The organism is Micromonospora musae (genome assembly GCF_003626545.1).
Classification (GTDB): domain Bacteria; phylum Actinomycetota; class Actinomycetes; order Mycobacteriales; family Micromonosporaceae; genus Micromonospora; species Micromonospora musae.
Window position 1 is genome coordinate 113,942 of record NZ_RAZS01000006.1, and the last position, 57,671, is coordinate 171,612.

Annotated in this window: 49 protein-coding genes (2 of these 49 running past the window's edge); 30 read left to right on the forward strand and 19 right to left on the reverse strand. The window is 73.0% G+C overall.

Going from position 1 to position 57,671, the window contains the following annotated elements; genetic code table 11:
* From D7147_RS18000 to D7147_RS18020, 6 genes are all read right to left on the reverse strand, one after another.
* Positions 1 to 1,677, reverse strand: partial view of a fumarate reductase/succinate dehydrogenase flavoprotein subunit gene (locus tag D7147_RS18000; protein ID WP_120679152.1) — the 5' portion only. It extends 240 nt beyond the left edge of the window; the window shows 1,677 of its 1,917 coding nt (coding positions 1–1,677); it begins with the start codon at positions 1,675 to 1,677; its stop codon lies off the left edge, out of view.
* Positions 1,678 to 1,688: 11 nt separating this feature from the next.
* Positions 1,689 to 2,495 (reverse strand): hypothetical protein, encoded by an 807-nt coding sequence (locus D7147_RS18005; RefSeq protein ID WP_120679154.1) that lies wholly within the window; start codon positions 2,493 to 2,495, stop codon positions 1,689 to 1,691.
* Between the two features lie 314 nt (positions 2,496 to 2,809).
* Positions 2,810 to 4,213, reverse strand: a complete 1,404-nt coding sequence (locus D7147_RS18010) for a TldD/PmbA family protein (RefSeq protein WP_233563200.1) — start codon at positions 4,211 to 4,213, stop codon at positions 2,810 to 2,812.
* The gene (locus tag D7147_RS18015; protein WP_120679158.1) at positions 4,210 to 5,646 is read right to left on the reverse strand and encodes a TldD/PmbA family protein; all 1,437 of its coding nucleotides are present in this window, start codon (positions 5,644 to 5,646) and stop codon (positions 4,210 to 4,212) included. The genes D7147_RS18010 and D7147_RS18015 overlap by 4 nt, the downstream gene beginning before the upstream one ends.
* Positions 5,643 to 5,837 (reverse strand): hypothetical protein, encoded by a 195-nt coding sequence (locus D7147_RS32130; protein ID WP_147437408.1) that lies wholly within the window; start codon positions 5,835 to 5,837, stop codon positions 5,643 to 5,645. The genes D7147_RS18015 and D7147_RS32130 overlap by 4 nt, the downstream gene beginning before the upstream one ends.
* A gap of 33 nt (positions 5,838 to 5,870) precedes the next feature.
* Complete coding sequence (locus tag D7147_RS18020; protein WP_120679832.1) at positions 5,871 to 6,419, reverse strand: Uma2 family endonuclease; 549 nt, start codon at positions 6,417 to 6,419, stop codon at positions 5,871 to 5,873.
* A gap of 289 nt (positions 6,420 to 6,708) precedes the next feature.
* Between D7147_RS18020 and D7147_RS18025 the strand changes: the two genes are divergently transcribed.
* The 5 genes from D7147_RS18025 (at position 6,709) to D7147_RS18045 (ending at position 12,916) form a co-directional block, all read left to right on the forward strand.
* Positions 6,709 to 7,764 (forward strand): ABC transporter ATP-binding protein, encoded by a 1,056-nt coding sequence (locus tag D7147_RS18025; RefSeq protein ID WP_233563233.1) that lies wholly within the window; start codon positions 6,709 to 6,711, stop codon positions 7,762 to 7,764.
* A 114-nt stretch (positions 7,765 to 7,878) separates the two neighbouring features.
* Positions 7,879 to 8,934 (forward strand): ABC transporter ATP-binding protein, encoded by a 1,056-nt coding sequence (locus D7147_RS18030; protein ID WP_120679162.1) that lies wholly within the window; start codon positions 7,879 to 7,881, stop codon positions 8,932 to 8,934.
* Positions 8,931 to 9,938, forward strand: coding sequence for an ABC transporter permease (locus D7147_RS18035; RefSeq protein WP_120679164.1), 1,008 nt, complete (start codon positions 8,931 to 8,933; stop codon positions 9,936 to 9,938). The genes D7147_RS18030 and D7147_RS18035 overlap by 4 nt, the downstream gene beginning before the upstream one ends.
* Before the next feature lie 67 nt (positions 9,939 to 10,005).
* Positions 10,006 to 10,992, forward strand: coding sequence for an ABC transporter permease (locus D7147_RS18040; protein ID WP_120679166.1), 987 nt, complete (start codon positions 10,006 to 10,008; stop codon positions 10,990 to 10,992).
* Between the two features lie 181 nt (positions 10,993 to 11,173).
* On the forward strand, positions 11,174 to 12,916 hold the full coding sequence (locus D7147_RS18045; protein WP_120679168.1) for an ABC transporter substrate-binding protein: 1,743 nt from the start codon (positions 11,174 to 11,176) through the stop codon (positions 12,914 to 12,916).
* 110 nt (positions 12,917 to 13,026) lie between these two features.
* Here D7147_RS18045 and D7147_RS18050 read toward each other — a convergent pair whose 3' ends face one another.
* Positions 13,027 to 15,174: a prolyl oligopeptidase family serine peptidase gene (locus D7147_RS18050; protein WP_120679170.1), complete on the reverse strand. Its 2,148-nt coding sequence runs from the start codon at positions 15,172 to 15,174 to the stop codon at positions 13,027 to 13,029.
* Between the two features lie 85 nt (positions 15,175 to 15,259).
* Here D7147_RS18050 and mshB point away from each other — a divergent pair, with 85 nt between their 5' ends.
* The 3 genes from mshB (at position 15,260) to D7147_RS18065 (ending at position 17,178) form a co-directional block, all read left to right on the forward strand.
* Positions 15,260 to 16,183, forward strand: a complete 924-nt coding sequence (mshB, locus tag D7147_RS18055; RefSeq protein WP_120679172.1) for an N-acetyl-1-D-myo-inositol-2-amino-2-deoxy-alpha-D-glucopyranoside deacetylase — start codon at positions 15,260 to 15,262, stop codon at positions 16,181 to 16,183.
* 11 nt (positions 16,184 to 16,194) lie between these two features.
* Positions 16,195 to 16,635, forward strand: a complete 441-nt coding sequence (locus D7147_RS18060; protein WP_120679834.1) for a hypothetical protein — start codon at positions 16,195 to 16,197, stop codon at positions 16,633 to 16,635.
* A gap of 78 nt (positions 16,636 to 16,713) precedes the next feature.
* Positions 16,714 to 17,178 carry a hypothetical protein gene (locus D7147_RS18065; protein ID WP_120679174.1) on the forward strand — a complete coding sequence of 155 codons (465 nt, stop codon included), beginning with the start codon at positions 16,714 to 16,716 and terminating at the stop codon, positions 17,176 to 17,178.
* Positions 17,179 to 17,206: 28 nt separating this feature from the next.
* On the opposite strand, the gene D7147_RS18070 is transcribed toward D7147_RS18065, so the two are convergent.
* Positions 17,207 to 18,184, reverse strand: coding sequence for a GNAT family N-acetyltransferase (locus D7147_RS18070; protein ID WP_120679176.1), 978 nt, complete (start codon positions 18,182 to 18,184; stop codon positions 17,207 to 17,209).
* Positions 18,185 to 18,262: 78 nt separating this feature from the next.
* On the opposite strand from D7147_RS18070, the gene fdxA reads away from it, so the two are divergent.
* From fdxA to D7147_RS18095, 5 genes are read left to right on the forward strand one after another with little or no spacing between them, the layout of a single operon-like run.
* The gene (gene fdxA, locus D7147_RS18075; RefSeq protein ID WP_076466513.1) at positions 18,263 to 18,589 is read left to right on the forward strand and encodes a ferredoxin; all 327 of its coding nucleotides are present in this window, start codon (positions 18,263 to 18,265) and stop codon (positions 18,587 to 18,589) included.
* Positions 18,586 to 19,695 carry a succinyldiaminopimelate transaminase gene (dapC, locus tag D7147_RS18080; RefSeq protein WP_120679178.1) on the forward strand — a complete coding sequence of 370 codons (1,110 nt, stop codon included), beginning with the start codon at positions 18,586 to 18,588 and terminating at the stop codon, positions 19,693 to 19,695. Before fdxA ends, dapC begins: the two co-directional genes overlap by 4 nt.
* A gap of 49 nt (positions 19,696 to 19,744) precedes the next feature.
* Positions 19,745 to 20,758: a prephenate dehydrogenase gene (locus D7147_RS18085; protein ID WP_120679836.1), complete on the forward strand. Its 1,014-nt coding sequence runs from the start codon at positions 19,745 to 19,747 to the stop codon at positions 20,756 to 20,758.
* Positions 20,759 to 20,813: 55 nt separating this feature from the next.
* On the forward strand, positions 20,814 to 21,455 hold the full coding sequence (locus D7147_RS18090) for an SIMPL domain-containing protein (protein ID WP_120679180.1): 642 nt from the start codon (positions 20,814 to 20,816) through the stop codon (positions 21,453 to 21,455).
* Positions 21,455 to 22,102 carry a nucleoside/nucleotide kinase family protein gene (locus D7147_RS18095; RefSeq protein ID WP_120679182.1) on the forward strand — a complete coding sequence of 216 codons (648 nt, stop codon included), beginning with the start codon at positions 21,455 to 21,457 and terminating at the stop codon, positions 22,100 to 22,102. Before D7147_RS18090 ends, D7147_RS18095 begins: the two co-directional genes overlap by 1 nt.
* Here D7147_RS18095 and D7147_RS18100 read toward each other — a convergent pair.
* Positions 22,079 to 24,697 (reverse strand): hypothetical protein, encoded by a 2,619-nt coding sequence (locus D7147_RS18100; protein WP_233563202.1) that lies wholly within the window; start codon positions 24,695 to 24,697, stop codon positions 22,079 to 22,081. The two genes, D7147_RS18095 and D7147_RS18100, sit on opposite strands and share 24 nt — an antisense overlap.
* 102 nt (positions 24,698 to 24,799) lie before the next feature.
* Positions 24,800 to 25,357, reverse strand: a complete 558-nt coding sequence (locus tag D7147_RS18105) for a sugar O-acetyltransferase (RefSeq protein ID WP_120679184.1) — start codon at positions 25,355 to 25,357, stop codon at positions 24,800 to 24,802.
* Positions 25,358 to 25,494: 137 nt separating this feature from the next.
* On the opposite strand from D7147_RS18105, the gene D7147_RS18110 reads away from it, so the two are divergent.
* Entirely contained in the window at positions 25,495 to 28,830 is a 3,336-nt protein-coding gene (locus tag D7147_RS18110; protein ID WP_120679186.1) for a S8 family serine peptidase, read from the forward strand.
* Positions 28,831 to 28,883: 53 nt separating this feature from the next.
* Here D7147_RS18110 and dapD read toward each other — a convergent pair whose 3' ends face one another.
* Positions 28,884 to 29,843 (reverse strand): 2,3,4,5-tetrahydropyridine-2,6-dicarboxylate N-succinyltransferase, encoded by a 960-nt coding sequence (gene dapD, locus D7147_RS18115; protein WP_120679189.1) that lies wholly within the window; start codon positions 29,841 to 29,843, stop codon positions 28,884 to 28,886.
* 81 nt (positions 29,844 to 29,924) lie between these two features.
* Here dapD and dapE point away from each other — a divergent pair, with 81 nt between their 5' ends.
* Entirely contained in the window at positions 29,925 to 30,998 is a 1,074-nt protein-coding gene (gene dapE, locus D7147_RS18120; RefSeq protein WP_120679191.1) for a succinyl-diaminopimelate desuccinylase, read from the forward strand.
* A gap of 72 nt (positions 30,999 to 31,070) precedes the next feature.
* Here dapE and D7147_RS32450 read toward each other — a convergent pair whose 3' ends face one another.
* Positions 31,071 to 31,238, reverse strand: a complete 168-nt coding sequence (locus D7147_RS32450; protein WP_158609365.1) for a hypothetical protein — start codon at positions 31,236 to 31,238, stop codon at positions 31,071 to 31,073.
* A 155-nt stretch (positions 31,239 to 31,393) separates the two neighbouring features.
* Here D7147_RS32450 and D7147_RS18125 point away from each other — a divergent pair, with 155 nt between their 5' ends.
* The 9 genes from D7147_RS18125 to nudC all read left to right on the forward strand — a co-directional run bounded on the left by D7147_RS18125 (position 31,394) and on the right by nudC (position 45,980).
* Positions 31,394 to 32,278: an LOG family protein gene (locus D7147_RS18125; RefSeq protein ID WP_120679193.1), complete on the forward strand. Its 885-nt coding sequence runs from the start codon at positions 31,394 to 31,396 to the stop codon at positions 32,276 to 32,278.
* A gap of 4 nt (positions 32,279 to 32,282) precedes the next feature.
* Positions 32,283 to 32,828, forward strand: coding sequence for an LOG family protein (locus D7147_RS18130; protein ID WP_120679195.1), 546 nt, complete (start codon positions 32,283 to 32,285; stop codon positions 32,826 to 32,828).
* Between the two features lie 157 nt (positions 32,829 to 32,985).
* The gene (locus D7147_RS18135; RefSeq protein ID WP_120679197.1) at positions 32,986 to 36,648 is read left to right on the forward strand and encodes an ATP-dependent helicase; all 3,663 of its coding nucleotides are present in this window, start codon (positions 32,986 to 32,988) and stop codon (positions 36,646 to 36,648) included.
* 63 nt (positions 36,649 to 36,711) lie between these two features.
* Positions 36,712 to 40,206 (forward strand): ATP-dependent helicase, encoded by a 3,495-nt coding sequence (locus D7147_RS18140; protein ID WP_120679199.1) that lies wholly within the window; start codon positions 36,712 to 36,714, stop codon positions 40,204 to 40,206.
* A gap of 196 nt (positions 40,207 to 40,402) precedes the next feature.
* Entirely contained in the window at positions 40,403 to 40,606 is a 204-nt protein-coding gene (cspE, locus tag D7147_RS18145) for a transcription antiterminator/RNA stability regulator CspE (protein WP_076466503.1), read from the forward strand.
* Positions 40,607 to 40,798: 192 nt separating this feature from the next.
* On the forward strand, positions 40,799 to 42,133 hold the full coding sequence (locus D7147_RS18150) for a DEAD/DEAH box helicase (protein WP_120679201.1): 1,335 nt from the start codon (positions 40,799 to 40,801) through the stop codon (positions 42,131 to 42,133).
* 166 nt (positions 42,134 to 42,299) lie between these two features.
* A complete protein-coding gene (locus D7147_RS18155) occupies positions 42,300 to 43,610 on the forward strand; it encodes a M16 family metallopeptidase (protein WP_120679203.1) in 1,311 nt (436 codons plus the stop codon).
* Positions 43,607 to 44,965 carry a M16 family metallopeptidase gene (locus D7147_RS18160; RefSeq protein ID WP_120679205.1) on the forward strand — a complete coding sequence of 453 codons (1,359 nt, stop codon included), beginning with the start codon at positions 43,607 to 43,609 and terminating at the stop codon, positions 44,963 to 44,965. The genes D7147_RS18155 and D7147_RS18160 overlap by 4 nt, the downstream gene beginning before the upstream one ends.
* A gap of 55 nt (positions 44,966 to 45,020) precedes the next feature.
* On the forward strand, positions 45,021 to 45,980 hold the full coding sequence (nudC, locus tag D7147_RS18165) for an NAD(+) diphosphatase (RefSeq protein WP_233563204.1): 960 nt from the start codon (positions 45,021 to 45,023) through the stop codon (positions 45,978 to 45,980).
* A gap of 147 nt (positions 45,981 to 46,127) precedes the next feature.
* Here nudC and D7147_RS18170 read toward each other — a convergent pair whose 3' ends face one another.
* The 3 genes from D7147_RS18170 to D7147_RS18180 form a co-directional block, all read right to left on the reverse strand.
* A complete protein-coding gene (locus D7147_RS18170; protein ID WP_120679207.1) occupies positions 46,128 to 46,391 on the reverse strand; it encodes a hypothetical protein in 264 nt (87 codons plus the stop codon).
* Between the two features lie 219 nt (positions 46,392 to 46,610).
* Positions 46,611 to 46,847 carry a DUF397 domain-containing protein gene (locus D7147_RS18175; RefSeq protein WP_120679209.1) on the reverse strand — a complete coding sequence of 79 codons (237 nt, stop codon included), beginning with the start codon at positions 46,845 to 46,847 and terminating at the stop codon, positions 46,611 to 46,613.
* Between the two features lie 69 nt (positions 46,848 to 46,916).
* Positions 46,917 to 47,897 (reverse strand): helix-turn-helix domain-containing protein, encoded by a 981-nt coding sequence (locus tag D7147_RS18180; protein ID WP_120679211.1) that lies wholly within the window; start codon positions 47,895 to 47,897, stop codon positions 46,917 to 46,919.
* 141 nt (positions 47,898 to 48,038) lie between these two features.
* Between D7147_RS18180 and D7147_RS18185 the strand changes: the two genes are divergently transcribed.
* Complete coding sequence (locus tag D7147_RS18185; protein WP_120679212.1) at positions 48,039 to 49,442, forward strand: MFS transporter; 1,404 nt, start codon at positions 48,039 to 48,041, stop codon at positions 49,440 to 49,442.
* Positions 49,443 to 49,552: 110 nt separating this feature from the next.
* Here D7147_RS18185 and D7147_RS18190 read toward each other — a convergent pair whose 3' ends face one another.
* A complete protein-coding gene (locus D7147_RS18190; protein WP_120679842.1) occupies positions 49,553 to 49,798 on the reverse strand; it encodes a mycoredoxin in 246 nt (81 codons plus the stop codon).
* Between the two features lie 92 nt (positions 49,799 to 49,890).
* On the opposite strand from D7147_RS18190, the gene D7147_RS18195 reads away from it, so the two are divergent.
* The 3 genes from D7147_RS18195 to D7147_RS18205 all read left to right on the forward strand — a co-directional run bounded on the left by D7147_RS18195 (position 49,891) and on the right by D7147_RS18205 (position 52,932).
* On the forward strand, positions 49,891 to 52,056 hold the full coding sequence (locus D7147_RS18195; protein WP_120679214.1) for an ATP-dependent DNA helicase UvrD2: 2,166 nt from the start codon (positions 49,891 to 49,893) through the stop codon (positions 52,054 to 52,056).
* Positions 52,057 to 52,178: 122 nt separating this feature from the next.
* Complete coding sequence (locus tag D7147_RS18200) at positions 52,179 to 52,433, forward strand: hypothetical protein (RefSeq protein ID WP_120679844.1); 255 nt, start codon at positions 52,179 to 52,181, stop codon at positions 52,431 to 52,433.
* Positions 52,434 to 52,566: 133 nt separating this feature from the next.
* Positions 52,567 to 52,932 (forward strand): WhiB family transcriptional regulator, encoded by a 366-nt coding sequence (locus D7147_RS18205; protein WP_120679216.1) that lies wholly within the window; start codon positions 52,567 to 52,569, stop codon positions 52,930 to 52,932.
* Between the two features lie 410 nt (positions 52,933 to 53,342).
* On the opposite strand, the gene D7147_RS18210 is transcribed toward D7147_RS18205, so the two are convergent.
* The 3 genes from D7147_RS18210 to D7147_RS33110 all read right to left on the reverse strand — a co-directional run bounded on the left by D7147_RS18210 (position 53,343) and on the right by D7147_RS33110 (position 56,238).
* Positions 53,343 to 54,689 (reverse strand): ABC1 kinase family protein, encoded by a 1,347-nt coding sequence (locus tag D7147_RS18210; RefSeq protein ID WP_120679218.1) that lies wholly within the window; start codon positions 54,687 to 54,689, stop codon positions 53,343 to 53,345.
* Between the two features lie 112 nt (positions 54,690 to 54,801).
* Entirely contained in the window at positions 54,802 to 55,854 is a 1,053-nt protein-coding gene (locus D7147_RS18215; protein WP_120679220.1) for a TOMM precursor leader peptide-binding protein, read from the reverse strand.
* A 216-nt stretch (positions 55,855 to 56,070) separates the two neighbouring features.
* On the reverse strand, positions 56,071 to 56,238 hold the full coding sequence (locus D7147_RS33110) for a DUF5679 domain-containing protein (RefSeq protein WP_007072829.1): 168 nt from the start codon (positions 56,236 to 56,238) through the stop codon (positions 56,071 to 56,073).
* Positions 56,239 to 56,765: 527 nt separating this feature from the next.
* On the opposite strand from D7147_RS33110, the gene D7147_RS18220 reads away from it, so the two are divergent.
* The gene (locus tag D7147_RS18220; protein ID WP_120679222.1) at positions 56,766 to 57,299 is read left to right on the forward strand and encodes a M48 metallopeptidase family protein; all 534 of its coding nucleotides are present in this window, start codon (positions 56,766 to 56,768) and stop codon (positions 57,297 to 57,299) included.
* Between the two features lie 44 nt (positions 57,300 to 57,343).
* Positions 57,344 to 57,671 carry the 5' portion of a glycosyltransferase family protein gene (locus D7147_RS18225; RefSeq protein WP_120679223.1) on the forward strand. Its footprint extends 272 nt past the window's final position, so only the first 328 of its 600 coding nucleotides appear in the window; the start codon lies at positions 57,344 to 57,346; the stop codon falls past the right edge of the window.

Sequence of the window (57,671 nt, forward strand, 5' to 3'; positions counted from 1 at the left end):
CAGCGCCGCCTTGGCGGTGCACTCCGAGACCACCAGCATGTTGCGCAGGTCCAGCGCGAGATGCCAGCCCGGGTTGTAGCGCCGCCCACCGGCCGCGCTCACCTTCGCCACCCGCTCCCGCAGCTCGGCGAGGCGGACCAACGCGTCTGCCAGCTCACCCTCGCGCCGGATGATGCCGACCAGATCCCCCATGACCGCCTGGAGATCCTGCTGGAGGGTGTACGGGCTCTCTCCCGTGTCGCGCTGCAACGGCGCCAGCGCCGTCTCCACCGCGGCCTCGACCGCCGGCAGCGCCACCTTCGGCCGCTCGGGCAGGCTGTCCGCGTACGAGGCGGCGTGGCCGCCCGCCCGCTTGCCGAAGACGAGCAGGTCGGAGAGGGAGTTCCCGCCGAGCCGGTTGGAGCCGTGCATGCCGCCGGAGACCTCACCGGCGGCGAAGAGGCCGCGTACGTGGCCCACCGCCGCCCCGCTGTCCGGCTCGACCTCGACGCCGCCCATCACGTAGTGGCAGGTCGGGCCGACCTCCATCGGCTCCTTGGTGATGTCGACGTCGGCCAGCTCCTTGAACTGGTGGTACATCGACGGCAGCCGTCGGCGGATCTCGTCGGCCGACTTGCGGCTGGCGATGTCGAGGTAGACGCCGCCGGCAGGCGTGCCCCGGCCGGCCTTGACCTCGCTGTTGATGGCCCGGGCCACCTCGTCACGCGGGAGCAGCTCCGGCGGGCGCCGGTTGTTGTCCGGGTCGGTGTACCAGCGGTCCGCCTCCTCCTCGGTCTCCGCGTACTGCTTGCGGAAGACGTCGGGCACGTAGTCGAACATGAACCGCTTGCCCTCGGAGTTCCGCAGCACGCCGCCGTCGCCGCGCACCGACTCGGTGACGAGGATGCCCTTCACCGACGGTGGCCAGACCATTCCGGTCGGGTGGAACTGGAGGAACTCCATGTTGATCAGGTTCGCCCCGGCGCGCAGCGCGAGCGCGTGACCGTCCCCGGTGTACTCCCACGAGTTCGAGGTGACCTTGTAGGAGCGGCCGACCCCGCCGGTCGCCAGCACCACGGCGGGCGCCTCGAAGAGGATGAACTCGCCGGACTCCCGGTAGTAGCCGAACGCGCCGGCCACCCGGTCACCGTCGAGCAGCAGCTCGGTGACGGTGGTCTCGGCGAAGACCCGGATCCGGGCGTCGTACGAGCCGAACTCGCGCTTGTCCTCCTGCTGAAGCGAGACGATCTTCTGCTGGAGGGTGCGGATCAGCTCCAGGCCGGTACGGTCGCCGACGTGCGCCAGCCGCGGGTACTCGTGGCCGCCGAAGTTGCGCTGGGAGATCTTGCCGTTCTTGGTGCGGTCGAAGAGCGCGCCGTAGGTCTCCAGCTCCCAGATCCGCTGCGGCGACTCCTTCGCGTGCAGCTCGGCCATCCGGAAGTTGTTCAGGAACTTCCCGCCGCGCATGGTGTCGCGGTAGTGCACCTGCCAGTTGTCGCGCGGGTTCACATTCCCCATCGCGGCCGCGGCGCCGCCCTCGGCCATCACGGTGTGCGCCTTGCCGAAGAGCGACTTCGAGATGATCGCCGTCTTCTTGCCGGCCAGCCGGGCCTCGATCGCCGCGCGCAGGCCGGCGCCGCCGGCACCGATCACGACGACGTCGTAGTGGTGTCGTTCGATGCGAGTGGTAGTCGTCATGTCCAGGCCCTCTAGTTGATGAACCGCAGGTCGGGGAACCACTCGGCCGCGACCGCCATGACGTAGAAGTCGGTCAGCGCCAGGGTGCCGAGCGTGATCCAGGCGAGCTGCATGTGCCGGACGTTGAGCCAGGACACGCCGTTCCAGGCCCGGTAGCGCAGCGGGTGCTTGGAGAAGTGCTTGAGCCGTCCGCCGATGATGTGCCGGCAGGAGTGGCAGGAGATGGTGTACGCCCAGAGCATCACCACGTTGGCGATCAGGATCAGGTTGCCCAGCCCGAACCCGAAGCCCTGCGGCGAGTGGAAGGCGAGGACCGCGTCCCAGCTGTTGATCAGCGAGATGATCACGGCGGCGTAGAAGAAGTAGCGGTGCAGGTTCTGCCCGAGCAGCGGGAAGCGGGTCTCACCGCTGTAGGTCTGGTGCCCGTCCGGTACCGCGCAGGCCGGCGGCGAGAGCCAGAACGACCGGTAGTACGCCTTGCGGTAGTAGTAGCAGGTCAACCGGAACAGCAGCAGGAAGGGCAGGGTGAACGCGGCCTCCGGGATGATCCACCAGTCGGGGAGGATCGTTCCGAAGTGTGCGGACCCCTCTACGCACCGGTCGGTGATGCACGGTGAGTAGAACGGGGTCAGGTAGTGGAACTCCTCGACCCAGTACCACTTGTGCATGTAGACCCGGACCGTCGCGTACGCGACCCAGGCGGTGAGTCCGACGACGGTGATCAGTGGGGCGAACCACCAGCGGTCGGTGCGCAACGTCTTCGCCGCGATGGCGGCGCGCGCCCGCGCTCCCCGCGGCCTCGTTGCCGTTGATGTCATTCGAGTCGTCTCCTCGACGGGCCCGCACCCGCGCGGGCGGAACTTCCTCCGGTCGGCACGCGGACCGGCGAAACCGCACCCGCTTGCCACGTCATGCGCACACCAACGACCACGCCGGCACACCGGCGCAGCTAAGTGACACACGTTACGCCGATCTTCGCTTGCCGTCCGTCCAAGGCGACGTCCCGTGTGTCCGACCGGCTCGAGAGCCCCCGGCACGATGATCGATGTGACGATGTTAAGAAGGTCTCTGTCCCGTCCCGACGCCGGGGTGGCCGAGCAGCGCCGAAGCGCCGACCGGAGGCGTCCGCCGGTCAGCCGGAGGCGCCGCCGGTGAAGTTCCACGCGGCGAGCCGCAGCGGTGGGGCCGTCCACCAGACACCGTCCAGCCGGTCCGGTTGCCGGACCGGCTCGCGGCCGACGCCGAGCACCCGACCGGGCCCCAAAGCCCGCGGGTACGACTCGGTGAACCGGAAGTCGCGTACGGCCGAGGTGACCTGTCCGTCCTCGACCAGCCAGACCCCGTTGCGGGTCAACCCGGTCACCACCAGGCTCTTCGGGTCGAGCACCCGGGTGTACCACAGGTCGCTGACCAGCAACCCCCGCTCGACCTGCGCCACCAGGGCCGCGGTGTCCCGGTCGGCGACCGCGCCGACGGTCGGCAGACCGGCCGCGCCGTCCGCGTCACCGTCCGTCCCGTCGCGCCCGAGCAGCCGCAGGTTACGGGGGATCGGGCCGAAGCTCGCGCCACCGGCGATGCCGTGCCCCGTGGAGTGCGTACCCGCGTCCGCGGCGGTCCGCCGATCGTGTACGACCGCGCGGGTGGTGCCGGCCTCGACGAGCGTCAACCGGCGGCGGGGCGTCCCCTCCACATCGAACGGCAGGTCGACCGCGCTGAGCGGATCGTCGACCACGGTGACGGCCGGATCGAACTGCGCCACGCCCGGTTCGGCGAACGACTGCCGCTCGGCGTGGCGCTTGCCGTTGAAGCCGTACCAGGAGAGGTTCTGGAGCAGGTCCGCCACCGCGGCCGGCTCGAACACCACCTCGTACCGCCCCGGGGTCAGCTCGACCGGGTCCACCGCCGCCCGGGCCTTGGTCGCCGCCCGCGCGCCCAGCACGGCGCCGTCGAGGTCGGCCAGCCGGTCCGCGCAGAGTCGGGCGACCCCGTCCGCGCCGCCGGCCCGGGCGATGCCGTCCATGGCCGCCTCGACGGCGTGCCCGTACGCCGAATGTCCCGCGCTGTTCGCGAACCCCGACGACCGGTGGGTGGTACGGCAGTAGCCGGCCGTCTCCAGTCCACCGGCCGCGTCGACGAAGGCGCGGACCCGCTCGGCCCGCTGGTCCGGGTCGGCGTACGCGGTGGCCTCGTCGGCCGGGCCGGACGACGGCGTCGGCGTGGCCGGGGTGAGCCCCGGCCAGGCCGGATCGGGCGGACCGAGCCGCGCTGCGGCGAGAGTCCGCTCGACCAGCGTACGCAGCCCCTCCGGGCTCACCGAGCTGCCGTTCGCCGCGGCGGTACGCCCGTCGACGTGCACCCGCAGCCGGACGCCCACGCCCGACTCGGCGACGTTCTGGTGGATGAAGGAGTTGGCGAACCGGGTCAACGCCAGATCCGCCCGGGTGACCACCGCCTCGGCCTCCGCGTCCGGGCCGCCGATGCGGCGGACCAGGTCGATCACCTGACCGGCGAGCTCCAACTCACTCCTCGCGCTCACGCGGACACTCCCACGCGGACGTTGCGGAACCGGGCCGGCGCGGCCGGGTGGCCGGTGTGCCCGGTCTGGCCGGGCTGCCCCTTCCCGCAGTTCGGCGTCCCCCAGGCGGTGGTCTCCGAGGAGAGCATGTCCATCGACCGCCAGAAGAGCGGGCCGATGCCGGTGTAGGTCGGGTTGCGCAGCATCCGCCCGCGCCGGCCCCGCTTCACCTCCCAGCCGATCTCGCAGCCGAACTGGAAGTTGAGCCGTTTGTCGTCGATCGACCAGGAGCGGTTCAAATCCATCAGCACCCCGTCGTCGGTCTCCGAGATGATCTCCTCAAGGGTGTGCGGGCCGGGTTCGAGACCCACGTTCGTCATCCGCACCATCGGCAGCCGGGCCCAGCCGTCGGACCGTACGCTCCCGCCGTAGTCCAGGCCCGCGACGGCGGCCGAGTCCCGGCCGGCGAGCACGCCCACCCAGCGGCCCTCGCGGACCGCGTCCCGCTTCACCGCGGGGGAGCCCTCGTCGTCGAAGCCGAAGCTGCCGAGCGCCCCCGGGATGGTCGGGTCGATGGTGATGTTCATCAGCTCGGAGCCGTAGCGCAGCGAGCCGAGCTGAGCCAGGTCCAGCCAGGACGTGCCGGCGAAGGCGGCCTCCCAGCCGAGGATCCGGTCCAGCTCGATGGCGTGCCCCACCGACTCGTGGATCTGCAACGCCAGCTGTTCGCCACCGAGGATCAGGTCGGTCTCGCCGGCCGGGCACGCGGGCGCGGTGAGCAGCGCCCGGGACTCGTCGGCGATCCGGGCGGCGTGCGCGGCCAGGTCCAGCGACTCCACGAGCTCCCAGCCGGTGGTGCCGTACTGGCCCCGGTAGCTGGGGTAGGAGCGGCGCTGCGTCTCGCCGTCGCCGATCGAGGTGGCGGAGATCCCGCCGCCGCACTCGCGGATGCGCTGGTCGATCCGGTGCCCCTCGCTGGAGACGAACCACTTGGCCGTGTCCCAGATCTGGTAGAGGCCCTCGGCCAGGTCGGCGCCGTGCTCCCGCATGGTCGTGGTCGCCCGGACCAGTAGGTCGCCCTTGTTGGAGAGCGGCACGCCGAGCGGGTCGATGCGGCACTCCGAGGCCCAGGTCGCGGTGACCGCCTCGGCGGGCGTCAGGTCGACGGGCGGGCCGGGCACCCGCGCGCTCGCGGCGGCGATCCGCGCGGCGCGCCGACCGGCGTCGCGGGCGGCGGCGTCGGAGAGCTCGGGTACGGCGTAGAAGCCCCAGCTCGACCCGACCAGCGCGCGTACGCCCAGGCCCGTGCTCTCGTGCTGGGTCAGCTCCTCGATCTCGCCGTTGCGCGCCGCCATCGACTCGTAGCTCCGGTGCATCACGCGCGCGTCGGCGTACCGGGCGCCGGCGTCCACAGCGGCCTGTACGGCGGCGGTCGCCGCGTCGAACTCGCTCACGGCCGCGCTTCGATCTGTTGATCGCTCATGCCGGCACTCCGCTGGCGCTGCGTGCCGGCATGAGGCACTTCCGCCCTGTGCTGATGATTCGCTCGCTGGCGCTCGCTCATGCCGGCACTCCGCTGGCGCTGCGTGCCGGCATGAGGCACTTCCGCCCAGTGCTGATGATTCGCTCGCTGGCGCTCGCTCATGCGACCGACCCTAGGCCAGCGGCCCGACCTGCGTCAGGGCAGCAGCTCTTCGGGCCGGATCGTGGCCCGGACCGGCTCGGTCAGCTCCAGACTCTCGCCGGCCTTCGTCACCGCCACTTCCCGATAGTGCCGGCCCTGCCGCCGGTAAAGGTGCAGCGTGCCGTTCTCCTGCTCCACCAGCAGGTACCACTCGATCCCGGCGGCCGCGTAGTAGTGCATCTTGAGCACCTTGTCGGTGGCGGCGTTGCTGGGGGAAATTATCTCGCACACCAGCCGTACCTCGCTGGCTTCGACGTTGACCTCGTCGAAGTTGATGGGGCCCGTAATCACCAGGTCCGGGATCGGGATACGCCCTGGCCTGAGGCGGACGTTGACTCCCTCAAGGACGTGCAACCCCGCCTCGCGGACGGGGCCGCGAAGAGCTGAGCGGAGTTCACCCGAAATGTTCTGGTGTCGTGGGGTTGGTGCTGGGGTCACGTGAAGGCTTCCGTCGAAGAGTTCGACGCGCTGGGACGTCTCGCCGAGGGAGAGGTACTCCTCTTCGGTCCACGGGCCTTCGTGGTCGAACACCGCCACGGTCATGGTCACCTCCACCTCGTGTCGGCGGGAATGCTTGCCTGACTGCCGCTGTCATCGTCGCACCAGAGGTGCGGTGACGTGGCGAAGCCGGCGAGTGGACTTCGTGAATGTGCTGGTGAGGGCTGTTCATGGACGTTGCCGAGTCGTTACGCTGACGGCCGCTGACAGCCCGCGACTTTGTAGCTTATTTTCACCCTCAGGGATTTCCTGTAAGTTCTCTTCGTCACTGGGGGAGGCGGTCGTGGGCAGGTCGGAGTCGGTGCCGTCCGGGCAGACGGGCGATCGTCCCAGCGTGCCGGAGCAGCGCTCCGGCGACGCGCCGTACCTGCGGGTGAACGACCTGCGGGTGCGTTTCGACACCGAGGACGGTGTGGTCCGGGCGGTGGACGGAGTCTCGTTCACGGTGGAGCGTGGCCGCACGCTCGGCATCGTCGGTGAGTCCGGATCGGGCAAGAGCGTCACCTCACTCGCCATCCTCGGCCTGCACAACGCCAAGCGCGCCAGCATCGGCGGCGAGATCTTCGTCGGCGGTCGGCAGTTGGTCGGCCTGCCGGAGGAGGAGGTACGCCGGCTGCGTGGCCGCGACATGGCGATGATCTTCCAGGATCCGCTTTCGGCGCTGCACCCGTACTTCACGGTCGGGCGGCAGATCGCCGAGGCGTACCGGGTGCACCACCCGCGCGCGGGCAAGCGGGAGGCCCGGCAGCGGGCGGTCGACATGCTCGGCCGGGTCGGCATTCCGCAACCGGCGCGCCGCTTCGACCAGTACCCGCACGAGTTCTCCGGCGGCATGCGCCAGCGGGCGATGATCGCGATGGCGCTGGTCAACGACCCGGACCTGCTCATCGCCGACGAGCCGACCACCGCCCTCGACGTCACCGTGCAGGCGCAGATCCTGGACCTGCTCGCCGATCTCCAGGCCGAGTTCCACTCCGCGATCATCCTGATCACGCACGACCTCGGCGTGGTCAGCCAGGTGGCCGACGACGTACTCGTGATGTACGGGGGCCGGGCCGTCGAACGCGGCAGCGTCGAGCAGGTGCTCCGCCGGCCGCAGCACCCGTACACCTGGGGGTTGCTCTCCAGCGTGCCCTCGCTGCACGGCGACGCGGACGCGGACCTGGTGCCGATCCGGGGCAACCCGCCGAGCCTGATCAACCTCCCCTCGGGCTGCTCCTTCCACCCGCGCTGCCGGTACGCCGACCGCAACGGAGACCGGTCCCGCAGCGAGGTGCCCGAGCTGCGCCCGGCCGGGGAGGAGGGCCACCTGGTCTCCTGCCACCTGGCCGCCGAGGAGCGGACGCGGCTCTACCGCGAGGAGATCGCACATGTGGGGGTCGCTCGGTGAGCGCGAGGAACGCAGCGCAGCGGAGTACCGCAGTCGCGAACGAAGGCGGGTGTCGGTGAGCGCGAGGAACGCAGCGCAGCGGAGTACCGCAGTCGCGAACGAAGGCAGGCTCCGATGAGTGAGGTGGGCACCGCGCCGGCGGAGGCCGAGCCGCTGCTGCGGGTACGGGGGCTGGCCAAGCACTTCCCGGTACGCACCGGCCTGCGCAGCCGCGGCGTGGTGCGGGCGGTCGACGGGCTGGACTTCGACGTGCGGCCCGGTGAGACGGTCGGCCTGGTCGGTGAGTCCGGCTGCGGCAAGACCACCACCGGTCGGATGCTGGTGCGACTGCTGGAGCCGAGCGCCGGCACGATCGAGTTCGACGGCCGGGACATCACCCACGCCGGCCGGCGTGAGCTGCGCCCGCTGCGCCAGGACCTGCAGATCATCTTCCAGGACCCGTACGCCTCGCTGAATCCCCGGCACACGGTGGGCCGGATCATCGCCATGCCGTTGCAGGTCAACGGCGTCGAGCCGGCGGGTGGCGTCAAGGCGCGCGTGCAGGAGCTGCTGGAGGTCGTCGGGCTGAACCCGGAGCACTACAACCGGTACCCGCACGAGTTCTCCGGCGGGCAGCGGCAGCGGATCGGCATCGCCCGGGCGTTGGCGCTGCGGCCGAAGCTCATCGTCGCCGACGAGCCGGTCTCCGCCCTGGACGTGTCGATCCAGGCGCAGGTGGTCAACCTGCTTCGCGAGCTGCAGCGGGACCTGGGGTTGGCGTTCGTCTTCATCGCGCACGACCTGGCCGTGGTCCGCCACTTCTGCCAGCGGGTCGCCGTGATGTACCTCGGCAAGATCGTGGAGATCGGCGACCGGACCGACATCTACGAGCGGCCGCAGCATCCGTACACCCGGGCGCTGCTCTCGGCGATCCCGGACGTCACCAAGCTCGGCCCCGCCGGCCGGATCCGGCTCACCGGTGACGTGCCGACCCCGCTCGACCCGCCGTCGGGCTGCCGGTTCCGCACCCGGTGCTGGAAGGCGCGGGAGATCTGCGCGACCGAGGAGCCGGCGCTGGTGTCGCGGGACGGCGGCGGGCAGGCCACCGCCTGCCACTTCCCGGAGTCCGGCCCGGTGGCGGGGGAGAGCGGCGGCACGGCCGGCGCGGCCGTCGAGGAGGTGTCGAAGTGAGCCTGTCCCCGGTGGAGGGTGTGGCGCTCGCCGAGATCGAGTCCGGCGGCGGCGCGGAGACTCCGGAGAGCAGGGACGTCGTCGGCCGCTCACCCGGCCGGCTCGCCTGGATCCGGCTGCGGCGCGATCGTACGGCGATGGTCAGCGGCGCGATGCTCCTCTTCTTCCTGCTGCTGGCGCTCGCCGCGCCGCTCGTCGAGCTGCTCTACGGCATCGGTCCGAAGGAGCAGTTCCAGAGCCTGCTCGACGGCTTCGGCATGCCGCTGGGCTATGCCGGTGGCGTCTCCGGCGAGCACTGGTTCGGCCTGGAGCCGGGGCTGGGCCGGGACATCTTCATCCGGCTGATCTACGGCCTGCGTACCTCGCTCTTCATCGCGTTCGCCGCGGCGGTCATCACCGCGACGATCGGGGTCGTGCTCGGTACGCTCGCCGGCTACCTCGGCGGGTGGCTGGACGCGGTGATCAACTGGATCACCGACCTGACGCTGGCCATGCCGTTCCTGGTCATCGCGCTGGCCCTGACCCCGACGCTGGTGCTGCGCTTCTACGGCGAGCGGGAGGCCGTCTCGCCGGCCTTCGGGGTGGCGGTGCTGATCGGCGTCTTCGCCGTCTTCGGCTGGACGAGCACCGCCCGGCTGGTCCGTGGCCAGGTGATCGCGCTGCGCGAGCGGGAGTTCGTGGAGGCCGCCCGGGCCAGCGGCGCCGGCCTGGGACACATGCTCTTCCGGCAGCTGCTGCCGAACATCTGGGCGCCGATCCTGGTCTCGTTCTCCCTGGCCGTGCCGCAGTTCATCACCAGCGAGGCGGCGCTCTCCTTCATCGGGGTGGGGCTGAGCGACGAGACGCCGAGCTTCGGCCGGATGATCTACCGCAGCCTGGACTACCTGCAGACCGACCCCGCGTACGTCTTCTTCCCGGGCATCGCGATCTTCGCGCTGGTGTTCGCCTTCAACCTCTTCGGGGACGCGCTGCGCGACGCGCTCGACCCGAAGTCGTCCCGGTAGGTGTCGAGATGAGCGTGCGGAGTGCGACGCCACGGAGTCGAGCGGTTGCGAACGAAGGGGTGCTCTGATGACGCGATTCCTGGTCAAGCGGCTCTTCTCCGCCACGCTGACGCTCTTCGCGGTGAGCGTGCTGACCTTCCTGATGTTCTTCGCCCTGCCCCGTGACCCGGTCACCGGCATGTGCCCGAAGAACTGCAACCCGGAGCGGCTGGAGCGGGTCCGGGACGAGTTGGGCCTGAACGACCCGCTGGTCACGCAGTACGCCGGCTACATGAAGGGCATCGTCACCGGTCGGGACCTGGGCAGCGCCCAGGGCGGCCGCTGCGACGCGCCCTGCCTGGGCTGGTCGTACGTCACCAACGAGGCGGTCTCCGACACCATCGCGCGGGTGCTGCCGGTGACGCTCAGCATCGTGATCCCGGCGGCGGTCCTCTGGCTGCTGCTCGGCGTGGGGCTCGGCATGATCTCGGCGCTGCGCCGCGGCACCTGGTTGGACCGGCTCGCCATCGGCTTCTCGCTCACCGGGGCGTCGTTGCAGCTCTACTTCGTCGGTGCGGTGCTGCTGCTGGTCTTCGTCTACAACCTGCGGATCCTGCCGGTGCCCAGCTACACGTCGATCTTCGACAATCCGCTGAAGTGGGCGAGCGGGCTGGTGCTGGCCTGGTTCTCGCTGGCCTTCCTCTTCTCCGCGATCTACGCCCGGCTCTCCCGCGCGCAGATGCTGGAGACGCTCTCGGAGGACTTCGTCCGCACCGCGCGGGCGAAGGGCCTGGCCAAGCCGAAGGTGTACGGGCGGCACGCGCTGCGCGCGGCGATCACACCGGTGGTGACGATCGCCGGGCTGGACGTCGGTGGCGCGCTCGGCGGCACGGTGATCACCGAGACGACCTTCGGCATCCAGGGGTTGGGTCGTACGGCCGTCGACGCGGTACGGGCCGGTGACCTGCCCACGATCATGGCCACCGTGCTGATCGCGGCGGTCTTCGTGGTGCTCGCGAACGTGCTGGTCGACCTCCTGTACGCGGCCATCGACCCCCGGGTACGGCTGCACTGACCCGAGCCCGGGACGCCGGGCGGTGCCGGGGCGGGGCGGACGAGGGTCGAGCCGCCGGCCGATGGTGAAATTTATCGACAACTGTTACACAATCCGTAGGTTTTCTTCTTTACGATCCTCGGGACGTCGGCGGTTCCACCTCCGGCGGACCCGCACGTCAGATGGGTGGAGGAGGTAGGAGATGCGACCACGCGTGGCGGCCGCCGCAGGCGGCGCGATCGCACTGGTTGTGGCGTTGGGTGCCTGCTCGAAGAACACGGGCGAAGGCACCACCGTGGACACCAACCGTACGCAGACCGGGGTGATCGCGACCGACCCGAAGGACTCGCAGGGCCCGGCCGCGGAGGTGGCCGGAGCGAGCAAGGGCGGCACCTTCACCATCATCCGGGAGACGCCCATCTCCCACCTGGACCCGCAGCGGACGTACTCGTTCGCCGGTCTGATGGCGAGCCCGCTCTTCGCCCGTTACCTCACCACCTGGAAGGACGACGGCAAGGGCGGCCTGGTCCTGGTCGGTGACCTCGCCGAGACGCCCGGCAACGACGTCAACAAGGACTGCAAGGTCTGGGAATTCAAGATCAAGGACGGGGTGAAGTTCGAGGACGGCAGCCCGATCACCTCGAAGGAGATCGCCTACGGCATCGCCCGCTCCTTCGACCCGGACCTCACCGGCGGCCCGACCTACATCCAGGAGTGGCTGGCCGACACCCCGCAGTTCGACACCAAGTGGGACTTCAAGAAGAACAAGGGTTCGCTGCCGCCCGGGCTGACCACGCCGGACGACAAGACGCTGCGCTTCGAGTTCACCAAGCCCCGCTGCGACCTGCCGTTCGCCGTCTCGTTGCCGACCACCGCGCCGCTGCCGCCCGCCAAGGACACCGGCGTGAACCTGGACAACAAGCCGTTCTCGTCCGGGCCGTACAAGATCGCTGACAACCAGGTCGGCGTGAAGCTGACCCTGGACCGGAACCCGAACTGGGACGCCAAGACCGACCCGGTCCGGCACCAGTACCCGGACCAGTTCGTCTGGAGCTTCGGCCCGACCCCGGACGCCGCCAGCAACCGGGTGATCGCCGACAACGGCGCCGACCAGAGCGCGCTCGCCTTCAACACCGTGCCGGCCTCACTGGTCGCCAAGGTGGCCGGCGACGCTGCGCTGAAGTCCCGCACCATCCTCTCGCCGACCCCGAGCGCCAACCAGCTGGTCATCAACAACCAGCGGGTCAAGGACCTGAAGATCCGTCAGGCGCTCAACTACGCGATCGACCGGGAGGGTCTGATCAAGGCGATGGGTGGGCCGACCGTCGCCGCGCCGCTCACCACGCTGATGCCGCCGTCGACCATCGGCTTCAAGGCGTACGACGCGTACCCGGCCGGCGCCAACGGGAACGTGGACAAGGCCAAGGAGCTGCTCGCCGGTCAGACCCCGGAGCTGGTCCTCGGCGTCTCCGACGGCGCGACCGAGCAGCTGCAGGGCACCCAGCTCAAGGCCAACCTGGAGCGGGCCGGCTTCAAGATCACGCTGCGGAACATCCCGGACGACGCCAAGCTCGACGAGATCAAGAAGAAGGACAACCCCTGGGACCTGTACATCGGTAACTGGGCGGCCGACTGGCCGAGCGGCGCGTCGATCCTGCCGGTGCTCTACGACGGGCGCACCATCAAGCCCGAGGGCAACAGCAACCAGTCGTACTTCAACGACCCGGCGGTCAACACCGAGATGGACCGGATCCTGGCGCTCTCCCCCGCCGAACAGGGCCCGGAGTGGGCCAAGCTCGACGAGCGGATGATGAAGGAGTACGCGCCGGTCGTGCCGCTCTTCGTCGACGTCGCCTACAACGTGCACGGCTCCAAGGCCGGCGGCGTCTTCATCTCCAGCGTCTTCGGCTACCCCGCCTTCGTGAACGCGTACGTCAAGCAGTAGTCCCGCCGCACGAACGGGCCCCCGGTCGACACCGTCGTCGGCCGGGGGTCGTGCGCACCCGGCGGTCGGGGGATTGTGCGTGCCCTCGGCGCCGGTCGGGGCGGCCCGCGCTATCCCAGGTGCGTGCGGAGGAAGTCCAGCTCCAGCCGGAGCAGGCGCTCGGCGGTGCCGCCGGCCGCCATGTGCGTCGCCCCGGTCAGCGGCAGCACCGAGTGCGGCCGCCCGGAGGAGAGCAGCGCGGCCGAGAGCCGCAGGGTGTGCGCGGCGACCACGTTGTCGTCCACCATGCCGTGCACCAGCAGCAACGGGCGGGCCTCCGCCGGATTTGTCACCGGCTCGGCGGCCAGCTCGACCAGCGAATGGTGCGCGTAGACGTCCGAGCCCTCGTCGGGCATCCCCAGGAAGCGCTCGCTGTAGGCGGTGTCGTAGAGACCCCAGTCGCTGACCGGGGCCCCGGCGATGCCGCAGCGGAACAGCTCCGGGTGCCGCAGCACCGCGAGCCCGGCCAGCCAGCCGCCGAACGACCAACCCCGCACCGCCACCCGGCTCAGGTCGAGATCCGGGTGCTTGTCGGCCAGCGCGGTGAGCGCGTCCACCTGGTCGAGCAGGATCACGTCGGCCAACCGCCGGTGGATCGCCTTCTCGAACGAGGGTGCCACCCCCGGCGTGCCGCGGTTGTCCACGACCACCACCGCGAACCCGGCGTCGGCCCACCACTGCCGCTCCAACCAGGCCGAACGCGCCGCGACCACCTCCTGGTGGCCGGGGCCGCCGTAGATGTCCAGCAGCACCGGCAGCCGGCGACCCGTGACGTAGCTGTTCGGGTAGAGCACCGCGCTCGGCAACCGCCGGTCGGTCACCCGTTCCAGCAGCGGCAGCGGCGAGTAGGGCGAGACGGCGGCGTGCGAGTTCAGCAACGCCACCTCCTCGTCGCCGCGCCGTACCGTCCACCGCGTTCCCGCGTGGTCGAGCGAGGCGCTGCCCACCACGAGCACGTCCCCGCCGACCGCTGCGGTGTGCCATCCCGAGTCGGAGGTCAACCGGCGGGCGTCGACCCCGCCGCCGATGGTCGTGCGTACCCGGAACAGGTGCCGCTCGCTCGGCTCGCCGTCACTCGCCTCGACCAGCAGGTCGGGCGCGCCCGCGCCGGTGCTGGGCAGCCGTCCCACGACGCGCCGGACGTAGAGCGAGGGCGGGGTGAGCAGCGTGCCGTCGGCGAAGAGACACCGCGCGTCGTACCCGTCGTGGGCCAGCTCACCACCGACCAGCACCCGCCCGTCGGGCAGGTGCGCCGGGGTGCCGGCGATCGGCTCGACCCAGCGCGGATCGGCCAGCTCGGCGTGGACCTGCGTCTCACCCGTGCGCGGATCCACCGCGAGCACCAGGCCGTGCTGCTGCGAACGACGCAGCACGGTGATCAGCGGGCCGCCGTCCGCCCAGCTGACCGAGGTCAGGTAGGGGTAGGTCTCCCGGTCCCAGTGCACGTCGACCCACCCGTCGTCCAGGTCGAGCAGGTGCAGGCTGACCTCGGCGTTCGGCCCGCCGGCCCGTGGGTAGGCGACGGTCGTCGGCGGGCTGGCCGGGTCGGCCGGGTCGTGCAGGTGCCACCGGTCCAGCCGGGACTCGTCGACCCGCGCGGCGAGCACCGAGCGGCCGTCCGGCGCCCACCAGTAGCCCCGGAACCGGGCGAACTCCTCGGCGGCGATGTGCTCGGGCAGACCCCAGGTGACGCCGGAGTCCTCCCCGGCGAGCATCGTGTCGGTGCCGTCGGCGTCGACCACGCGCAGCTCGCCCCGGCGGACTCCGTCCGCGGCGTCGGTGACGTAGGCGAGCCGAACGCCGGTCGGGTCCGGCCGGGGGTCGAGGACCGGTCCGACGGTGGTCACCTCCACCACGTCACCGTGCACCAGATCGGCCCGGAAGAGCCGGCCGGCGATCGCGAAGACCGCCACCCGCCCGGCGGCGTCCAGGGCGTACGAGCCGATGCCGTCGGCGCTGAGCCGCAACCGCTCGCGCAGCGCCCGCTCGCCGGGGGAGAGGGTGGCCGGGCCGCTGTCGGTCCCGAGCAGCACCGCCGGGTCGGCGACCAGCCGTTCCTCGCCGGAGGCGACGTCCAGGAGCCAGAGCGCGTCGGCCGGGTCCTCCGGGCCGGCCGAGCGCAGGAAGATCACCAGGGATCCGTCGTCGGCCACGGAGACGGCGCGCGGCGCGCCGTGGCTGAACCGGCGGGTACGGGCGGCCAGCTCCGGATAGTCCACGGCCAGATCGTAAGTCGGCTCCGGAGGTGATGTGGCCGACCTGCACGGACGCGTTGGGGTCGGCCGGACGGAACCGCCGGTTAGAGTGACGGGCGTGACGATGCTGCCCGACCGCCGCCTTCTGCTGGTCCACGCGCACCCGGACGACGAGACCATCGGAACCGGTTCGACGATGGCGCACTACGCCGCCACCGGTGCGCACGTGACGCTGGTGACGTGCACGCTCGGCGAGGAGGGCGAGATCCACGTGCCGGCGCTGGCGCAGCTCGCCGCCGACCAGGCCGACCAGCTCGGCGGCTACCGGATCGCCGAGCTGACCGCGGCCTGCGCGGCGCTGGGCGTCACCGACCACCGCTTCCTCGGCGGCGCGGGCCGCTACCGCGACTCCGGCATGATGGGGCTGGCCACCAACGAGCACCCCCGGGCGTTCTGGCAGGCCGACCTGGACGAGGCCGCCGGTCACCTGGTCGAGGTGATGCGGGAGGTTCGTCCGCAGGTCATGATCACGTACGACGAGAACGGCTTCTACGGGCACCCGGACCACATCCAGGCGCACCGGGTGGCGATGCGCGCGCATCAGCTGGCCGAGGCCGAGGGGATCGCTCCGGAGAAGGTCTACTGGACGGCCATGCCGCTCAGCGTGCTCAAGGCCGGCATGGACCAGTTCGTCGAGTCGTCCGACAACCCGTTCGCCGGGATCGAGGACGTCGCGGAGCTTCCGTTCGGCACCCCCGACGAGCAGATCGCGGCCCGGATCGACGCCACCGAGCAACACGCCGCGAAGCAGGCCGCGCTGCGCGCCCACGCCACCCAGATCCCACCGACCTCGTGGCTCTACACGATCGCCGGCGCCATCGGGGGCGAGTTCATGGGGCTGGAGTACTTCACCCTCGCGAAGGGGGATAAGGGTGCGGGCAGCGGCCCGTACGGCTGGGAGGACGACCTCTTCGCCGGGCTCGCCGACCACGGCCACGACCGGGCCCCGGCAGCGGTGGCCGGTCTGCGGTGACCCTCCCCACCATTCCCATGTCGGTAGCCCCGGACGAGACCAACCCGCCACCGGCGGGCCCGCCGCCGCGCCTGCTCGACCTCGGCCTGCGGGTGGCCGGCGGCCTCGTGGCGGTCGTCGCCGGTGTGGTGACCGGGGTGGTGGAGCTGCTGCTCGCCACGCTCCGGGTGGCCGGCCAGCTCGTCGGGGTGTCGGTGCTGGTGGCGGTCGGCGCGAACATCGCGCTCGGTTGGTTCGCCCACCGGACGGTCGGCCGCCGCTGGTCGGTGGCGCTGCCCGCGGTGCCGTGGTTCGTGCTGATGGCGGTCGCGGCGATCCGGACCGCCGAGGGGGACCTGCTCCTCGCCGGTGACAACTGGGTCGGCCTCGTCATGATCGTGGCCGGCGCGATGACCTTCGCCGTGATGGGTTTCCGGCAGATCCTCGCGCCGCCGTCGCACTCGCCCGGGTGATGACGGCACACAGGTTCGAGTGGTAGATATTCCTGCCAGGAAACCGTCCGAGGGGACGGTTGGGCGGGAGGTCGTGCGATGGCGAGGCGCTGGCGCGACATCGGGGTGCTCGCCGGGCTGCTCTTCGCGGTCAACGTGGTCGCTCGGTTGATCATCCACTTCGGCTTCGACGGCGACGACACCGCCGCCGACCGGGTGTCACTCGGCATGTTCGTGCTGATCGGGGTGATCCTCGCCGTGCTCGCCTTCGTCTGGGGGCGGCGTCGACCGCTGGGCGAATGGTCGGCCGACGTGGCGGGCACGGTGCTGGTCGCGATGCTCCTGACGGTGCTGGTCGGTCCGCTGCTGGTGGGCGACAGTCCGTTCGCCGGTGGCGCGGGCACCTTCTTCGCCCAGATCTGGCTCTACCTCGGCGCCGCCCTGGCGGGGACGCTGGTCGGCTACCTGGTGGCCACCGCGCTCGGCCTCGACCACCGGTCGCAGGGCCTGAAGCGCTACGCCGAGCTGAAGGCCGCCAAGCCCCGCAAGGTCGTCCGTCGCTGACCGGGCCGGATCGTGCCGCCCCGACGGGTCAGTGCGGGGGGACGCGGGTCAGGTACGTGTGGTGGGTGGTGAAGCCGAACCGGCGGTAGAGGGCGACGGCGGCGGTGTTGCGCTGCTCGACCTGGAGGAAGGCGTCAGTGGCGCCGGCCTCCGCGCCCCACTGCCCGAGCGCGCGGACGATCCGGCCGGCCAGCCCCTGACGTCGGGCCGCCGGCAGCACCTCGATGACGGTCAGCCCCAGCCAGCGGCCCTGTCCGGTCACCGTGCCCCGGCCCATCCCGACCAGCTCGCCGTCGGCGTACGCGTGCGCGAAGCGGACCTGCTCCACCGCGGTCAGCACGTGGCGGGCGGCGTCCGGCAGGCCGGCCTTGCGGTCACCCACGACCGCCAGCCACTCCGGTGCGGGGGCGGTCGCCAGCCGTATCGACGCCGACCCGCCCGGGCCCCGGGGCGCCGGTGGGGTCGGCGAGGCGGCGGTCACCAGGGGGAGCGGCGCGGTCTGCACCAGCACCGGCGGTCGGCCGCTCCAGCCCCGGGCGTCCAGCTCGGCGCCGACCGGCGTGGCGAGTGGCAGCGGGGTGTTCACCAGCGGGGTGAGGCCACGCTCGGCGTACCACCGCTCGACCGTGTCCAGGGCCGCCGGCAGCGGCCGGTCCGGGTCGCCGACGGGTAGCGCCGAGTTGGCCCGCCCGGTCCAGCCGTCGGCGGCCCGCAGCAGCCAGCCACCCAGCCGCTCGCGCGTGGGCGCCGACCAGGCCTCGTCGGCGGCGAGCTCCAGCTCGATCACGGCCGCCGCGGTGGGGCGGCGGGCCGGCGGCACCCGCTTGGCCCGGTGCACCTCGTCCCGGGGCACGCGCAGCGGGCCGTGTGCGGTGCTCAACGTGAGATGGGTCTCGTCCAGCTCGACCAACTCGCCGAGGGCGTCGGAGAACAGGGGTCGGCCTTCTCGAATACCGACAATCCGCCGAACCACGATCCGGTGTCCCACATCCTGCTGACCCAGCACGATCGACCCCCTCCCCGGCGAGATACTAGGCTCTTACCGTCGCGGAGATCGCGGCGCGTCTTGCGGAGGAGAAGACCGGTGACCTACATCATCGCCGAGCCGTGCGTGGATGTGCTCGACAAGGCATGCATCGAGGAGTGCCCGGTCGACTGCATTTACGAGGGCAACCGGATGCTCTACATCCACCCCGACGAGTGCGTCGACTGTGGTGCCTGTGAGCCCGTCTGCCCGGTCGAGGCGATCTTCTACGAGGACGACGTGCCGGAGCAGTGGAAGGACTACACGGGCGCCAACTACGAGTTCTTCGAGGACCTCGGCTCGCCCGGCGGCGCCTCGAAGATCGGCAAGGTGGAGAAGGATGCGGCGTTCGTCGCCGCGCAGCCGCCGCGCGGTGAGGGACACTGAGCCGGCCCGCGCCGATCTCGGCGCACCTGCCCGACTTCCCCTGGGACACTCTGGACGCGGCGGCCACCGTCGCCGCCGCGCACCCGGAGGGCCTGATCAACCTCTCCGTCGGCACGCCGGTCGACCCGGTGCCGCAGGTGATCCGGCAGGCGCTGGCTGACGCCTCCGACTCCCCCGGTTACCCGCTGACCGCCGGCACCCCCGCGCTGCGCGCGGCGATCACCGCCTGGGTGGTCCGTGCCTGCGGCGCCGGGGCGAACGGTCTGGGCGTGCTGCCGACCATCGGCTCGAAGGAGCTGGTCGCCTGGCTGCCGACCCTGCTCGGGATCGGGCCGGACGACGTGGTCGTGGTGCCGTCGGTCAGCTACCCGACCTACGAGGTGGGTGCCCGACTCGCCGGTGCCACCGTGGTGCGCAGCGACTCGCTGACGTCGGTCGGTCCGACCTCGCGGGTCCGGCTGGTCTGGGTCAACTCGCCGGGCAACCCGAACGGCAAGGTGCTGCCCGCCGCCCACCTGCGCAAGGTGGTCGACTGGGCGCGCGAGCGGGGCGCGGTGGTCGCCAGTGACGAGTGCTACCTACCCCTGGGCTGGTCGGCCGAGCCGGTCTCGGTGCTCTCGCCCGAGGTCTGTGGCGGCTCGTACGACGGGGTACTGGCGGTGCACTCGCTCTCCAAGCGGTCGAACCTCGCCGGCTACCGAGCCGGTTTCGTCGCCGGTGACGCGGCGCTGGTGGCGGAGCTGCTCGCGGTGCGCAAGCACGCCGGCATGATCGTGCCCGCGCCGGTGCAGGCGGCGATGGTGGCCGCCCTGCAGGACGACGAGCACGCCGTGGAGCAGCGGGAGCGTTACCGGGCCCGACGCGAGGTGCTGCGTCAGGCGTTCGAGGCGGCCGGCTTCACCATCGAGCACTCGGAGGCGGGCCTCTACCTCTGGGCGACCCGCGGCGAGGACTGCTGGAAGACGGTGGACTGGCTGGCCCGGCGGGGCGTCCTCGTCGCCCCCGGCCTCTTCTACGGTCCGACCGGTGGGCAGCACGTCCGGGTCGCGCTCACCGAGTCCGACGAGCGGGTCGCCGCGGTGGCCGGCCGGCTCGCCGACCAGTGACGTCGCGTCGTCGGTCGACGACGGTACGAGCGGGACACCGGGGTACGTGATGGTGCGCAGCGTGGGTCAGCGGCCGAGGGTCGCGGTGGTGGGTACCGGCCTCATCGGCGGGTCCATCCTGCTCCGGCTGCGGGAGGTCTACCCGGACGTCGTCGGCTGGGACCCGGATCCGGCCACCCGCGCCGTCGGCCGTGACCGGGGTGTCCGCTTCCCCGACGCGCTGGCCGACGCGGTCCGGGACCGGGACGTCGTCTTCCTCGCCGGGCCGCTGGCCAGCCTGCCGGAGACCCTGCTCACCGTCGCCCGGCACACCGGTGACGACTGTGTGGTCACCGACGTGGGCAGCACCAAGGACGCGGTGGCCCGCTTCGCGGTCGAGCAGGGCCTGACCGGGCGGTTCGTGCCCGGCCACCCGATGGCGGGCACCGAGCGGTCCGGGCTGACCGCCGCCGTGCCGGAGCTGTTCGACGGGGCGGCCTGGGTGCTCTGCCCGAGGCTCGACGGGATCGGGCCGTTCCGAATGCTCGCCGGCCTCCTCGTGACGGTCTTCTCGGCCCGGGTCGTGCCGATGTCACCGACGGTGCACGACTCGGTGGTCGCCCTCTCCTCCCACGTCCCCCACCTGCTGGCGGGGAGTCTCGCCGGGGCGGCGGCCGACGTGGAGATCCGGGACGCCGTGCTCGGCCTGGCGGCCGGGAGCTTCCGGGACGGCACGCGGGTGGTCGGCACGCCGGTGGAGCGCATCGCGGACATGCTCTTCCAGAACCGGGACGAGGTGCTCGGCCAGCTCGGCCAGGTCCGCGTGGTGCTCGACGCGCTGGTCGACGCGTTGCGCCGGGACGACGCGGACGCGCTGGTCGAGCGCTACCGGCGGGCGCAGGAGCTACGTCACGCGCTCCTCGACCGGGCGCTGGACGAGCAGCGGCGTGAGTTCCCGGTCGACGGGGACCACGCCGACGAGTTGGCGTACCTGCTGGAGCTGGGCTCGGCGGGCGGCCAGCTGACCGGCTGCGCCGCCGATGCGGACGTGGTGACCTACCTGGCGCGTCGCCCGCCGGCGTGAGCGCGAGCTGAGCGCTGCTCCGGCGCTCGGGCGCGGCCACGACTAGGGTGAGGGCATGGTGGACGGGCCGGTGGTGACGGTACGCGGGGAGGCGTACCGGGAGGTGCCCCCGGAGCTGGCCCGGTTCGCGGTCACCGTGACAGCCCGCGACCGGGAGCGGGAGGCCACCCTGACCAGGCTGGCCGAACGGGCCGCCGCCGTCCGCGTGCGGCTCGACGGCGAGGGCGCGGCGATCGACCGGCGGGAGACCGGGGAGCTGCGGGTGCGGCCGGAGACCCGGCGCGGCACCGAGCGGGTGGTCGCCTGGCACGGAAGTGTCACCACCACCGTCACGGTCAGCGACTTCACCGCCCTCGGCGAGCTGATGCTCCGCGTGGCCGAGCTGGACCAGGTCGAGATCGCCGGGCCGTGGTGGTCGCTACGGCCGGACAGCCCGACGTACCGCGAGGTCCGGCACGCCGCGATCGCCGACGCCCTCGCCCGGGGCCGGGAGTACGCCGAGGCGCTCGGTGCCCGTGTCACCGCGCTCGTCGAGCTGGCGGACACCGGTGTCGAGCGGCCGATGATGGCCCGGATGGCGTACGCGGGCGGCCCCGAGGGGGGCGGGGGGCCGGAGCTCGACCTCGATCCGCAGCCGCAGTCGGTGCAGGCCGCCGTGCAGGCGCGGTTCGCGATCTCCGAGCCGGTTCTGGGCTGATGGCGCCGGCACAGGTGCTCCCGGTCGAGGAGCTGATCGAGCGGGCGCGCTCCCTCGCCGAGGCCGGCCCCCGCCAGCTGCTCGGCATCGCGGGCGCGCCGGGCGCGGGCAAGTCCACCCTCGCCGAGCGGATCGTCGCCGGGGTCGGGTCGGCCGCCCGGTTGGTGCCGATGGACGGTTTCCATCTCGCCCAGGTGCAGCTGGAGCGGCTCGCCCGCGCCGACCGTAAGGGCGCTGCCGACACCTTCGACGCCAACGGCTACGTCTCGCTGCTGCGCCGGCTGCACCGGCTGGAGCCGACCTCCGTCTACGCGCCCGCGTTCCGCCGTGACCTGGAGGAGCCGATCGCCGGCTCGATCGAGGTGCCGCCGGAGGTGCGCCTCGTGGTGACCGAGGGCAACTACCTGCTGCTGCCGTTGACGCCGTGGGACGAGGTGCGGTCCCTGCTGCACGAGGCGTGGTTCCTCGACCTCGACGCCGAGCTGCGGCTGCGTCGGCTCACCGCCCGGCACGTCGCGTACGGGCGGTCCGAGGCGGCGGCGCGGGCGTGGGCGATGGGCAGCGACGAGGAGAACGCGACGCTTGTCGCCGGCACCGCCGGCCGGGCGGACATGGTGGTGCGGCTAGCCGAGGCCCCGCCGGGGTAGCGGGACCTCGCGCAGCAGCAGCCGCGTGACCCGGGCCCGCTCCTGCTGGAACTCCGGCGCCTGCGGGTAGCCGCTGTGGTTCCGGATGGGTGGGTCGGCCACCTCACCGTCGCTGGGGTGCAGCGCCTCCGGGTCGCGCACGGCCGTGTTCCGCTCGCCCGCGTCGACCGGCCAGCCGAGCGGGTCGGTGCTCCGCCAGAAGTTCGTCCAGCCCGACCGGCCGGCGGAGGTGGTCAACGCCCCGGTCAACGTGGGTAGCCGGTCCGGCCCGAAGTAGGCCGGGAAGACCCGCCCGTAGAGCCGGGTCAGCTGGCAGCCGTACGAGAAGAACCAGATCCGGCGCCGCCACCGGTCGGGCAGTTGCAGGATGACGGCCGCGCAGATCACCGTGCCCTGGCTGTGGCCGGAGACGATGATGCCCGCCATCCGGCGCGGGTCGTCGTCGCGGAGGGCGAGCAGCCCCGCGATCCTGGTCTGCAGCTCGGGCACGGCGCGCTCGGCGTAGCTCGGCGGGGCGAGCGGGTGGGCGGAGCGCGGCCAGAACGTGCCCACGTCCCAGATCACTCCGACGGTGCGCCGCACGGTGTCGTTACGGTAGACCAGCGCGCCGATCGCGGCGACCAGCACGGGCAGCCAACCGAGCATCGAGCCGCCGACGTCGGCGACGAACTTCACCACGGCCGCGCCCTCGGTGGCCCGCATCGGATGCGGTCGGGCGTGGGACAGCACGGCCGCGCAGCCGACGGTGGCCAGCCCGGCGGCGACCACGGCGTAGCGCCCGACGAGCCGGATCGCGTGCTCGCCGACCAGCCGGTGCAGGGCGTGGAAGAGGCTGACGTCGCGGCACCGGCGCAGCTCGTGCGGGGAGAGCGCGTGCCCGGCGGGCGTCAGCTCGGCGTACGCCTGGCGGCGCAGCCGGTTCAGCAGCAGGCCGGCGCGGGCGACGGTGACCGCGAGCGCGACGATCGCGACGGCGAAGGCGAGCCCGCTCCACAGCACCGGGACCGGTGGGGTGATCGTGCTCCGGCCGCTCGGGGTGGCCCCGTTGTTGAGCCGGTCGGCGACCCAGTAGAGCAGCCCCGCGCAGTTGGCGACGCAGAGCAGCCAACCGGCGCCCGCGATGACGGCCGGCCCCCGGCCACCCCACGCGACCGCGCTGTGTGGCGCGGCGGCCCGCTCGTCGACCGCGTGGGTGGGGGGCAGCGCCAGTCCGACGGCGGCGAGCGCGACGGCCGGCACGACGAGCATCCACACCTTCAGGGGCGCCGGCGCCTCCGGCACCAGGGGCAACCGGCCGTCGACCCAGGACACGCCGAGCACGAGCAGGCCTGCGGCGGTCATCGGTGGCGCCAACGCGCGGCGGCCGGCGCGGGCGACCGCGCCGATCGCGATCAGTAGCAGCAGCTGGCCCAGGCTCAGCCAGGAGACGATCCAGTCGTATCCGGGCAGCGACCTGTCGACGAGGCAGCCCGGCGTGCCGGGATCGCGGGCGCAGCCGGTCGGTGGGCGCAGCCCGGCGAGGGGGGTACCGGCCGGCCCGTCGGGCAGCAGCAGGATTGCCACGGTGCCGGTCACGGTGAGCGCGGTGAGCCCGGCGACCCCGACGGTCCACCGGCCGATCCGGGTGGCGCCGCTCCGCCGGGTGAGGCTGGGCCGGCCGAGCGCCACCACCACGATCAGCAGGGCCGCGCCGCCGGCCGCGGCGGTGGGCCAGGCGACCAGCGCGCGGATTCCCCGGGGCGGGTCCATGGCCAGCACCGTGCCGAGCGGCACCGAGGCGGCGACGATCGCGCCGGTGCAGAGGTGCAGCATGGCCGAGCGGCGTAGCTGCCCCTCCCCGTGCCAGAAGGTGCGGTCCTGCAACGGGTTCGTCGGCTCGGTAGGTGGCCGGTCGGGGCGGGGCTCCGGGTCGTCGGCCGGCGCGTCGGCGTGGATCGGCCGCGGCTGGCGGGGGAGGCTGCCGGTGCCGGGGCCGGCGGGCATCTGGGCTTCGTACTGGTACGTCCGCCAGGCGAGCAGCCCCAGCAGCGCGAGCAGCCCGATCGGGGCGACGAGCCCGACGGCGAGCGCGCGGGCACCCTCGCTCCACCACCCCTCGCCGAGGAACTCCCACGGTCCCGGGACCCGGCGCAGGCACTCCTCGTCGACGCACTGCCACCCGATCAGGTCGACGCCGATCCCGGTCACCGCGACGACCACCGTGCAGGTCAGGCTGAGGCAGAAGAGGCGGATCAGCCAGGCGGTCAGGCCGGGGCCGCTGGACCAGCGTTCCCGGTCCGACTCCGGGGGTATCGCGGGCCGGGCGTGCAGCGCGACGTTGGCGAGGGTGAAGGGCAGCAGCAGCGTCCAGAGGGCGCGCTCGACGTCGCGCGCGGTCCGTGCGCCGGAGGTCAACTGCCCCCAGCTGTACGCCTCGACGACGAGCGGGTCGTCCGTTCCGGTGCCGGGGGCGCGGTAGAAGCCGGTCGCCGCGCCGCCGGCGACCAGGCGCGGCTGGGGCGACCCGCCGGTCGGATCGGGGCGCAGGCCGAGGATCTGCGCCGGGGGCGTGTTGGACACCCCGTGCACCCGTAGCTCGAGAACCCGACCGATCATGCCGCCTCCCGATGAAGACGTCATTACCCACAGTGCCGGTCGTAGGGGGTGGCTGGCAAGCCGTGGAACGGTCGTTCGTGCAGGTGGAAGCCTTGATAACGACTATTCGACGGACCGTACGGCGCGGGCGGGGTTGCCGAGCGCGACGACGTTCGGTGGTAGGTCGCGGGTAACCACGGCCCCCGCGCCGACGACGGTGTTCGCCCCGACGTCGATTCCGGCGAGCACGATGACGCCGCCGCCGAGCCAGACGTTGTCGCCGATGGTGATCGGCCTGGCCGACTCCCACTTCGCCCGGCGCGGCTCGGGCTCCACGGGATGCGTCGGGGTGAGCAGTTGGACGTTCGGGCCGATCTGGACGTCCGCGCCGATGGTGATCGGTGCGACGTCGAGGAAGACGGCGTTGAAGTTGACGAAGCAGCGCGGCCCGATCCGAGTCCGTGAGCCGTAGTCGCAGTAGAAGGGTGGCCGGATCTCGGTCTCCGCACCCACCTCGCCGAGCAGGTCTCGCAGCGCCGCGAGCCGGGCGGCGGGATCGTCGGCGGGGCTGGTGTTGAAGCGCTCCATCAGGCGTACGGCGCGGGCCAGCTCGGCGACGATCTCCGGGTCGTCGGCCTGGTACAGGTCGCCCGCGAGCAGGCGCTCCTTCATGGACGTCACCGGTAGATCATCCCGGCCTTTTCGCCCTACTGCCGGAAAGTCAGTCAATTTTCTGACTCTTCACCGCATACCGCGTATGCAATGCTGACCGGCGTCGATGCCCTCATCGGTTACCACGCCCCATCAGGGAGGATCCGTTGCACCGAACACGGAAGTTGACCGGAACAGGCCTCGCGATCGCCCTCGTGCTCGCCGCGCCGGCGGTCGCCGTGGCCGCCCCACCGGGCGCCCCGGTGACGCCGGCGGCCGCCGGGCCGGCCTCGTCGAGGACCGCCGACCAGCCCGCCACGGTCACCCTGCTCACCGGGGACCGGGTGACCGTCAGCGCGTCCGGCGCAGCCAGCGTGCGGCCCGGTCCGGGGCGCGAACACGTACGCTTCCTGACCGGCCGGGACCACGGGCGGCTCTCGGTCGTGCCGCAGGACGCGCTGCCGCTGATCGGCGCCGGCCGCGTCGACCGGCGGCTCTTCGACATCACCGAGCTGATCGCGGCCGGCTACGACGACGCGCGCAACGACGACCTCCCGGTGCTGCTGCGCCGGGCCGCCGGGGCCGAGCGGCGCGCCGACACCCCGCCGGGCTTCACCGTCACCCGCGATCTGCCCGCCATCGACGGGGTGGCCGGCACGGTGCGCAAGGACCGGGCGGAGCAGCTCTGGAGGGTCCTCGCCGACCGAGCCGGGGCCCGGTCCGGTGCCGCCGCCGTCGACCGGATCTGGCTCGACGGCCGGCGGCGGATCACGCTGGAACACAGCGTCCCGCAGATCGGTGCGCCCGCCGCGTACGCGGCCGGATACACCGGCGCGGGCGTCCGCGTCGCGGTGCTCGACACCGGGGTGGACACCGATCACCCGGACCTGGCCGGCCGGGTGGCCGAGGCCCGCAACTTCACCGAGGACCCGGCCCCGGGTGACCTGGTGGGGCACGGCACCCATGTGGCCTCGATCATCGCGGGCAGCGGCGCCGCCTCCGGAGGCCGGTACCGCGGCGTGGCGCCGGACGCCACCCTGCTCTCCGGCAAGGTCTGCGAGACCGACTTCTGCACCGACTCCGCCATCCTCGCAGGCATGCACTGGGCCGCCGTCGAGCAGCGGGCGGACGTGGTGAACATGAGCCTCACCGGCATGGACACGCCGGAGACCGACCCGCTCGAGGAGGCGGTGACCCAGCTGACCGAGGAGACCGGCACGCTCTTCGTGGTCTCCGCCGGCAACGACGGGGGGTACGCCCCGGTCGGGTCGCCCGGCACCGCCGACGCGGCGCTCGCCGTCGGCGCGGTGAACCGCGAGGATGAACTCGCCGACTTCTCCAGCCGCGGCCCGCGGGTCGGCGACGAGGCGATCAAGCCGGACCTCACCGCACCGGGCGTGGAGATCGTGGCCGCCCGGGCCGCCGACGGCCAGATCGGCGACCCGGTGGGCGAGTCGTACGTCTCCATCTCCGGCACCTCGATGGCCGCGCCGCACGTCGCGGGCGCGGTGGCGCTCCTCGCCGACCAGCACGGCGACTGGACGGCCGGGCAGCTGAAGGCGACGCTGATGGCCTCGGCGAAGCCGCACCCGCAGCGGTCCGCCTACGAGCAGGGCGCCGGGCGGGTCGACGTGGCCCGGGCGATCGGTCAGACCGTCACCAGTGACCCGGTGAGCGTCTCGTTCGGGCGGGCACTCTGGCCGCACGGCGACGACACCCCGATCACCCGCCAGCTGACCTGGCGCAACGACGGCTCGACGGCGCTCACCCTGGACCTCACGCTCGACGTCACCGGCCCCGGCGGAGCGCCCGCGCCGAGCGGGATGTTCAGCCTGAGCACCGGCCGGGTGACCGTGCCGGCCGGCGGTACGGCGACCGCCACGGTCACCGCCGACACCCGGGTCGGCGACACCGACGGGTACTACACCGGGCGGGTCGTCGCCCGATCCGGTGACGCGGTCGCGGTCACCCCGGTCGCCGTGCACCGGGAGGTGGAGAGCTACCAGCTGACCGTCCGGCACCTCGACGACACGGGTGCGGCGACGGGCCAGCACGGCACCACGCTCGTCGACCTGGCCGACGTCACCAGTCACGACCTGTACGACCCGGACGGCACCGTGCAGGTCCGGCTGCCCAAGGGGCGGTACGCGCTGGTCAGCTACGTGTTCAGCGGTGACGAGCAGAACTCCCGGGCCGCCATGATCGCCCGGCCCGAGCTGATGCTCGACCGGGACACGGAGCTCACCGTCGACGCCCGACGGGCGAAGCCGGTACGCAGCACGGTGCCGGACCCGACGGCCACGCCACAGCTCGTCGACATCGGGGCGAACGTCTTCGTCGCCGACGTCGGCTCGTACAGCTTCAGCCTGCTCGGGTTCGACTTCACCGGCCTGTCCAGCGGCCAGCTCGGCCCGAACGGCTCGGCGGCGCGTTTCGTCGGCACGGTGAGCAGCCAGTGGGCCGACCGGGAGGCGGCCAGCAGCCCGTACCTCTACGCGCTCAGCGAGGGCTTCCCCGGCCGGCTGCCGACCGGCTTCGACCGGGACTACCGCGCCCGTGACCTGGCCACCGTCACCCACACGTTCCGCGGCGGGTACCCCGGCCTGGAGACCGAGCGGTTGGTCTTCCCGCAGCTGGAACCGGCCGTCGGCGGCTGGGCCGTCGGGCTGCCGACGGCGGTGCCGGGGCAGCGGGTCGAGCACTACAACACCCGGGGCGTGCGCTGGACCTCGGAGTTGACCTTCGGCGTGCGTACCGGAGACGGGTGGCTCGAACCCCGGGCCATGCTGGCCGGCGACGCTCGGGCCTACCGGGCCGGCAAGCACCTCCGGGAGGTCTGGAACGGCGCGCCGTACGGGCCGTCCTTCCCGGCGCCGCGCTGGCCCGGGCAGGGCCTCACCCGGCAGGGCGACGTGATCGTGCTGGACGTGCCGCTGCACAGCGACGTGTCCGGTCACGCCGGCGGTTCGCTTCCGGACAGCGCCCGGACGGCGCTCTACCGGAACGGGAAGCTGGTGGGGGAGAGCGCCGACCCGGGCTTCGGCCAGTTCGAGGTGCCGCCGGGGGGCGCCGGCTACCGGCTGGAGACGGCGACGAAGCGGAGCTTCACCGACCTGAGCACCGAGGTCGGCGCGGCCTGGACGTTCCGCTCCCGGCACGTCCCCGGCGAGGACTTCGCCGCGTTGCCCGCGATGGCCGTCCGCTTCGCGCCACCGCTGGACGCCGCGAACAACGCGCCCGCCGGCCGGAGCTTCGTCGTCCCGGTCCAGGTGCAGCGGCAGCCGGGCGCTCCCTCGGCGCGCGTCGCCGCGCTCATGGTGGAGGTCTCCTACGACGGCGGGTCGACCTGGCAGCGGGCGAAGGTCCGGAAGTCCGGCGACGGCTGGAAGGCCGCCGTCCGGCACCCGGCCGGGCCCGGGTACGCCTCGCTGCGGGCCACCGCGCGCGACAGCGCCGGCAACACGGTGACCCAGCACGTCATCCAGGCGTACCGGCTGAGGTGACGCCGGGCTCCTCCGGGTCGGTGGGTGACCGCCGGCCCGGAGGGCTCACCGGGTCAGTCGTTGGCGTGCAGTGCCGCGTTCAGCTCGATGCCCCGGCCGGTGCGCGGCCTCGCCTCCAGCGCCCCGTTGACCGAGTTGCGCCAGAAGAGCAGGCCGTCCACGCCGGAGAGCTCCCGTGCCTTGACCACCCGACCGTCCGGCAGAGTGATCTTCGACGCGGCGGTGATGTAGCAGCCGGCCTCGACCACGCAGTCGTCGCCGAGGGAGATGCCGACCCCGGCGTTCGCGCCGATCAGGCTCCGCTCACCGATGCGGACCTTGTCGGTGCCGCCACCGGAGAGGGTGCCCATGATCGAGGCCCCGCCGCCGACGTCGGAGCCGTCGCCGACCACCACGCCCTGCACGATGCGCCCCTCGACCATCGAGGTGCCGAGCGTGCCGGCGTTGAAGTTCACGAAGCCCTCGTGCATCACGGTGGTGCCGGAGGCCAGGTACGCGCCGAGGCGGACCCGGTCGGCGTCGGCGATCCGCACGCCGGAGGGCACCACGTAGTCGGTCATCCGGGGGAACTTGTCCACCCCGTACACGGCCAGGTGGCGACCGGCGGCCCGCTCGATGACCCGCAGCTCGTCGACCCGCTCCGGCGGGCACGGCCCGGCCGAGGTCCAGGCCACGTTCGCCAGCTTGCCGAAGATGCCGTCCAGGTTGAGCTCGTTGGGTCGCACCAGGCGGTGGGAGAGCAGGTGCAGCCGGAGGTACGCGTCGGCGGCGTCCTTGATCGGATCGTCCAGCGAGCCGATCTGGGTGACGACCTGGACGGCCCGCAGGCCGGGCAGGGTCCGCTCGCCGACCGCCGACGGCGGCAGGTCGAGCACGTCCGCCTTCTCCTCGCCGGCCACCAGCGGGAGCTCGCCGAGCCCCAGCTTGCCGGTCGGGTACCAGGTGTCGAGCACCTGATCGTCGGCGGCGACCGTGGCCAGGCCGATGCCCCAGGCGGATTGCGCGGACGTCACAGATTCACCCTTCGTTCGCGGGGTCGTGCGGGTGCAAGCTCACTCGGCACCCCCACCGGCTCTGACGGTACCGTGCGAAACATGGAGAACCCGCTGACCCCCGAGGTCCTCGCCGATCCGGTGGCGTTGACCCGCGCCCTCGTCGACATCGAGTCCGTCTCCCTCAACGAGAAGGCGATCGCCGACTGCGTCGAGGAGGTGCTCCGGGGTGTGCCGCACCTCACCACGTACCGGCACGGCAACACGGTGATGGCGCGAACCGAGCTGGGCCGGTCGCAGCGGGTGGTGTTGGCCGGGCATCTGGACACGGTGCCGCTGAACAACAACTTCCCGTCCACCATGCGCGGCGACCTGATGTACGGCTGCGGCACGTCGGACATGAAGTCGGGGGTGGCGTACGCCCTGCACCTGGCGGTGACGCTGCCGGACCCTCGGTACGACGTGACGTACTTCTTCTACGAGGCCGAGGAGATCGAGTCGAGGTACAACGGGCTGCTCCTGGTCGGCGAGGCGCACCCGGAGTGGCTGCAGGCGGACTTCGCGGTGCTGCTGGAGCCCACGTACGGCATCGTCGAGGCCGGTTGCCAGGGGACCATGCGGGCGAACGTCACCACGTACGGCGAGCGGGCCCACGCGGCGCGGTCCTGGCACGGGGTGAACGCCATCCACGGCGCCGTCGAGGTGTTGCGCCGTCTGACGGCGTACGAGGCACGCCGGGTCACCATCGACGGCTGCGACTACCGCGAGGGCCTCAACGCGGTGCGGATCGAGGGCGGGGTGGCCGGCAACGTCATCCCCGACCGCTGTGAGATCGAGATCAACTACCGGTACGCCCCGGACCGCGACCCGGCGGCCGCGGAGGCGCACCTGCGGGAGGTCTTCGCCGGCTTCGACCTGGTGGTGACCGACGCGGCGGCCGGCGCCCTGCCGGGGCTGGAGGCGCCGCCGGCACGGGAGTTCCTCGAAGCGGTGGGTGCCGCGCCGATCGGCAAGCTGGGCTGGACGGACGTGGCCCGCTTCGCGGCGCTGGGCATTCCGGCGTTGAACTTCGGCCCCGGTGATCCGAACCTGGCCCACCACAAGGACGAGCACGTCGAGATCGGCAAGATCCGTGACGGCGCGGCCACCCTGCACCGGTGGCTGGCCTCCTCCTGACCCCGTACATGGATCAGGAGGCTCGCGCCGGGTGGCGCGAGCCTCCTGATCGTTCCCGGCCTGGCCGGTTGGTCAGAGTGGGGCGGTGAGGGACGGGTCGGTGCTCTGGCGGGTGTCGGCGTCACCGGTCGGCTCGCCGGCCGGCTCCATCTGCCGTGCGCGGCGACGCTCGGCGACCACGTCGCGGATCCGTCGCTGCATCTGACGACGGATCCGGATCATCTCGCTGTTGCTGATCACGCTGGCTCCTCCCCCGAAGGCGCGCGCCGGGGCATACCCGGTATGTGAATAGTAAGACGTACGGGCGACGGTTTTGGTTGCCCAAGATCGCGAACTATTTCGACGCGTTCTCGGCCCGTGCACCCGGCGGGGGTCGCTCCACTACGGTTGCTTGCATGAGTCAGAGCAACGGGCGGGAGCCGGGCCGCAGAGCGGGGCGGGAGCGGCACCGGGGGGCTGTCACCCTGCGCCGGCAGGCCATCCCGGACAGCACCGCCGATCAGCGTCTGCTCGATTCCCGAGGGCGCGGCGACTGGAAGACCAGGGACGCCTGGCGGGCGCTGCGCATCCTCTCGGAGTTCGTGGAGGGCTTCGACACCCTCGCCGACCTCCCGCCGGCGGTCAGCGTCTTCGGCTCCGCGCGCAGCGGCCCGGACAGCCCCGAGTGCCGGCTGGCCGAGGAGCTGGGAGCCGCGCTGGCCCGGGCCGGCTACGCGGTGATCACGGGCGGCGGCCCGGGTGTGATGGAGGCCGCCAACCGGGGCGCCAGCGGGGCCGGTGGCCTCTCCGTCGGGCTCGGCATCGAGCTCCCCTTCGAGCAGGGCATCAACGACTGGGTCGACCTCGCCATCGACTTCCGCTACTTCTTCGCCCGCAAGACCATGTTCGTCAAGTACGCCCACGGGTTCGTGGTGCTCCCCGGCGGGTTCGGCACCATGGACGAGCTCTTCGAGGCGCTCACCCTGGTGCAGACCGGCAAGGTCACGCGGTTCCCGGTGGTGCTGATGGGCACGGCGTACTGGCAGGGGCTGATCGACTGGCTCCGCGACACGATGGCCGCCGACGGCAAGATCGGGCCGGTCGACCTGGAGTTGATCTGCCTCACCGACTCCGTCGAGGCGGCGGTCCGGCACATCGTGGAGGCCGAGGCGGCGCTCTCCGCCGAGCAGGAGGCGGTCCGGGAGGAGGCGGTGGCCCGCGTCGCCGCCGACCAGCGGGACGCGGCGGAGGCCGCGGACGAGCGTGACGCCGCCGATTCCGGTGGAGCGAGGGAGAGCTGAGCGAGTGGCTGCCATCTGTGTCTTCTGCGCCTCCTCCCGGACGATCGAGCAGCGCTGGCTCGACCTGGCGACCGAGACCGGCGCGGAGATCGCCCGGCGCGGGCACACCCTGGTCAGTGGCGGTGGCTGCGTCGGGATGATGGGCGCGATCGCCGACGGGGCGCGGGCGGCCGGCGGCCCGACCGTCGGGGTGATACCGCAGGCGCTGGTCGACCTGGAGGTCGCCGACCTGCGCTCGGACGAGCTGTTGATCACCGACTCGATGGCGAGCCGCAAGACCCTGATGATCGACAAGTCGGACGCGTTCCTCACGCTGCCGGGCGGGCTCGGCACCTTGGACGAGCTCTTCGAGGTCTGGACGACCGCCACGCTCACCCTGCACGCCAAGCCGATGGTGCTGGTGGACACCGACGGGTTCTACCGGCCGCTGCTGAACTGGCTCGCCGACCTCACCGACCAGCACTTCCTCAAGCCGGCCGGCCTCGACCTGCTGACGGTCGTCGACTCCGTCCCCGCCGCCCTGGACGCCCTCGAATCCCACCTGGCCTGACCGTCCCCGACCCTGCCCGGCACTTTCCCTGAAAGTGTTGCCTCGCCGGCCCGGAAGCCGACACTTTCGGGGAAAGTGCTCTCAGCCCCCTCCCGGCGGCGTCGGGCGGGCGGGGTGGCGTGCGGGGGGTGTCGTAGGGGCGTGGTGGGATGAGCTGATGCAGGCGTACCGGTTGGTGCGTCGGCCCACTGGGCCGACCGACGGGCTCAGCCGGCCCGGAGGGTCGGCCGCCGGGAACGGCACGTCGGCGCGGCCGGCGGGCGGCCCGTGGCGTCCGGGTGACGGGTCGACCTGGCGGGCCGACCCGGTGCAGGCGGAGGTGATCGGGCACACCGACGGGCCGATGCTCGTCACGGGCGGGCCGGGCACCGGCAAGACCAGCACGCTCGTCGAAGCGGTCGCCGCACGGGTGACCGAGGGGGTCGACCCCGAGCGGATCCTCGTGCTCACCTTCAGCCGCCGGGGCGCCACCGCGCTGCGCCACCGGATCGAGGCCCGGGTGGCCCGCGAGGGTCACCGGGTGCTGCGCGAGCCGTTGGTACGCACCTTCCCGGCGTACGCCTTCGGGCTGCTCCGGCGCGCCGCCGCCGAGCGGGGCGAGCCGTCACCCCGGCTGCTCACCGGTCCCGAGCAGGATCTGATCATCCGCGAGCTGCTGGACGTGGTCGGCGAGGAGCCGGAGGACGACCCGGTCGGCTGGCCGGAGGACATGCGCCCCGCCCTACGCACCCGGGCCTTCGCCGCCCAGCTGCGGGACCTGCTGATGCGCGCCGCCGAACGCGGGGTGGGCCCGGTGGAGCTGGCCCGCCTCGGCGAGCGGCTCGGCCGGGCCGACTGGCCGGCGGCCGCGCGGTTCCTCCGGGAGTACGTCGCCGTGCTGGCGCTGCGCGACGTGAGCAACCGCGGCTCGATCGCGTACGACCCGGCCGAGCTGGTCCGGGCCGCCACCGGGCTGCTGCGCGACGACGAGGAGCTGCTCGCGGCCGAGCGGCGCCGGCTGGCGTACGTCTACGTCGACGAGCTGGCCGACACCGACCCGGCCCAGCTGGAGCTGCTCGCCGTGGTGGCCGGGGGCGGGAAGCCGCTGGTCGCCTTCGCCGATCCGGATTCGTCCACGTACGCCTTCCGGGGTGCCGACCCGGCCGGGGTGACCATGTTCCCGCACCGGTTCCGGACGGTCTCCGGCGCGCCGGCGGCGCAGGTGCTGCTCGCCACCTCCTACCGGGCCGGCGCCCGACTGCTGACCGCGGCCGGCCGGATCTCCCGTCGGCTGCGTGGCCCGGCGGCGCACCGCCGGCTGCGACCGTTGCCCGACGCGCCGCCCGGCGCCGTGGAGGTGCACACCTTCCGCTCGGCGACCAGCGAGGCGGCCTGGCTGGCCCACACGCTGCGCACGGCGCACCTGCTCGACGGGGTTCCCTGGTCGGCGATGGCGGTGCTGCTCCGCTCCACCGCGCTCGCGCTGCCCACGCTGCAACGGGCGCTGCACGCCGCCGGGGTGCCCACCGTCGTGCACGGCGAGGACCTGCCGCTGCACCTGCAACCGGCGGTCGCGCCGCTGCTCCTGCTGCTGCGCTGCGCGCTCGAACCGGAGCGGCTCGACGAGGAGGCGGCCGTCGCGCTGCTGCACTCGCCGCTCGGCGGAGCCGACCCGCTGGCCGAGCGGCGGCTACGGCAGGGCCTGCGCGCCCTGGCTCTGGCGGCCGGTGAACGGCGTCCCTCCGGCGAGCTGCTCGTCGCCGCGCTGCGGGATCCGGCGGAGCTGGCCGGCATCGACCGGCGATGGGCCGAGCCGGCGCAGACCGTGGCGGCGCTGCTGGCGCGCGCCCGAGAGGCGGCCGAGCGTCCCGGCGCCACGGCCGAGGACGTGCTCTGGGCGGTGTGGCAGGCCAGCGGCCTGGCCGAGCGGTGGGCCGGCGCGATCAGCCGGGGCCGGCCGGTGCCCGGCGAGGGGGACGTCGCGCGGCGGCGTCGGGCCGAGGCCGCCGACCGGGACCTCGACGCGGTGATGGTGCTCTTCGACGCGGCGGCCCGGTTCACCGACCGGCTGCCAGGCGCGCGTACGGAGGTGTTCCTCGACCACGTTCTCGGCCAGGAGTTGCCGGCCGACACCCTCGCCCCGACCGCCGACCGGGGCGATGCCGTCCGGCTGCTCACCACGCACGCGGCGAAGGGGCTGGAGTGGGATGTGGTCGCGGTCGCCGGCGTCCAGGAGGGGGTCTGGCCCGATCTGCGGCTGCGGGGCAGTCTGCTCGGCTCCGAGCGGCTGGTCGACGTGCTCGCCGGCCGCGCCGTCGACGGCGGCAGGGTGGCCACGGTGGTCGGGCAGACCTCGGCCCTGCTCGACGAGGAGCGGCGGCTGTTCCACGTCGCGGTGACCCGGGCCCGGCGTCGGCTGCTGGTCAGCGCGGTCGCCTCGGCGGCGGTGGGCGGGGACGACCACGAGGAGCAGCCGAGCCGCTTCCTGCACGAGCTGGGGCCCGTCGACCCGCCCGGCGACGGCCCCACCCCACCCGCCCCGCGACCCACGCCCGACGGTGACCCGGAGGATCGCGACCCCGACGACCGACCGGGCGACCGGTCCGGCTCGGACCACACGACCGCCGGCCGGCCGGGCTCGCGCGACGCGGTCGCTGGCGGGCCCGACTCACGCGACGCGGTCGGCGGCGGGCCGGGCTCACGCGACGCGATCGCCGACGGGCCGCCGGAGCAACCCGCGTCACGCGGCTCGGACGACAGCGGCAGCGACCAGGAGGAACGTGCCGGCGCGGCGACCGGGTGGCCCGCAGCGCTGCCCGTCACCCGGCCTCCCCGGGCGCTCACGTTGCCCGCCGTCGTCGCCGAGCTGCGCACCGTGGTGGTCGACCCGGCGGTCCCGTACGCCCGGCGGCGCGCCGCGGCGGCCGAGCTGGCCCGGCTCGCGGCGGCCGGCGTGCCCGGCGCGCATCCGGACGACTGGTGGGGGCTGCGCGGGCTCTCCGACGACCGGCCGCTGGTGGACGAGGGGGATCCGGTCCGGGTGACTCCCTCGGCGATGGAGAGCGCGCTGCGGTGCAGCCTGCGCTGGTTGCTGGAGCGGCACGGCGGCAGCGCGCCGGCCAGCACCGCGCAGGGGGTGGGGAATCTGGTGCACGCCGCCGCGATGCTCGCCGAGGACGCCAGCGCCGACCGGGGCGCGCTGCTCGACTACGTGGCCGCCCGGTTCGACGCGATCGAACTGGCGGCCCGCTGGATGGCCGGGCCGGAGCGGTCCCGCGCCGAGGCGATGGTCGACAAGCTGCTCCGCTGGCTGGCCGGTAACCCCCGCCGGCTGCTCGCCATCGAGCACGAGTTCGCCGTACGTCTGGACGACCCGCACCACCCCGTCGAGCTGGTCGGCCGGGTCGACCGGCTGGAGGTCGACGCCGAGGGGCGGCTCGTGGTGGTCGACCTGAAGACCGGCAAGTCCACCGCGGTGACCGGGAGCGACCTGGCCGAGCATCCGCAGTTGGGCGCCTATCAGGCGGCCGTCGAGGCCGGGGCGTTCGCCGACTTCGGAGACGAGTCCGGTGGCGCCGCCCTGGTGCAGCTCGGCACCACGGCCAAGGACGCGAAGGAGCAGAGCCAGCCGCCGGCCGCGCAGGGGCCGGAGGCCGGCTGGGCGACCGCCCTGGTGCGCCGCACCGCCGATACGATGGCGGCCGCCACCTTCGCCGCCGTCGCGAACTCGAAGTGCCGGGTCTGCCCGGTGCGGACCAGCTGCCCGGTCTCCGGGCAGGGGCGTCAGGTCGTCGAACCGCCGGCCGTCCGCCGCCCGGGGCAGCCGGAACGCGGGGAGTGAGCTGACGAGCGTGAGCGCGAGGAGTGGCCCGACTGGCCCCGAGCCGCGAACCGAGGTGTCGCCGTGACCCAACCCGCCCTCTTCGGCGCCGCGACCCCGGCGCCCCGGGTGGCCGACGCCGGACCCCGCTACACCCCGGTCGAGCTGGCCCGCCTGCTGCGGCTGCCGGCACCCACCCGGGAGCAGGCGGCGATCATCGCCGCGCCGGTGGAGCCGCTGCTGGTGGTCGCGGGAGCCGGCTCCGGCAAGACGGAGACGATGGCCGCCCGGGTGGTCTGGCTGGTGGCCAACTCGTACGTCCGTCCCGAGCAGGTGCTCGGGCTGACCTTCACCCGCAAGGCCGCCGGGGAGCTGGCGCACCGCGTCCGTACCCGACTCGACCAGCTGATCCGGCGGCTCGGCCGGCGGCAGCGGGACTCGCTGGACGATCCGCTCGCCGGCGAGCCGACCATCGCCACCTACCACTCGTACGCCGGGCGGATCGTCACGGAGCACGGCCTGCGCGCCGGCTACGAGCCGTCCACCCGGCTGCTCACCGAGGCGTCCCGCTGGCAGCTGGTGGACCTGCTGGTACGCAACTTCGACGGCGACATGTCCGAGGTGGACCGGATGCCGAGCACCATCACCGACGCGGTGCTGGCGCTCGCCGGTGAGCTGGACGAGCACCTGGTGGGCCCGGACGAGCTGGCCGCCTGGACGGGCCGGTTCTTCGCGGAGGTGCAGGCCAGCTCCGGCCGGGTCTACGCCGACGTGCGCAAGGCGCTCCAGCTCCAGCAGACCCGCCTGAAGTTGCTTCCGCTGGTGCGGGCGTACGCCCGGCGCAAGGAGGACTTCGAGGCGATGGACTTCGCCGACCAGCTGGCCCGGGCGGCCCGGGTGGCCCGGGACCACCCGGGGGTCGGCGCGATCGAGCGGGACCGCTACCGGGTGGTGCTGCTCGACGAGTACCAGGACACCAGCCACGCCCAGGTGGTGCTCCTCGGCGCCCTCTTCGGCGGCGGGCACCCGGTGACCGCTGTCGGTGACCCGTGTCAGTCGATCTACGGCTGGCGGGGGGCGTCGGCGGGCACCCTGGACCGGTTCCCCGCCGAGTTCGCCCGCCGCGACGGCACGCCCGCCCCCGCGCTCGGCCTGACCACCAGTTGGCGTAACCGACCGGAGATCCTCGGGGTGGCGAACGCGCTGGCCACGCCGTTGCGGGCGGCGGGCGCGCGGGTGCCGGAGCTGCACGCCGCGCAGACCGTTCGCGATCCGATTCCGCATCGCAGCCCCCGCGGCGCGGCCGGCGGCACCGTGCACTGCGCGCTGCTCGAGACGTACGCCGACGAGGCGGCGTGGATCGCCGACAGTGTGCTGGCCGCCTGGCGGGGCGCGGCCCGGATGCCCGACGCGCTGCCCGAGCACATTCCGGTGCCGCTGCGGCCGACGACCGCCGTGCTGGTCCGGGTACGCAGCCAGATCCCGGCGATCGAGTCGGCGCTGCGGGAGCGGGGGCTGCCGGTCGAGGTGGTGGGCCTGGGCGGTCTGCTGGACACCCCGGAGGTGCGGGACGTGGTCTGCGCGCTGCGGGTGCTGGCCGACCCGACCGACGGCGCGGCGCTGCTGCGCCTGCTCACCGGCGCGCGCTGGCGGATCGGGCCGCGTGACCTGGTGGCCCTGCACCGCCGGGCCCGCGCCATCGCCGTGGCTCGGCGTCAGCTCGCCACCGACGATCTGCCCGAGATCACTCCGGATCAGCTGGACGAGGCGACGCTCGTCGAGGCGCTGGCCGACCTCGGCCCGGCGCAGGCGTACTCGGCGGAGGGCTTCGCGCGGCTGCGCGCGTACGGCCGGGAGTTGGCGTTGCTCCGCTACCGGCTGGACCAGTCGCTGCCCGATCTGATCGCGGACATCGAGCGGACCGTCGGCCTGGACGTGGAGGTGGCGGTCCGGGCCGGCCGGGACGGCACGGGCGACGCCGGCCTGGCCCGCGGTCACCTGGACGCGCTCGGTGACGTGGCGGCGAGGTTCAGCGGCGAGACACCGGGCGCGACGCTCTCGGCGTTCCTCGCCTACCTGGCCGCCGCGGAGGACGAGGAGCGGGGCCTCACCCCGGGCGAGGTGGAGGTCGTCGAGGGCGCGGTGCAGGTGCTCACCGCGCACTCGGCGAAGGGCCTGGAGTGGGACGTGGTGGCGGTCGCCGGCCTGACCCGCGGCGTCTGGCCGGGGCTGGTCCGCAACTCCGACCACTGGCTCGGCGGGCTGGGCGTGCTGCCGTTCCCGCTGCGCGGCGACGCCGACGGCCTGCCCCGGTTGGACCTCGGCGAGGTGACCGACCAGCGCGGGGTGGCCCGGGCGTTGACCGACTTCACCGACGACTGGCGGGCGCACGACGAGCGGGAGGAGCGGCGGCTGGCGTACGTCGCCGTGACCCGTCCCCGCCGGCTGCTGCTCTGCTCCGGCTACTGGTGGGGGGAGGGGACCAAGCGGGCCCGTGGCCCGTCGGTGTTCCTGCAGGAGGTGCAGGACGCCTGCGCGGAGGGCGGGTCCGGGCACCTGGTCGACGTCTGGGTCTCCGAGCCGGCGCCGGACGCGGGAAATCCGACCACCGAGGTGGTGCTCCGGGCGGAGTGGCCGGCCGATCCGTTGGGCGCGCGCCGCCCGGCGCTGACCGAGGCCGCGGCGATGGTCCGGCGGTTCCTGACCGGGGGACCGGAGGTCGACGCGGCGGCGGGCGATCCGCACGAGTCGCCGGACGACGAACCGGCCCCCGTCCGGGAGGCGCTCGACGGCGCGCCGGCCGAGGTGCGGCAGGGCGCGCGGGCCGGGGGCGACGCCGGGCCGGATCCGGTGGCGGACGACCCGGAGGTGGCGCGCTGGCGGCAGGAGGTCGATCTGCTGCTGACCGAGCGGGCCGAGCTGACCCGGGCCACGGGCGCGGTCGAGGTGGCGTTGCCCGGTCAGCTGAGCGTCACCCAGTTGGTGGCGCTGCGTCGCGACCCGCACGGGCTGGCCCGTACGCTGCGCCGTCCGGTGCCCTCCGAACCCAACCCGTACGCCCGGCGGGGCACCGCCTTCCACACCTGGCTGGAGCAGCGGTTCGGTGCGGACCGGCTGCTCGACCTGGACGAGTTGCCGGGTGCGGCCGACGCGGACGCCGCGCCGGACGAGGCGCTCGCCGAGTTGCAGGAGCGCTTCCTGGCGAGCGAGTGGGCCGAACGGGTGCCGGTCGAGGTGGAGGTGCCGTTCGCCACGGTGATCGCCGGGGTGGTGGTCCGGGGGCGGATGGACGCGGTCTTCGGCCGTCCCGGCGGCCGGTACGACGTGGTGGACTGGAAGACCGGCGCGCAGCCGACCGGCGCGGCGGCGGAGGCTGCCGCCGTGCAGTTGGCCGTCTACCGGCTGGCCTGGGCGGAGCTGGCCGGGGTTCCGGTCGACCGGGTTGGCGCGGCGTTCCACTACGTACGGGACGGGGTGACCGTCCGTCCGGCGGACCTGCTCGACGTGGCCGGGTTGACCGACCTGATCGCCGCCGTGCCCGACTCGGCAGAAGCCGACACATCGCGCGTCCATCCGTGATAGGTTGGAGCTGTTGCAGTTTTGGTTACCAGAGACTCTGTGTGCGCCTGGTGGATCGTGACCCCAGGCGCACTTTGTTGTGTCCGGAGTTCTCCGGGCGGGGCGACCAGCAGCGACAGGTGCTCGACGTGATTCACGCGAGTGCTCCCGGGCCCGCAGCAGGTGCGGGTTCGACGTTCCGTCAAGGAGACGAAACATGGCAATTGGCACGGTCAAGTGGTTCAACGCTGACAAGGGCTTCGGGTTCATCACCCCGGACGACGGCGGCGCCGACGTCTTCGCGCACTTCTCGGCGATCCAGTCCTCCGGCTACCGGAGCCTGGACGAGAACCAGCGGGTCGAGTTCGAGGTGACGCAGGGCCAGAAGGGCCCGCAGGCGGCCAACATCCGCCCGCTCTGATCGTCGGGTAACTCCGTACCACCCACCGCGCTCTTCGGGGCGCAGTGACGAGTCGGCCCGCCGCCGCACGGCGGCGGGCCGACCTGTACCCCACTCGGTTCGTGCTTGCGACCGCCGGCGGCTCCGCCGCACCGGCGACAGCGCCACCCCGGCGCCTTCCTCGACACGTGCCGCCTCGAGGAAGGCTTTCTCATGACTGACGTCATTCCGTCGTTCGCCGGTACCGGCCTGGCTCCGGCCCTGCTCGCCGCGTTGTCGGCACAGGGCATCGCCGAGCCGTTCCCCATCCAGTCCGCCACCCTGCCCGACTCGCTCGCCGGCCGGGACGTGCTCGGCCGGGGTCGTACCGGCTCCGGCAAGACCCTCGCCTTCGGGCTCGCGCTGCTGCACCGGACCGCCGGCCGGCGGGCCCGTCCGGGCCGTCCGCTGGCGCTGGTGCTGGTGCCGACCCGCGAACTGGCCCAGCAGGTGACCACGGCGCTCTCCCCGTACGCCCGTGCGGTCGGGCTGCGCTGCGCGACGGTGGTCGGCGGACTGTCGCTGCAGCGGCAGGCGGACGCGCTGCGCGCCGGGGTGGAGGTGCTGGTGGCCACCCCCGGCCGGCTGCACGACCTGATCAACCGCGGCGACGCCCGCCTCGACCAGGTCCAGGTCACGGTGCTCGACGAGGCCGACCAGATGGCCGACATGGGCTTCCTGCCGCAGGTCACGAAGCTGCTGGAGCAGGTCGCTCCGGACGGGCAGCGGATGCTCTTCTCCGCCACGCTCGACGGCGGCGTGGACCGACTGGTCCGCCGTTTCCTGAGCGACCCGGTGTCGCACTCGGTCGACCCGGGGACCGCCACGGTCACCGCGATGAGCCACCACGTGCTGCACGTCGACCCGATGGAGAAGACGGCCGCGGTCACCCGGATCGCCGCCCGCGAGGGGCGCACCATCCTCTTCCTCGGCACCAAGCACCGGGCCGACCGGCTCGCCCGCCAGCTGCTGGCCAGGGGCGTACGCGCCGCGGCCCTGCACGGCGGCAAGTCGCAGCCGCAACGGACCCGCATCCTGGAGCAGTTCCGCACCGGGCTGGTGACCACCCTGGTCGCCACCGACGTGGCGGCCCGGGGCATCCACGTCGACGGGCTGGATCTGGTGGTCAACGTGGATCCGCCCACCGAGGCCAAGGACTACCTGCACCGGGGCGGCCGTACGGCTCGCGCCGGGCAGCCCGGCCGGGTGGTGACCCTGGTCGTGCCGGAGCAGCGGCGGGACGTCTCCCGTCTCATGGCGACGGCCGGCATCCGCCCCGAGTCCGTCCAGGTGCGCTCCGGTGACGACGCGCTGGCCCGGCTGACCGGGGCGCGGGAGCCCTCCGGTGTGCCGGTGACGATCGCGCCGCCGGCACCCGTGCGGGCGGCCCGTCCCGCGTCGGTACGGGCGACGGACGGGGCGACCGACGAGGGCGGATCACAGGTGGGCCGGCCCACGCACCGTGCGTCGGGGCGGTCACGTCGCCCCCGCCGTCCCCGCCGGGCCTGACACCTGCCGATCCACCGCCCGACGGTCGAATCGCGGCCGTCCGGTGGCAGCTCGGCGAACCGGCGTCGCGGCCGCGGCCCACCCGTCGAGATGGTGGGATACCCCGGTCGCGGCGGCTGTCGAAGGTCACAGGTGGCGGAGGTGCCGACGCGCTAGGGTCGGTCACGTGGCGGCGCGGAGATCGAGAATTCCAGCGACCAAATATCCAGTCGAGCGGTTCAAGCTCGACAACGGCCTGCGGGTGGTCCTCACCCCGGATCGGAGCGCCCCGGTCATCGGGGTCGCCGTCGTCTACGACGTCGGCATCCGCTCCGAACCGGAGGGACGCACCGGCTTCGCCCACCTCTTCGAGCACCTCATGTTCCAGGGCTCGGAGAACCTGGAGAAGCTGGCCCACTTCCGGCACGTGCAGGGCGCCGGCGGCACCTTCAACGGCTCCACCCACCTCGACTACACCGACTACTTCGAGACCCTCCCCAGCAATGCGCTCGAGCGCGCGCTCTTCCTCGAGGCCGACCGGATGCGTGGTCCCCGGTTGACCGAGGAGAACCTGCGCAACCAGGTGGACGTGGTCAAGGAGGAGATCCGGGTCAACGTGCTGAACCGGCCGTACGGCGGGTTCCCCTGGCTGACCCTGCCACCGGTCATGTTCGACACCTTCCCCAACGCGCATGACGGCTACGGCTCCTTCGACGATCTGGAGTCGGCCACCGTCGCCGACGCGGCGGACTTCTTCCGGCGCTACTACGCCAGCGGCAACGCGGTACTTGCGGTCAGCGGCGACCTCGACGTGGCCGAGGCGACCACGCTCATCGAGCGGCACTTCGGCGACGTGCCGGCCCGCCCCGCCCCGCAGCGTCCCGACTTCACCGAGCCCGACCTGACCGCCGAGCGGCGCACCTCCTACACCGACAAGCTCGCCCCGCTGCCGGCGGTCGCCAGCGCCTGGCGGGTACCCGACCCGCACAGCGACTTCCTCGGCTACCTGCCGTACGTGGTGCTGGCCGAGGTGCTCACCGACGGCGACGCCTCCCGGCTGGTCGAGCGGCTGGTGCAGCGGGACCGGACGGTCACCAGCGTCGGTGGCTACCTCGGCTTCATGGGCGACCCGTTCGACGTACGCGACCCGACGGCGCTGCTGCTCCAGGCTCACCTGCCGCCGGGCGGGGACGTGGAGAAGGTGCTGCGCACCGTCGACGAGGAGCTGGACCGGCTCGCCACCGACGGGCTGTCCGAGGGGGAGTTGGCCCGTACCCAGGCCCGGATGGCCACCCACCTGCTGCGCGACACCGACGCGGTGCTCGGCCGGGCGCTGCGGATGGCGGTGCTTGAGCAGCAGCGTGCCGAGCCGGGCCTGCTCAACGACCTGCCCCGGCTCGTCGGTGAGGTCACCGACGAGCAGGTGCGCTCCGCCGCGGCCACCCTGCGGCCGGAGCGTCGGGCCACCATCGAGGTCGTCGCCGGCGGTGCCCGATGAACGCGCGAACGAAGAAGGAGAACGTGACGGCGACCGTCGAGCCCGCGCCGCGGACCCTGCCGCCGCTCGGCCCCAACCGCAAGCTCAAACTGCCGAAGCAGGCGGAGCGCACGCTGGCCAACGGCCTCACCGTGATCGCGGTGCGCCGGCCGGCGGTGCCCCTCGTGGAGCTGCGGCTCTGGGTGCCCTTCGGGCGTACACACCTGGCCCGCGGGGCGATGCTCGCGCAGACCATCCTCTCCGGCACGGAGACCCACACCGCGACGCAGATCGCCGCCGAGCTGCAGAAGGTCGGCGGTGGTCTCGCCGCCGGGGTCGATCCGGACCGGCTCATGCTCTCCGGGGCGAGCCTCGTCACCGGCCTGGGCCGGATGCTGGAGCTGCTCGCCGACGTCCTTACCGGGGCCACCTATCCGGGTGACTGGGTGGAGATCGAGCGGGACCGGCTGGTCGACCGGATCCAGGTCGCCCAGAGCCAGCCCGCCCACCTGGCCCGGACGGCGCTGCTCAAGCGGATCTACGGCCGGCACCCGTACGCGGTGCAGACCCCGGAGCCCGATCAGGTCCGCGCGGTCCGGCCGCCCGTCCTGCGCCGCCTGCACGGCGAGCGGGTACACCCGGCCGGTGCGGTGCTGGTGCTCGTCGGCGACGTGCAACCCGACCGCGCGCTGGAGGCCGCCGAGGAGGCGCTCTCCGGTTGGAAGGGCGACGGGCAGCCGGCCGAGCTGCCGCCCGCCCCGCCGTTGGAGCCGGGCCCGCTGCTGCTGGTCGACCGGCCGGGGTCGGTGCAGTCGTCGCTGCGGGTCGCGCTGCCGGCGGTGCCCCGCACCCACCCGGACCACGCGGCGCTGCAACTGGCCAACCTGATCTTCGGCGGCTACTTCTCCTCCCGGTGGGTCGAGAACATCCGCGAGGACAAGGGCTACACGTACGGCCCGCACTCGGTGGTCGAGCACTCGGTGGCCGGTTCGGTGCTGGTCGCCGGCGCCGAGGTGGCCACCGAGGTGACCGCTCCGGCACTGCTGGAGACGGTGTACGAGCTGGGTCGGCTCGCCTCGCTGCCGGTCAAGGAGGAGGAGCTGGAGCAGGCCCGCCAGTACGCGCTCGGCACCCTTCAGCTCGGCATGTCCACCCAGGCCGGCCTGGCCGCCCTCGTCAGCGCGTACGCGGGCAACGACCTGCGGCTCGATTTCCTGGCCGAGCACGCCGCACGCCTGGCCAAGGCGACGGTGGCGGATGTCGCGGAGGCCGCGGCCCGCTACCTCGCCCCGGCGAACGCGGTCACCATGGTGCTCGGTGACGCCGAACGGATCGCCCCGTCGCTGGCCGCGCTCACTCCGATCGAGACGGCATGAGCGAGCGCAGCGCGGCAGAACCGCACGCCGTCGCCGGTCGAGGGGAGGCGGCGGCGTGAGCGGGGAGGCGGCTCCACCGCTGGCCCGCGCCACGCTGGACCGGGCCGCGCACCACCGTACGGATCGGGCCTGGCTGGCCGAGGCGTGGCTGCGGGGCCGGGTGCTGGCGTTGGACTCCACGGCGGAGGGTCGGACGCTGGTGCGTACGGACGCGAACCCGCCGGCGCTGGTGCTCTTCCGCGCCGACGAGCTGCCGGCGGGGAGCGAGGCGGCCGCGATGTTCCTCGGGGTCGAGCAGGACGGGCTGCCCGTCTTCGCGGTGGACATTCCGCTGCCGGAGGTGGTCGGCACCCGGACCGTCGGCCTGCGCGACGTCGGGCATCTGCTCACCGACCGGGACGCCGGCCTCTTCACCACGGCGTTGGCGCTGCTCAACTGGCACATCCGACACGGCTACTCGTCGGCCAGCGGCTCGCCGACCGAGATGGACGAGGCGGGTTGGTCCCGCATCGACCGCGACGGCGATCGGGTCTGGCCGCGCACCGACCCGGCCATGATCGTGCTGGTGCACGACGGGGAGCCGGGCCTCGCGGGGCGGTGCCTGTTGGGCAACAACGCCGCCTGGCCGAGCAGCCCCGGGCAGCGGCGCTTCTCCTGCCTCGCCGGCTACATCGAGCCGGGGGAGTCGGCGGAGGCCGCCGTGCTGCGCGAGGTCCGCGAGGAGGTCGGCGTCGAGGTCGGGAACATCGTGTACGTCGGTAGCCAGGCCTGGCCGTTCCCCGGTTCGCTGATGCTGGGCTTCCTGGCCACCGCCGACCCGGAGGATCCGGTGCGGATCGACCCCACCGAGATCGCGTACGCCCGCTGGTTCACCCGGGCGGAGATCGGCGCGGCGCTGGCCGGCCGGACGGTGGACGTGGGCGGGGGCGCGCAACTGGTGCTGCCGCCGCCCGCGTCGATCGCGTTGTTCCTGATCCACCGCTGGCTGGACGGCTGGGTGGACGAGGCGCGCTGAACGCGGAAGCCGTCGGCGCGGCGATGCCGGATGCGGTCCCGGCCCGTGACCGTCGTTGCCGCGGCGGTCACGGGCCGGGAACACGGACCGTCGTGGTCGGTGGGCGAGGAACGCGGCGGGGGAGCCGGTCCGGCCACGACGGACGCCTCATGTCTGTCGGCTGCGGTAGGCGGGTAGGGGTTCACCGAGCGGCAGGACCTTGATCCGTTGCCGGCCGGCGCGGACCGCGCCCACCGAGGCCAGGGCGCGGGCCAGGTGCATTGCGGCCTCTCGGTCTTCGGCGTGGACGACCTGCCGGCGTGGCTCGGGCGCGGTCGTCTCGTCCCGCAACCGGTGGCCGCCGGCCCAGGCGGCCGCGATCTCCCCGTCGGCGACGGTGCGGATGTCGGTGCGAACGATCAGGAACCGCATGGGGGTCTCCGATGAACCGCGACTGGTGAGCCGGTGTGGAAGTTCCACGTCACTCACTCGTCATGTTACGCGCCGTGTTCGTCCCAGCAAGTGAAACTCGACGATTGATTCGGCGCGTCGTCCGATCAGGGGATGCCTGGTCAGCGGTGGATCGGGTCGGGTCGGGAATGCGACAGGGCCGCCGGCATCCGTGCCGGCGGCCCTGTCCCGTCAACCAGCTCAGTTCAGATCGAACTGGCCTTCTTTCGCTCCCGCGATGAAGCCGAGCCAACCGGCGCGGTTGAACAACAGCACGGGGCCCTGCGGATCCTTGCTGTCCCGCAGCGCGATGGCGGCGGGACCGCCGACCGGGGCGACTTCCACGCAGTTGGAGGTCTGGCTGCGGGTGCTCTTGCGCCACGGGGCGTCCGCCAGCAGTCGGGCGGGGACGGACGGGTTGTTGCGGATCTCGTTCATGGTTCTGCTCCATTCGAACCGCTCCGATGGGACGAGTGGCGCACGCGCCGACGGGCGGTCCCCCGTGGATCACCGGTCCGTCAGTCGCCCCGGCTGCCGGCGGCGTTGGACCGGCGCCGTTGCCGGCCCGTACGCCACTGTGGACGGGGAGTCTGCCCCGGTCAGCCGTCCCGTCGCCTCGATCAGCCAAGCGAGGGTGTCCGAGGCGGGAAGTGCCGCCGTGCATAGCCACTCGAACACCACTTTATAGCGATTCAGTGTTTTTGCGTCGGTCGACATGACGTCGGTGAAGCCACCTTCGATGGCGACCGTCTCCGGATCGAGCGGATCGGCGAACCGATAGAGGGAGAACGCGGTCGGCGGGAGGTACCAGTCGCCGACCCGGGTCTCGCGGAGCAGCACGTGCAGGGTCACGTTCGGCAGCAGCGCCAGCTCGCACAGCTGGACCAGCTGCTCGTACAGCACCTCCGGCGGGCCGGCCCGGTGGCCGAGCGCCGCCTCCTCGATGACCGCCGTGTAGCGGGGTGGGTCGTACTCCCGGGTGAGCAGTGACTGCCGGGCGAGGCGGGCCTGCACCTCGGTCTCGGTCTCCTCCGTCGGCTCCGGATCGCCGGCCTGGTCGGCGACCTGCTGGGCCGAGACGATCCGCACACCCGCGTAGCCGGCGGTCTGCAACAGGCCGGGGACGAGCACCGGGTTGTACTCGGAGATGCCGACGCAGCCCGCCTCCAGCTCGGCGAAGCTCCGCTGCTGCTGGGTCATGACCGGGAAGTTCTTCAACCAGCCGCGCATGTCGCCGGCCTCAAGCGTGATGCCGAGCAGCTCGGCACGGAGCGACTCGTCGGCGCGGTAGAGGTCGAGCAGGGTCCGGACGTCCTCCGGGTCCGGCCGGCTGCGTCCGTTCTCCAGGCGGGACAGTTTGGACGCTGATGCCCAACCGATCCGCTCGATGACCTGGTCTCCGGTGAGACCCGCCGTCTCGCGCAGTCGGCGCAGCTCTGTGCCGAGCCTGCGGCGGCGCAGGATCGGGCTGGGTGAGGCAGGAGGCAAGAGTGTCCTCTTTCCCATCGACCGCCGCAGACGCGACGGTAACTGTATGAAGTTCGCCCCCCACGGTCAGTATGGACGGCGCGGCCGGTGTCGGACGTACCGGCGAGGGCGTGTCTTGCAGAAAAGAGGACCGTGGAACGTGTGGCCGCCCCACCACGGCGTCCGGACCGCCCACGCCGCCCCGAGAGCGCGCCCAGTGCGGCGCGCCACCGTCGCCCCGGAGGAACAATGCGCCACGTCCTGCGCCGACCCGAGTTCCGCCTGCTCTTCTGCGGGCTGCTGGCGAGCATGAGCGCGGAGTCCATCCTGCTGCTCGCGCTCGCCATCTGGGTCAAGGACCTCACCGGCTCGGACGGCATGGCCGGTGCCACGATCTTCGCGGTCATCGCGCCGATGACGTTGGCGCCACTGGTCGGGTGGTTCGTCGACCGGTACCCGCGACGACAGTTCTTCGTGGTGGCGAACCTGGTGACCGCGGTGCTGCTGACCCCACTCTTCTGCGTACGGGAGCGCGACGACGTGTGGATCGTGTACGCGGTGGCCGCCCTGTACGGACTCTCGTACCTCGCGCTCAGCGCCGCGCTCAGCGGGCTGATCCGGCAACTGGTCCCGATCGAGCTGCTGGCCGAGGCGAACGGCGTGCTGCAGACCGTACGACAGGGGTTGCGACTGATCGGACCGCTCGCCGGCGCCGGCCTCTACGCCGCGATCGGCGGCCCGGCGCTGGCCGGAGTCGGCGTTCTCGGGTTCGTGACGGCAGCCGCCGTGGTGGGCATGCTGCGGACCCGGGAGGAGCCGCCCGCGCGACCGGGACCGCGCTGGCCGGCCGAGGTGAGTGCCGGCCTGCGGCACCTGGCCGGCGAACCCGCGTTGCGTCGGGCGCTCTTCGGCTACGCGCTCGGCTCGCTCGTGATGGGCTTCACCGAGTCGCTGATCTTCGCGTACGTCGACCAGGGGCTCCGCCGGGACGCCGCGTTCGTCGGGGTGCTGGTCACCGTGCAGGGCGTCGGCGGGCTGGTCGGTGGGCTCTGCTCACCCGGCGCGGTACGCCGGCTCGGCGAGGTGGGCACCCTCGCGACCGGGGTGGCCTTCTTCGGGCCGGCCGCGCTGGCGCTGGCCTACCCCGATCTCCGGCTCGGGGTGGCGGCGGTGCTGCTGGCCGGGGTCTCGATCCCGCTGACCATGGTGGGGCTGAACACGCTCATCCAACGCCGTACCCCACCGCCGCTGCTCGGCCGGGTCACGGCCGCCTCCGAGGCGGTGGTCAGCGGGCCGCAGGCTCTCTCGATCGGCGTCGGCGCGCTGCTCGTCGGCGCCGTCGACTACCGGCTGCTCTTCCTGCTGACCGGTCTGGTCACCCTGCTGGCCGGCGGCTACCTCTGGCGCTCCCGGCACCTCACCCCGCCGACCGAGCCTCCCCACCGAACAGCGCGGATCCCGTCCCCGCGCCGCCCGTCCGCCCCCGGCTCCTCCCCGACCGCCCCCGGCTCCCCGAACGGTGATCATGAAGTTATCGGCGCGACACGCCGACGCCGTGGCCGATAACTCCATGATCACCGGGCCGAGCCGGGGCCGGGGTGGGTTGGGGTTGGGGTGGGGACGGGGAGAGGCGGCCGCCCGTCCGGGCGGCCGCCTCTCGGGGGACTACTGGATGATCAGGCGGTCACGATGGTCGCGAGGTGCTGCTTGACCTGGTTGATCGACGGGTTGGTGAGCGCGCTGCCGTCGGCGAAGCGAAGCGTCGGAACGGTCTGGTTGCCGCCGTTGACGCTCATCACGAACTCCGCGGCCTGGGGGTCCCGCTCGATGTCGACCACCTCGTACCCGATGCCCTCCCGGTCCAGCTGGGACTTCAGTCGGTGGCAGTAACCGCACCACGAGGTGGAGTACATCGTCAGCATGGTCAATTCCTCCCGCTGCTCCGCCGTCGGCTTGCCGATCAAGCCGAGGCTATCCACTGCAACATCCGGGGTTGCTGCGAGAATTCCTTGCTGTGGCGGTTCACTCTGACGCGGAACGGGTGCTCGCCGGGCTGGATCCCGAGCAGCGCGGCGCGGTGACCGCGCCGGCCGGGCCGGTCTGCATCCTGGCCGGCGCGGGCACCGGAAAGACCCGGGCGGTCACCTCGCGGATCGCCCACCGGGCACTCACCGGTGAGATCTCCGGCCGGCACGTGCTCGCCGTCACCTTCACCGCCCGCGCCGCCGCCGAGATGCGGAGCCGGCTCACCCAGCTCGGGGTGAGCGGTGTCCAGGCGCGCACCTTCCATGCGGCCGCGTTGCGCCAGGTGCGCTACTTCGCGCCCCGGCTGCTCGACGGGCGGGCCATGCCGGAGCTGCTGGACAGCAAGGTCCGGCTCGTCACGCTCGCTGCGGCCCGGGTGGGTCTGCGTACCGACCGGGCCGCCGCCCGGGACCTGGCCGGCGAGATCGAGTGGGCCAAGTCGTCACTCGTCGAGCCCGGCGAGTACATGGTGGCGGCGGCGAAGGCGCTGCGGGACACCCCGCACGAGCCGGCGAAGGTCGCCGAGGTGTTCGCCGCCTACGAGAAGATCAAGCGTGGCAACGGCGTGATCGACTTCGAGGACATGCTGCGCGCGGCGGTCTGGGGGATCGAGGAGCACGCCGACGTCGCCGAGCAGGTGCGCGCGCAGTACCGGCACTTCGTGGTCGACGAGTACCAGGACGTCAACCCGCTCCAGCAGCGGCTGCTGGAGGCCTGGCTCGGCGGGCGCAACGACCTGACCGTGGTGGGGGACGCGAGCCAGACCATCTACTCCTTCACCGGGGCCACCTCGTCGTACCTGGTCGACTTCCCGCGCCGCCACCGGGACGCGGTGGTCGTCCGGCTGGTCCGGGACTACCGGTCCACGCCGCAGGTCGTCGGGCTGGCCAACGCCGTGATCTCCCAGGCCCGGGGGGCCGAGGCCCGGCTCCGGCTGGAGCTGAGCGGGCAGCGTCCGCCCGGCCCCGAACCGGAGCTGCGGATCTTCACCGACGAGCCGGCCGAGGCGAACGCGGTGGCGGCGCGGGCCCGGGCGCTCATCGACGCCGGCACCCCCGCCCGGGAGATCGCCGTGCTGTTCCGCACCAACGCGCAGTCCGAGGCGTACGAGAAGGCGCTCACCGAGGCCGAGGTGCCGTACGTGGTGCAGGGGGCGGAGCGGTTCTTCGAGCGGGCCGAGGTGCGGCAGGCGATGGTCGCCCTGCGCGCCGCCACCCGCTCCATCCCGGGGGAGACCCCGCTCCCGGCGGCCGTGGTCGAGGCGCTCGCGGCCGTGGGCTGGTCGCCGGAGACGCCGCCGGCCGGTGGCGCCGCCCGGGAACGCTGGGAGGCGCTCGCCGCGCTGGTCCAGCTCGCCGAGGAGTACGCGGCGACCCCCACCGTCCTGCCGATCGGCGAGGCGGCGACCGTCGAGCGGGCGGTGACGCTGGCCGAGTTCACCGACGAGCTGCACCGCCGGGCGAGCCAGCAGCACGTGCCCACCCTCGACGGGGTGACCCTGGCCTCGCTGCACTCGGCGAAGGGGTTGGAGTGGGACGCGGTCTTCCTCGTCGGGCTCTCCGAGGGCACCCTGCCCACCACGTACGCGAAGACGGCCGAGCAGGTCGAGGAGGAGCGCCGGCTGCTCTACGTGGGGGTCACCCGCGCGCGGGAGTGGCTCTGGCTGTCGTACGCGGTGGCCCGCTCGCCGGGTGGGCGGGCCCGGCGGCCGTCGCGTTTCCTGCCCCAGCTCGACCGCTCCGGCGGCGGTGGCGAGCGGGCCCGCGGCACGAGCACGACGCCCCGGCCGGAGCGGCGGCGGACGCAGATCGTCTCCTGCCGGATCTGTGGCGCGACGCTGCTCGCCGGTCCGGAGCGGAAGCTGGGACGGTGCGCGACCTGCCCGTCCGACATCGACGAGGAGCTGCACGAGCGGCTGTGCGAGTGGCGGCGGCGGGTCGCCGGTGACCAGCGGGTCCCGGCCTACGTGGTCTTCACCGACGCCACCCTGACGGCGCTGGCCGAGCGGCGGCCGGGTCGCCCCGAGGATCTGATCGCCATCGCCGGCATCGGCCCACGCAAACTGGGCCTCTACGGCGAATCGGTACTGGCGCTGGTGGGCGGCGCGGCGGTCGACGACGTCTGCCCCGAGAAAACTTTCGAAATCGAGCCGTAAATTCGTTTGCCCTCCCCCTCGGGCGAGGAATAGCCTCAGTGCACACCTCGCGAGCGGCGCAGTTCGGGCTGCTCACGGGGGTTGTCCCAGTCGATTCGAGGAACGTGAGGGAGGTGGCACCCGTGAAGATCTTCACCTATGAGCGTCTGGCGGCGATGCCGGCTGCCTGCGCTCCGCTGTCGGCTGTCCGGGTGGCTTCCGTGGTCAAGCGACCGTCGGTCCCACAGGTGCACCAGGTCGAGGCTCAGGCCGAGCTGATCCTCGCCGCTGCGCCGAACGGACTCCGGGGGACCAGTGGCTTCACGGGCATGGGCATCGATGGTGTCGCGAAGCGCACCGATGTCCGCGGCGTTCCACCTCGAGGTAGACCGGTCTGATCAACAGACCGACCGGCTCACCTCGAGGCCGCGGAACCCGTAAACCGGGATCCGCGGCCTCAGTTTTTTGCTCCGCCCACGTAGTCGGAAGTAGCGATCCACGAGATCGAAATGAGAGAGAGGTGACCGGGCGATGAGTCTGGCACTGGCTCCGCTCGACCTGGACGTCGAGTTGGAGGCGAACCTGCCCTGCCGGAAGTTCGACCCCGACCTGTGGTTCTCCGACGCGCCCGCCGAGCTCGAGCTTGCCAAGTCGCTCTGCGGGGACTGCCCGCTGCGCGTCGAGTGCCTCGCCGGCGCGGTCGAGCGTGCCGAGCCCTGGGGCGTCTGGGGTGGCGAGATCTTCGAGCGTGGCGCGGTCGTCCCGCGCAAGCGGCCCCGTGGCCGTCCGCGCAAGGAGGACGTCGCCCGTGACGCCGCGCTCCGGGTCGAGGCCGAGGCGCGCCTGGCGGCCAGTGGGCTGTCCCAGGGGCGTAACGCGGTCCGGCTGGCGGCCTGACATGAACCCGATCCGAACCAACCACGCCGGTACAGCTCCGGCGACGACTGGAAACGACATGCTGCACGTACCCAACGGAGTTGAGATGCAACTACTTCACGAAGCGTTGTCCAGGGCCCGAATGCGCCGGCCTCAGGCCGGCAACACCACGAGCACTGAGGCAACCCGTTCCGCCCTCACCGTCGCCATGAACAGCCGCCGACAGTCGGCACGCGACCTGGGCATTCGCTGACACCACCGATCCGCGGGGGCGGGCGGCCGGAACTCCGGCCGCCCGCCCCCGCGGCGTAGCCGGGCGAGGTGGCGCTGAGCCCCCGAACGACGCGGGGCCGTCCTGCTCGACGGGGCGGGCCCGCGCTTCCCGGGGAGCGGCGGCTCGTGTCCCGGCGGTCGCGGCGAGGAGCGGCGGCTCAGCCGACCGGCGCGAAGCCGGGCAGCCAGCGTTCGAGGATGCGCCGGTACGGCGCCTTGGCCTCCAACTGGCAGAGCACCCCGATCGAGCCGAGGGTCACCCGGTGGATGAGCAGGTACGACGGGGGCAGGTTGAGCTGACGCCCCAGCTGGTAGGCGGGGGAGCGTGGGCTGGCCAACCGGGCGGCCTCGCCCCGCAGCCAGGCCCGGCTGAACCGGAACTCGTCGGCGGCCACCGGCTCCAGCATGGGCCGCAGATATTCCAGCACCGCCTGCGCGTCGATCTCCTCGGCCTCGCTGACGAAGCCCTCCGCCCGCAGCCCCGCCACGACGGCGTCCGCCTCGCCCCGCAGCGCCAGGCCGGCGAGACGGCCGATCGGCTCCGGGGTGCCGTCCGGCATCCGGGCCACCGCGCCGAAGTCGATCACGCCGAGGCGGCCGTCGGGCAGGAGCCGGAAGTTACCCGGGTGCGGGTCGGCGTGCAGCAGCCCGGCCCGCATCGGCGCGGAGAGGTGCAGCTCGGCCATCAGCCGGCCCGCCTCGTCCCGCTGCTCCTCGGTGCCCTCCCGAATGATCACGGAGAGCGGCGTGCCCTCGACCCACTCGGTGATGAGCACCCGCGGCGCGGCCGAGACCACGGCGGGGATGTAGATGTCCGGATCGTCGGCGTACGCGGCCGCGAAGGCGCGCTGCGACTCGGCCTCGAGCTCGTAGTCGAGCTCCTCGGTGATCCGCTCCCGCAGCTCCACCAGGAGCGGCTTGACGTCGAGGCCGGGCTGGATCGCCCGGAACATCCCGCCGAGTCGGGAGAGCTGCTTGAGGTCCGCGAGCAGTGCGTCCCCGGCGCCCGGATACTGGATCTTGACGGCCACGTCACGCTGCTTCGGCTCGCCCGACGGGCCGTACCCCGGATCCCGCCAGATCGCGCGGTGCACCTGCCCGATGCTGGCCGCCGCGGCCGGGGTGTCGTTGAACTCGACGAAGCGGTCCCGCCAGTCCGGGCCGAGCTGCTCGGTCAGCACCTTGTGCACGCTGGCGACGGGGAGCGGCGGCGCCGCCTCCTGGAGCTTGGTCAGCGCCTGCCGGTAGGGGGCGGCGATCTCCTCCGGCAGTGCCGCCTCGAAGACGGAGAGCGCCTGCCCGAACTTCATCGCCCCGCCCTTGAGCTGGCCCAGGACGCTGAAGAGCTGCTCGGCGGTGCGCTGCTGGATCTCCGCGGAGATCACATCGGAGGCGAGACCGGTGACGCGCTTTCCCATGCCGAGGACGGTCCGGCCGGCGAAGCCGAGCGGCAGTGCGGCGAGCTTGGCGGTCCGGGACACAGCCCGGCGTGGGATGTCGGTCACCCGGTCATTGTTACCGACTCGACGGGCGCGCGGCTGCTGAGCGCCCTGTCACCCGTCGTTCGTTCCGGACGACAGGTCGAAGACGGGTCGTCGGGGGCAGGCGGCGGGGTGGTCAACGGCCTCTTCGCGAGCACCGGCAGGAGGGGTGGGGCGGCCAGTCGCGGCGCCGGAGCCTGCCCGGACCGGCGACCTCGACCGCGCCACCCAGCGTCTCGGGCGTACCGCCGTCGAGCTGGGCCAGCGCCTCCGCGGTGGCGAACCCGGCCGCGGCGAGCAGGGTCGCGGTCGCGCCCGCGGGAAGGGGCTCCTCGCCGGCGAGTTGGGCGGCGAGCCGGGGCCAGTCCGGATCCCGGTCGGTGCGGTGCAGGTCGACGCAGTTCAGGCAGGGTCCGACCGGGGGCCGCACCAGCGGCCCGATCACCGGCACCCCCTCCCGGAGCGTGACGAGCAGGTGCGGCTGGCGGCGCTGGGCGTACCCGGCCGCGATGAGAGCGGCCGGACGGTCCGTGCCGAGCTGCACCACCAGGTCGACCGGGCCGCGTCGACCCGTCGGGCCGGCGGCGCCGGGGGCGGTGCGGGCGATCGCCTCCCGCACGGCGGCGGCGAGCGGACGTCCGAGCTCCGCCGCGGGGATGCCGGTGCCCGCCAGGTCGGCCGGGCGCACCGGACCCGCGAGTTCCGCGCTGACCTGCCCGACGCCGGCCTGGGCGAGCGCCACGGCCACCGCGGCACCGAGTCGACCGGCACCGGTCACCAGCACCCGGGCGCTCAGCCGGCGCCGGAGCAGCTGGGCGGGCGTGGCCGGCAGCCGGGCGGCGGCGAGAGCGAGCGCGCCGGCCTCCGCGCCGAGCCGGGCCCGCGTCGGTCCGGCCAGGTCACGCGGCAGCAGGGTGTGTCCCGGTACGAGCAGACCGGCGGCGCGCAGGGTGTCGAGGAGCGTACGCGCCGGCTCGGCGCCGAGCTCGGTGGCGAGCGGGTGCGTCAGCACGCCACGTTCGCTGCGGGTGCCGTCGAGCAGATCCAGCAGGCGGGCGGCGCGCGGGTCGGCGATCTCGAGCAGGACGGCGTGCTCCGGCCCGACGCCGAGCTGAAGCGTGTGCCGGTCACGCCAGAGCCGGGTGAGGCCGGGAAGCAGCGTGGGGCGGGGGAGTACGGCACGGGTCATGGCAACGAATCGTCACCGCGTCCGTGCGTTACGTCGATCGTTGTCCACAGGTGTGGGGTGCCCTGTCCAGGGCTGTCCACAGGACTTCCGGAGTTATCCACAGGCCTCCGGGTGCGGTGTCGGCCACCCGACACGCTGCCGGCGGGTCAGCCCGGCCGGCAAGCGCGGGCGGGGGTGACCCGTTGGAGAGCCACCCCTCGCCCGTCGCTGATCGGGTCAGACCTTCGCCTTGCCCAGGATGCGGTTCACTGTTGTGCCGCACACCGGACACTTGCCCTTGGCCATGTTCATCCCGGTCTTCGAGACCTCGATGTGTCCCTCGAAGTCCCGCTTCTCCTTGCACTTGACGCAGTAACCGTTGTAGGTCTGGGCCTGGTCGGCCACGGTGCCCTCCTCGTCTCGTCCGCCGGCCGGTACCGGTTCCGGCGGGTTTCCCGGCGGCGGGCCGTGAGCGGCGCCGGCGCTGGGTCTAACTCCCACGGCCACCCGCGTGGCCGCTGGTCCGCGGACCCTACCCAGGTCTGGGCGGTTCCATGTCAGCTGCGCGTCGACACTGTGAGGAAGCCGACCACGAGAGTGTGCACGGCGAATTAGGTCGGATAAGTCAGTTTGGCGGGGACACGCCGACCGAACCCGCACAGACAGCCCTTCGAAGCGCCCCCGCGCGCCGGGTGCACCGGTTGATCACTTACCGTGGGCAGGGGCGCGCCCCTACCCAGCTGGTGGGTATCTCGGGCCGCCACGGTGGGTGACCGGGTGTCCTTCGACACCCCGGCAAGAAATTTTTCAGGACTCCTGGCGACCAATCACCATCTTCCGGGCGCGTGTCGGAGGGTTGACCCTTGCGTACCCCTGGTCACTAGGCAGTAGCTTTCCCTCGTGGCAGCAAATCGAGGCTGCGCGGGTCTCTGATGGCAGGGGCGCGCAAGCCGGTCGTCGAGGTACGGCGCAGCCAGCGCCGACGACGTACGGTGTCCGCCTACCGCGACGGTGAGCGGGTCGTCGTGCTGATTCCCGACCAGTTCTCCCGGGCCGAGGAGAGCGAATGGGTCGACCGCATGCTCGCCCGGCTCGCCGCCCGCGAGGGGCGACTGGCCCGCTCCGACGCCGAGCTGGCTGCCCGGGCCACCCGGCTGCTCGACGCCTACCTCTCCGACCACGGTGCGCAGGCCGTCCCGGCCAGCGTTCGGTGGGTCACCAACCAGAACGGCCGCTGGGGCTCCTGCACCCCCGCCGACCGGACGATCCGCATCTCGCACCGGGTGCAGGAGATGCCGGACTGGGTGATCGACTATGTGCTGCTGCACGAACTGGCGCACCTGATCGTGCCGAGCCACAACGCCGCCTTCTGGGCCCTGGTCGCCCGCTACCCCAAGTCGGAGCGGGCCCGGGGCTACCTGGAGGGCATCGCCGCGGCCGTCGCCGTCCCCGCCCTGACCGAGTGACCCCGGGCCGCCCGCACCGGCGGGAGCGGGTCTAGGGTCGGGGGATGGTTCGGGTCGTCGTCGCATTGCTCGGGCCGGTGCCCTGGACGCCCCCGGGGGTCGATCCGGCCCGCTGGCGTACCGCCCTCGCCGAGGACACCGTCGACCTGCTCGCCACGTTGACCGAGGTCGACACCGCGGTGGCGGTCACCCCCGACGACCGGTGGCTCGCCGACGCGGTCACCTGGCCGGACATGGCCGTCCACGAGGTGCCCGAGCCGACGCCGAACGCCGTGTTCAAGGCGCTCTCCGGGTACGACCAGGCCGCCGTGCTCGTGGCCGACGCCCCGGACCTGCCCGCGCTCACCATCGGCAAGCTGCTCCGCCCACTGA

Bases quoted from the DNA above. Each gene is read 5' to 3' on its own strand.
- D7147_RS18005 (WP_120679154.1), bottom strand. From the start codon at position 2,495: ATGACATCAACGGCAACGAGGCCGCGGGGAGCGCGGGCGCGCGCCGCC.
- D7147_RS32130 (WP_147437408.1), bottom strand. From the start codon at position 5,837: ATGAGCGAGCGCCAGCGAGCGAATCATCAGCACTGGGCGGAAGTGCCT.
- D7147_RS18020 (WP_120679832.1), bottom strand. From the start codon at position 6,419: ATGACCGTGGCGGTGTTCGACCACGAAGGCCCGTGGACCGAAGAGGAG.
- D7147_RS18030 (WP_120679162.1), top strand. From the start codon at position 7,879: ATGAGTGAGGTGGGCACCGCGCCGGCGGAGGCCGAGCCGCTGCTGCGG.
- D7147_RS18040 (WP_120679166.1), top strand. From the start codon at position 10,006: ATGACGCGATTCCTGGTCAAGCGGCTCTTCTCCGCCACGCTGACGCTC.
- D7147_RS18045 (WP_120679168.1), top strand. From the start codon at position 11,174: ATGCGACCACGCGTGGCGGCCGCCGCAGGCGGCGCGATCGCACTGGTT.
- D7147_RS18065 (WP_120679174.1), top strand. From the start codon at position 16,714: ATGGCGAGGCGCTGGCGCGACATCGGGGTGCTCGCCGGGCTGCTCTTC.
- D7147_RS18085 (WP_120679836.1), top strand. From the start codon at position 19,745: ATGGTGCGCAGCGTGGGTCAGCGGCCGAGGGTCGCGGTGGTGGGTACC.
- D7147_RS18090 (WP_120679180.1), top strand. From the start codon at position 20,814: ATGGTGGACGGGCCGGTGGTGACGGTACGCGGGGAGGCGTACCGGGAG.
- D7147_RS18095 (WP_120679182.1), top strand. From the start codon at position 21,455: ATGGCGCCGGCACAGGTGCTCCCGGTCGAGGAGCTGATCGAGCGGGCG.
- D7147_RS18100 (WP_233563202.1), bottom strand. From the start codon at position 24,697: ATGATCGGTCGGGTTCTCGAGCTACGGGTGCACGGGGTGTCCAACACG.
- dapE (WP_120679191.1), top strand. From the start codon at position 29,925: ATGGAGAACCCGCTGACCCCCGAGGTCCTCGCCGATCCGGTGGCGTTG.
- D7147_RS18125 (WP_120679193.1), top strand. From the start codon at position 31,394: ATGAGTCAGAGCAACGGGCGGGAGCCGGGCCGCAGAGCGGGGCGGGAG.
- D7147_RS18135 (WP_120679197.1), top strand. From the start codon at position 32,986: ATGCAGGCGTACCGGTTGGTGCGTCGGCCCACTGGGCCGACCGACGGG.
- cspE (WP_076466503.1), top strand. From the start codon at position 40,403: ATGGCAATTGGCACGGTCAAGTGGTTCAACGCTGACAAGGGCTTCGGG.
- D7147_RS18150 (WP_120679201.1), top strand. From the start codon at position 40,799: ATGACTGACGTCATTCCGTCGTTCGCCGGTACCGGCCTGGCTCCGGCC.
- D7147_RS18160 (WP_120679205.1), top strand. From the start codon at position 43,607: ATGAACGCGCGAACGAAGAAGGAGAACGTGACGGCGACCGTCGAGCCC.
- D7147_RS18170 (WP_120679207.1), bottom strand. From the start codon at position 46,391: ATGCGGTTCCTGATCGTTCGCACCGACATCCGCACCGTCGCCGACGGG.
- D7147_RS18175 (WP_120679209.1), bottom strand. From the start codon at position 46,847: ATGAACGAGATCCGCAACAACCCGTCCGTCCCCGCCCGACTGCTGGCG.
- D7147_RS18190 (WP_120679842.1), bottom strand. From the start codon at position 49,798: ATGCTGACGATGTACTCCACCTCGTGGTGCGGTTACTGCCACCGACTG.
- D7147_RS18205 (WP_120679216.1), top strand. From the start codon at position 52,567: ATGAGTCTGGCACTGGCTCCGCTCGACCTGGACGTCGAGTTGGAGGCG.
- D7147_RS18215 (WP_120679220.1), bottom strand. From the start codon at position 55,854: ATGACCCGTGCCGTACTCCCCCGCCCCACGCTGCTTCCCGGCCTCACC.
- D7147_RS18220 (WP_120679222.1), top strand. From the start codon at position 56,766: ATGGCAGGGGCGCGCAAGCCGGTCGTCGAGGTACGGCGCAGCCAGCGC.